General features: G+C 65.7%; 55 protein-coding genes and 1 pseudogene (2 of these 56 only partly in view). 43 read left to right on the forward strand and 13 right to left on the reverse strand.

Annotated elements, in window-relative coordinates; translation table 11 throughout:
* The 3 genes from IDT60_RS06560 to IDT60_RS06570 all read right to left on the reverse strand — a co-directional run.
* Positions 1-11 carry the beginning of an aminoglycoside phosphotransferase family protein gene (locus IDT60_RS06560; protein WP_191081324.1) on the reverse strand. Its footprint begins 1,054 nt before the window's first position, so the window shows 11 of its 1,065 coding nt (coding positions 1-11); its start codon is at positions 9-11; its stop codon lies off the left edge, out of view.
* A gap of 7 nt (positions 12-18) precedes the next feature.
* Positions 19-747: a VIT family protein gene (locus tag IDT60_RS06565; RefSeq protein WP_164201157.1), complete on the reverse strand. Its 729-nt coding sequence runs from the start codon at positions 745-747 to the stop codon at positions 19-21.
* Between the two features lie 81 nt (positions 748-828).
* Positions 829-2,139 carry a DUF4439 domain-containing protein gene (locus IDT60_RS06570; protein ID WP_191081325.1) on the reverse strand — a complete coding sequence of 437 codons (1,311 nt, stop codon included), beginning with the start codon at positions 2,137-2,139 and terminating at the stop codon, positions 829-831.
* A gap of 106 nt (positions 2,140-2,245) precedes the next feature.
* Between IDT60_RS06570 and rimP the strand changes: the two genes are divergently transcribed.
* The 5 genes from rimP (at position 2,246) to rbfA (ending at position 8,296) form a co-directional block, all read left to right on the forward strand.
* On the forward strand, positions 2,246-2,860 hold the full coding sequence (gene rimP, locus IDT60_RS06575) for a ribosome maturation factor RimP (RefSeq protein ID WP_164201153.1): 615 nt from the start codon (positions 2,246-2,248) through the stop codon (positions 2,858-2,860).
* Positions 2,860-3,840 carry a transcription termination factor NusA gene (nusA, locus tag IDT60_RS06580; protein WP_191081326.1) on the forward strand — a complete coding sequence of 327 codons (981 nt, stop codon included), beginning with the start codon at positions 2,860-2,862 and terminating at the stop codon, positions 3,838-3,840. The genes rimP and nusA overlap by 1 nt, the downstream gene beginning before the upstream one ends.
* A gap of 188 nt (positions 3,841-4,028) precedes the next feature.
* Positions 4,029-4,418, forward strand: a complete 390-nt coding sequence (locus tag IDT60_RS06585) for a YlxR family protein (RefSeq protein ID WP_191081853.1) — start codon at positions 4,029-4,031, stop codon at positions 4,416-4,418.
* 152 nt (positions 4,419-4,570) lie between these two features.
* Entirely contained in the window at positions 4,571-7,501 is a 2,931-nt protein-coding gene (gene infB, locus IDT60_RS06590) for a translation initiation factor IF-2 (protein ID WP_191081327.1), read from the forward strand.
* A gap of 285 nt (positions 7,502-7,786) precedes the next feature.
* On the forward strand, positions 7,787-8,296 hold the full coding sequence (rbfA, locus tag IDT60_RS06595) for a 30S ribosome-binding factor RbfA (RefSeq protein ID WP_191081328.1): 510 nt from the start codon (positions 7,787-7,789) through the stop codon (positions 8,294-8,296).
* 93 nt (positions 8,297-8,389) lie between these two features.
* Here the strand turns inward: rbfA and IDT60_RS06600 are convergent, their stop codons facing one another.
* The gene (locus IDT60_RS06600) at positions 8,390-9,502 is read right to left on the reverse strand and encodes a ScyD/ScyE family protein (protein WP_191081329.1); all 1,113 of its coding nucleotides are present in this window, start codon (positions 9,500-9,502) and stop codon (positions 8,390-8,392) included.
* A gap of 187 nt (positions 9,503-9,689) precedes the next feature.
* Here IDT60_RS06600 and IDT60_RS06605 point away from each other — a divergent pair, with 187 nt between their 5' ends.
* Both IDT60_RS06605 and trxA read left to right on the forward strand, forming a co-directional pair.
* On the forward strand, positions 9,690-10,175 hold the full coding sequence (locus tag IDT60_RS06605; RefSeq protein ID WP_164201141.1) for a nucleoside deaminase: 486 nt from the start codon (positions 9,690-9,692) through the stop codon (positions 10,173-10,175).
* A 23-nt stretch (positions 10,176-10,198) separates the two neighbouring features.
* Positions 10,199-10,624: a thioredoxin gene (gene trxA, locus IDT60_RS06610; RefSeq protein ID WP_370590726.1), complete on the forward strand. Its 426-nt coding sequence runs from the start codon at positions 10,199-10,201 to the stop codon at positions 10,622-10,624.
* Positions 10,625-10,663: 39 nt separating this feature from the next.
* Here the strand turns inward: trxA and IDT60_RS06615 are convergent, their stop codons facing one another.
* Positions 10,664-11,827 carry a pyridoxal phosphate-dependent aminotransferase gene (locus IDT60_RS06615; RefSeq protein ID WP_191081331.1) on the reverse strand — a complete coding sequence of 388 codons (1,164 nt, stop codon included), beginning with the start codon at positions 11,825-11,827 and terminating at the stop codon, positions 10,664-10,666.
* Between the two features lie 69 nt (positions 11,828-11,896).
* On the opposite strand from IDT60_RS06615, the gene truB reads away from it, so the two are divergent.
* The 3 genes from truB to IDT60_RS06630 are packed head-to-tail and all read left to right on the forward strand — an operon-like array spanning position 11,897 to position 13,693.
* Positions 11,897-12,850, forward strand: coding sequence for a tRNA pseudouridine(55) synthase TruB (gene truB, locus IDT60_RS06620; RefSeq protein WP_191081332.1), 954 nt, complete (start codon positions 11,897-11,899; stop codon positions 12,848-12,850).
* Positions 12,851-12,853: 3 nt separating this feature from the next.
* The gene (locus IDT60_RS06625) at positions 12,854-13,207 is read left to right on the forward strand and encodes a hypothetical protein (RefSeq protein ID WP_191081333.1); all 354 of its coding nucleotides are present in this window, start codon (positions 12,854-12,856) and stop codon (positions 13,205-13,207) included.
* A gap of 3 nt (positions 13,208-13,210) precedes the next feature.
* The gene (locus IDT60_RS06630; RefSeq protein ID WP_223883910.1) at positions 13,211-13,693 is read left to right on the forward strand and encodes a hypothetical protein; all 483 of its coding nucleotides are present in this window, start codon (positions 13,211-13,213) and stop codon (positions 13,691-13,693) included.
* Positions 13,694-13,714: 21 nt separating this feature from the next.
* Here the strand turns inward: IDT60_RS06630 and IDT60_RS23470 are convergent, their stop codons facing one another.
* Positions 13,715-14,575 (reverse strand): DUF937 domain-containing protein, encoded by an 861-nt coding sequence (locus IDT60_RS23470; protein WP_191081334.1) that lies wholly within the window; start codon positions 14,573-14,575, stop codon positions 13,715-13,717.
* A 254-nt stretch (positions 14,576-14,829) separates the two neighbouring features.
* On the opposite strand from IDT60_RS23470, the gene IDT60_RS06640 reads away from it, so the two are divergent.
* The 7 genes from IDT60_RS06640 (at position 14,830) to IDT60_RS06670 (ending at position 23,012) form a co-directional block, all read left to right on the forward strand.
* A complete protein-coding gene (locus IDT60_RS06640; protein ID WP_191081335.1) occupies positions 14,830-15,813 on the forward strand; it encodes a bifunctional riboflavin kinase/FAD synthetase in 984 nt (327 codons plus the stop codon).
* A 53-nt stretch (positions 15,814-15,866) separates the two neighbouring features.
* Entirely contained in the window at positions 15,867-16,721 is an 855-nt protein-coding gene (gene kynA / locus IDT60_RS06645; protein ID WP_191081336.1) for a tryptophan 2,3-dioxygenase, read from the forward strand.
* On the forward strand, positions 16,718-17,977 hold the full coding sequence (gene kynU, locus IDT60_RS06650) for a kynureninase (protein WP_191081337.1): 1,260 nt from the start codon (positions 16,718-16,720) through the stop codon (positions 17,975-17,977). The genes kynA and kynU overlap by 4 nt, the downstream gene beginning before the upstream one ends.
* Positions 17,978-18,215: 238 nt before the next feature.
* Positions 18,216-18,485: a 30S ribosomal protein S15 gene (gene rpsO / locus IDT60_RS06655; protein WP_164201122.1), complete on the forward strand. Its 270-nt coding sequence runs from the start codon at positions 18,216-18,218 to the stop codon at positions 18,483-18,485.
* Between the two features lie 247 nt (positions 18,486-18,732).
* On the forward strand, positions 18,733-21,000 hold the full coding sequence (locus IDT60_RS06660; RefSeq protein WP_164206321.1) for a polyribonucleotide nucleotidyltransferase: 2,268 nt from the start codon (positions 18,733-18,735) through the stop codon (positions 20,998-21,000).
* Between the two features lie 125 nt (positions 21,001-21,125).
* On the forward strand, positions 21,126-22,469 hold the full coding sequence (locus IDT60_RS06665) for a pitrilysin family protein (RefSeq protein ID WP_191081338.1): 1,344 nt from the start codon (positions 21,126-21,128) through the stop codon (positions 22,467-22,469).
* Positions 22,470-22,550: 81 nt separating this feature from the next.
* A complete protein-coding gene (locus IDT60_RS06670; RefSeq protein ID WP_191081339.1) occupies positions 22,551-23,012 on the forward strand; it encodes a DUF1579 family protein in 462 nt (153 codons plus the stop codon).
* Between the two features lie 114 nt (positions 23,013-23,126).
* Here the strand turns inward: IDT60_RS06670 and IDT60_RS06675 are convergent.
* Positions 23,127-24,266 (reverse strand): annotated as a pseudogene (locus tag IDT60_RS06675) (DUF222 domain-containing protein); the annotation flags it as partial.
* Positions 24,267-24,365: 99 nt separating this feature from the next.
* Here IDT60_RS06675 and IDT60_RS06680 point away from each other — a divergent pair.
* Positions 24,366-25,613 carry an IS256 family transposase gene (locus IDT60_RS06680; RefSeq protein ID WP_191081774.1) on the forward strand — a complete coding sequence of 416 codons (1,248 nt, stop codon included), beginning with the start codon at positions 24,366-24,368 and terminating at the stop codon, positions 25,611-25,613.
* A 604-nt stretch (positions 25,614-26,217) separates the two neighbouring features.
* On the opposite strand, the gene IDT60_RS06685 is transcribed toward IDT60_RS06680, so the two are convergent.
* Positions 26,218-26,484 (reverse strand): MoaD/ThiS family protein, encoded by a 267-nt coding sequence (locus IDT60_RS06685; protein ID WP_191081340.1) that lies wholly within the window; start codon positions 26,482-26,484, stop codon positions 26,218-26,220.
* Between the two features lie 5 nt (positions 26,485-26,489).
* The gene (gene moaA, locus IDT60_RS06690) at positions 26,490-27,638 is read right to left on the reverse strand and encodes a GTP 3',8-cyclase MoaA (RefSeq protein WP_191081341.1); all 1,149 of its coding nucleotides are present in this window, start codon (positions 27,636-27,638) and stop codon (positions 26,490-26,492) included.
* 187 nt (positions 27,639-27,825) lie between these two features.
* Here moaA and IDT60_RS06695 point away from each other — a divergent pair, with 187 nt between their 5' ends.
* The 7 genes from IDT60_RS06695 (at position 27,826) to IDT60_RS06725 (ending at position 33,506) form a co-directional block, all read left to right on the forward strand.
* Positions 27,826-29,391, forward strand: coding sequence for a molybdopterin-dependent oxidoreductase (locus tag IDT60_RS06695; protein WP_191081855.1), 1,566 nt, complete (start codon positions 27,826-27,828; stop codon positions 29,389-29,391).
* A gap of 23 nt (positions 29,392-29,414) precedes the next feature.
* Entirely contained in the window at positions 29,415-30,659 is a 1,245-nt protein-coding gene (glp, locus tag IDT60_RS06700; RefSeq protein WP_191081856.1) for a gephyrin-like molybdotransferase Glp, read from the forward strand.
* Entirely contained in the window at positions 30,647-31,141 is a 495-nt protein-coding gene (gene moaC / locus IDT60_RS06705; RefSeq protein ID WP_191081342.1) for a cyclic pyranopterin monophosphate synthase MoaC, read from the forward strand. The genes glp and moaC overlap by 13 nt, the downstream gene beginning before the upstream one ends.
* Entirely contained in the window at positions 31,138-31,722 is a 585-nt protein-coding gene (locus IDT60_RS06710; RefSeq protein WP_223883911.1) for a MogA/MoaB family molybdenum cofactor biosynthesis protein, read from the forward strand. The genes moaC and IDT60_RS06710 overlap by 4 nt, the downstream gene beginning before the upstream one ends.
* Positions 31,712-32,173, forward strand: coding sequence for a molybdenum cofactor biosynthesis protein MoaE (locus IDT60_RS06715; protein ID WP_164201110.1), 462 nt, complete (start codon positions 31,712-31,714; stop codon positions 32,171-32,173). Before IDT60_RS06710 ends, IDT60_RS06715 begins: the two co-directional genes overlap by 11 nt.
* A gap of 76 nt (positions 32,174-32,249) precedes the next feature.
* Positions 32,250-33,020, forward strand: coding sequence for a 4-hydroxy-tetrahydrodipicolinate reductase (dapB, locus tag IDT60_RS06720; RefSeq protein WP_164201108.1), 771 nt, complete (start codon positions 32,250-32,252; stop codon positions 33,018-33,020).
* Between the two features lie 3 nt (positions 33,021-33,023).
* Positions 33,024-33,506, forward strand: coding sequence for a hypothetical protein (locus IDT60_RS06725; protein ID WP_164201106.1), 483 nt, complete (start codon positions 33,024-33,026; stop codon positions 33,504-33,506).
* A gap of 27 nt (positions 33,507-33,533) precedes the next feature.
* On the opposite strand, the gene IDT60_RS06730 is transcribed toward IDT60_RS06725, so the two are convergent.
* The gene (locus IDT60_RS06730) at positions 33,534-34,769 is read right to left on the reverse strand and encodes a heparan-alpha-glucosaminide N-acetyltransferase domain-containing protein (protein WP_164201104.1); all 1,236 of its coding nucleotides are present in this window, start codon (positions 34,767-34,769) and stop codon (positions 33,534-33,536) included.
* A 122-nt stretch (positions 34,770-34,891) separates the two neighbouring features.
* Between IDT60_RS06730 and IDT60_RS06735 the strand changes: the two genes are divergently transcribed.
* The 8 genes from IDT60_RS06735 to IDT60_RS06770 all read left to right on the forward strand — a co-directional run bounded on the left by IDT60_RS06735 (position 34,892) and on the right by IDT60_RS06770 (position 43,624).
* Complete coding sequence (locus IDT60_RS06735; protein ID WP_223883912.1) at positions 34,892-35,314, forward strand: hypothetical protein; 423 nt, start codon at positions 34,892-34,894, stop codon at positions 35,312-35,314.
* 9 nt (positions 35,315-35,323) lie between these two features.
* Positions 35,324-36,070 (forward strand): carbon-nitrogen hydrolase family protein, encoded by a 747-nt coding sequence (locus IDT60_RS06740; RefSeq protein ID WP_191081343.1) that lies wholly within the window; start codon positions 35,324-35,326, stop codon positions 36,068-36,070.
* An 86-nt stretch (positions 36,071-36,156) separates the two neighbouring features.
* Positions 36,157-37,065, forward strand: a complete 909-nt coding sequence (dapA, locus tag IDT60_RS06745) for a 4-hydroxy-tetrahydrodipicolinate synthase (RefSeq protein WP_164201100.1) — start codon at positions 36,157-36,159, stop codon at positions 37,063-37,065.
* Positions 37,066-37,106: 41 nt separating this feature from the next.
* Positions 37,107-38,798 (forward strand): ribonuclease J, encoded by a 1,692-nt coding sequence (locus IDT60_RS06750; RefSeq protein ID WP_164201098.1) that lies wholly within the window; start codon positions 37,107-37,109, stop codon positions 38,796-38,798.
* Positions 38,799-38,961: 163 nt separating this feature from the next.
* A complete protein-coding gene (locus tag IDT60_RS06755; protein WP_191081344.1) occupies positions 38,962-41,874 on the forward strand; it encodes a DNA translocase FtsK in 2,913 nt (970 codons plus the stop codon).
* A gap of 9 nt (positions 41,875-41,883) precedes the next feature.
* Positions 41,884-42,531: a CDP-diacylglycerol--glycerol-3-phosphate 3-phosphatidyltransferase gene (pgsA, locus tag IDT60_RS06760; protein ID WP_191081345.1), complete on the forward strand. Its 648-nt coding sequence runs from the start codon at positions 41,884-41,886 to the stop codon at positions 42,529-42,531.
* Positions 42,528-43,022, forward strand: a complete 495-nt coding sequence (locus tag IDT60_RS06765; protein ID WP_191081346.1) for a CinA family protein — start codon at positions 42,528-42,530, stop codon at positions 43,020-43,022. The genes pgsA and IDT60_RS06765 overlap by 4 nt, the downstream gene beginning before the upstream one ends.
* Positions 43,023-43,171: 149 nt before the next feature.
* A complete protein-coding gene (locus IDT60_RS06770; RefSeq protein WP_164201089.1) occupies positions 43,172-43,624 on the forward strand; it encodes a helix-turn-helix domain-containing protein in 453 nt (150 codons plus the stop codon).
* A gap of 64 nt (positions 43,625-43,688) precedes the next feature.
* On the opposite strand, the gene IDT60_RS06775 is transcribed toward IDT60_RS06770, so the two are convergent.
* A complete protein-coding gene (locus tag IDT60_RS06775; protein ID WP_223883913.1) occupies positions 43,689-44,225 on the reverse strand; it encodes a MarR family winged helix-turn-helix transcriptional regulator in 537 nt (178 codons plus the stop codon).
* Between the two features lie 41 nt (positions 44,226-44,266).
* Between IDT60_RS06775 and IDT60_RS06780 the strand changes: the two genes are divergently transcribed.
* From IDT60_RS06780 to dapF, 6 genes are all read left to right on the forward strand, one after another.
* Positions 44,267-44,488: a DUF3046 domain-containing protein gene (locus tag IDT60_RS06780; RefSeq protein WP_164201085.1), complete on the forward strand. Its 222-nt coding sequence runs from the start codon at positions 44,267-44,269 to the stop codon at positions 44,486-44,488.
* Between the two features lie 209 nt (positions 44,489-44,697).
* On the forward strand, positions 44,698-45,753 hold the full coding sequence (gene recA, locus IDT60_RS06785; protein WP_164201083.1) for a recombinase RecA: 1,056 nt from the start codon (positions 44,698-44,700) through the stop codon (positions 45,751-45,753).
* A gap of 102 nt (positions 45,754-45,855) precedes the next feature.
* A complete protein-coding gene (locus IDT60_RS06790) occupies positions 45,856-46,392 on the forward strand; it encodes a regulatory protein RecX (protein WP_223883958.1) in 537 nt (178 codons plus the stop codon).
* Positions 46,393-46,435: 43 nt separating this feature from the next.
* The gene (miaB, locus tag IDT60_RS06795) at positions 46,436-47,986 is read left to right on the forward strand and encodes a tRNA (N6-isopentenyl adenosine(37)-C2)-methylthiotransferase MiaB (protein WP_191081349.1); all 1,551 of its coding nucleotides are present in this window, start codon (positions 46,436-46,438) and stop codon (positions 47,984-47,986) included.
* Positions 47,987-47,989: 3 nt separating this feature from the next.
* Entirely contained in the window at positions 47,990-48,886 is an 897-nt protein-coding gene (gene miaA, locus IDT60_RS06800) for a tRNA (adenosine(37)-N6)-dimethylallyltransferase MiaA (protein ID WP_191081350.1), read from the forward strand.
* Positions 48,887-48,982: 96 nt separating this feature from the next.
* A complete protein-coding gene (gene dapF, locus IDT60_RS06805; RefSeq protein ID WP_191081351.1) occupies positions 48,983-49,927 on the forward strand; it encodes a diaminopimelate epimerase in 945 nt (314 codons plus the stop codon).
* Here dapF and IDT60_RS06810 read toward each other — a convergent pair.
* Positions 49,908-50,522, reverse strand: a complete 615-nt coding sequence (locus IDT60_RS06810; protein WP_191081352.1) for a class I SAM-dependent methyltransferase — start codon at positions 50,520-50,522, stop codon at positions 49,908-49,910. The two genes, dapF and IDT60_RS06810, sit on opposite strands and share 20 nt — an antisense overlap.
* A 493-nt stretch (positions 50,523-51,015) precedes the next feature.
* Between IDT60_RS06810 and hflX the strand changes: the two genes are divergently transcribed.
* Entirely contained in the window at positions 51,016-52,581 is a 1,566-nt protein-coding gene (hflX, locus tag IDT60_RS06815; protein WP_164201070.1) for a GTPase HflX, read from the forward strand.
* Positions 52,574-54,631: an ATP-dependent DNA helicase gene (locus IDT60_RS06820; RefSeq protein WP_191081353.1), complete on the forward strand. Its 2,058-nt coding sequence runs from the start codon at positions 52,574-52,576 to the stop codon at positions 54,629-54,631. The genes hflX and IDT60_RS06820 overlap by 8 nt, the downstream gene beginning before the upstream one ends.
* A gap of 67 nt (positions 54,632-54,698) precedes the next feature.
* Here IDT60_RS06820 and lexA read toward each other — a convergent pair whose 3' ends face one another.
* The gene (gene lexA, locus IDT60_RS06825) at positions 54,699-55,445 is read right to left on the reverse strand and encodes a transcriptional repressor LexA (RefSeq protein ID WP_191081354.1); all 747 of its coding nucleotides are present in this window, start codon (positions 55,443-55,445) and stop codon (positions 54,699-54,701) included.
* 476 nt (positions 55,446-55,921) lie between these two features.
* Between lexA and IDT60_RS06830 the strand changes: the two genes are divergently transcribed.
* Together IDT60_RS06830 and IDT60_RS06835 are read left to right on the forward strand one after the other, a co-directional pair.
* Complete coding sequence (locus IDT60_RS06830; RefSeq protein ID WP_223883959.1) at positions 55,922-56,272, forward strand: LysM peptidoglycan-binding domain-containing protein; 351 nt, start codon at positions 55,922-55,924, stop codon at positions 56,270-56,272.
* A gap of 95 nt (positions 56,273-56,367) precedes the next feature.
* Positions 56,368-56,633 carry the beginning of a histidinol-phosphate transaminase gene (locus IDT60_RS06835; protein WP_191081355.1) on the forward strand. It continues 853 nt past the right edge of the window, so the window shows 266 of its 1,119 coding nt (coding positions 1-266); the start codon lies at positions 56,368-56,370; its stop codon lies beyond the right edge, outside the window.

The raw sequence follows: 56,633 nt of genomic DNA on the forward strand, positions 1-56,633 counted from the left end.
CGGACGCTCACGGGAGGCTCACAGGACGCCGCTTGCCCCGAGCAGATTACCGATGGAGAACGTGGCAACCAGGGCCAAGGCGCCGCCCACCACCACCCTGACAGCGGCCCGCCACTTCGACCCGCCGCCGATCCAGGCGCCAAGCGCCCCCGTGGCGGCAAGGGCCACCAGGACGGCGGCGAAGGTGAGCGGGACCCTGATGTCCGCGGGCGGGAGAAGAATGGCCAGCATGGGCAGGACGGCGCCCACCAGGAATGCCATGGCGGAGGCAAACGCGGCGTGCCAGGGGCTGACGATGTCCGTCTCGTCGATGTTGAGCTCAGCGGACAGATGGGCACCGAGCGCGTCGTGAGCCGTGAGTTCCCGCGCCACGGTCAGGGCAGTCTCCACGCTGAGCCCCTTGGACTGATAGATCGCAGCGAGTTCGGCGAGCTCCTCTTCGGGCTGTTCCAGCAGCTCGCGGCGTTCCTTTTGAATCAGTGCCTGCTGGCTGTCCTTCTGGCTGCTGACGGACACATACTCGCCCAGGGCCATGGAGATAGCGCCGCCAACGACGCCGGCAGCGCCGGCCACCAGGATCGGACCCGGTTCGTTGGTCACGCCGGCTACACCAACCACGATGGCTGCCACCGACACGATTCCGTCATTGGCACCCAACACACCGGCACGAAGCCAATTGAGGCGGTGGGCGATGTCGTTGTGGTGTGGCTCGTCCTCATGAAGAGCGGGCACCGGTGCGTTGTCCATGCCTCCAGCAAATCATTAGTGCAGGTGGCTGGCCACTGCAGGCGGGTTCCGCGACGACATTTCGGCCGCCGGAGGCAGGGGTCAGGGCTGCCGGGAGCCCGCGGGCGCAGTGCCGTTGGCGGTAGTTGTCCCGGGCTGTTCCGGAAGCACTGGCTGTTCCGGAAGCTCTTGCTGTTCCGGCGGCCCGGGTAGCTCCGGCAGCCGTGCTTCGTCAAGGACCACGCCGGGGATCGGGCCCAGCGGGGCGCCCCAGTGCGCCGTCCTGCGGGTGGCGGCCTGCAATGCGGATAACGCCCAGGCCCGCACGGCGCCGTCGCTGAGAGCAATTGCGTCGCCGTAGACAGGGAGGGCTGCCGCCTCCATGGCGCCCAGGGCGGCTGCCGGGTCTGTCAGGAACGGCTGGTCCAGCACGTAGCCCGCCGGCGTCGGGGGAAGCACGGCGCACCGGGCAGCCATGCCTTCCGCTTCGTCGCGCAGTGCTTCGTGCCGGGCCAGGAAGTCCGACGCCGGAGCAGCGGAGCCGGGGCCAAGCCGCGGGAGGGCAGCCTGGTACGCATACACCAGCTCCAGCTCGGCGTCGAGGATGGCGGTGAGGGCGGACGCCTGGCCGGCAACGCCGCCACCTGAAGCCGCGCTGCTGCCTGTCGCCGCACTGCTGCCTGTCGCCGCACTGCCCCCCGTCGCCGTGCTGCCGCCTGTCGCCGCGGGGGTACAGCCCGCGGTTGCTGCCGACCCTGGAGAAGCCGACACAGGGGAGGGTAATGCAGGGGAGGGCAATGCAGGGGAGGGCAATGCCTCATCAGCAGATGCCTCCAGCGGAATACCGGCGGCAACCGCCAGTTGCTCGGCTGCCAGAATCTGCGCGGTACCCACGCCGGCGAGCAGCCGGGCGGGGCCGCCGTCGGCCGTTTCCGCGTCACTGATGCGACGCACACCGCTCGCGTGCAGGGCAGCCGCGAGTCCGGCGGTGGTGGACTGCGGCGTAACCGGCGGCGTAACCGGCGAAGCAGAAGCGGAAACATACGCAGACGAAGTGGCAGCCCCGGCGGCGGCCAAATTATCGGGCAGCATCAGGGCCCGCGCCTGGACAGTCAGCAAAGTCACAGTGCGGCCCAAAGCGAAGGATAGGGATTCGGAAACAGCGCCGGCCTGACCAGCCGGGGAGCCGGCATCGGACGCGACTTGCAGTTCGTGCACAGCAGCCCCGAGCATCACTGCATCCGAGTACGCCGCGGCCCTGGCCTGCTCGGAAAACGCCGGCGGCGCGGGATCGTCAGGCTCACGGGGGATCAGGACGAATCCCAGGCTGACCACAAGGACTGCGGCGAGGGTGAAAACGGCGTACCGGAAATAGCGTCTGCGGCGGCCGGATTCCTGGGTGTCGTCGTTCACAACAGACCATGTTGTCACGCTTGGGGGGCGCCGCCGTGCACCACTGCGGCCGGAAAATCGCTAGTCTAGTAGTCACAACATCATCTATTGGAAGGCGGCCGGCATCGTGAGCAATGCAGAAGCCACGACTTCATCAGACCCTACCGGATCGGGTACGGCTGAAGCTGCGCCCGCCTATAATCCGGAAGCCGCACGGCTCCGGGCCCTGCTGGAACCCGCGGTCCAGGCCAACCGCCTTTACCTCGAAGACGTCTCCATCATTCCCGGCTCGCACCGTGTGGTCCACGTGGTGGTCGACCTGCCGCAGGAGGAAACCGGCGGCGTGAACCTGGACGTCATCGCAGACATTTCCAGGGTCCTGTCGGACATCCTGGACAACGATCCTGCCGACGACGGGCGTCCCTACGATCTCGAGGTGTCCTCCCCGGGTGTCGGCCGTCCCCTGACCGAACCCAGGCACTGGCACCGGGCCAAGGGCCGCATGGTCAAGGTCAATGTGATCCAGGGCGAAAACGTCATGGGCAGGGTCCAGTCAGTGGACGACGCCGGCGTGACCATCGTTCCCGAGATCGCGGTCAAGAAGGGCATGAAGCCCAAGCAGGGCGAGCCCCAAACACTTCCTTTCGACAGGATCCGTAACGGAAAAGTCGAGATCGAATTCAGCCACCTTGAAGAAGCTGGTCTGGAACCTGAGCACAATGGACCTTCTGAGGAGGCCTGATGGATATTGACATGAGCGCGCTGAGACTTCTGGAGCGTGAGCGCGAGATCCCGCTGGACCTCCTGATCCCCACCATCGAGCAGGCCCTTTTGGTGGCGTACCACAAGTCGCCCGGTGCTTTCGAGAAAGCCCGTGCCGAGCTTGACCGCAAGAGCGGCCACGTGACTATTTGGGCTGTGGAAATTGACGACGACGGCGCCCCCATCGGCGAGTTCGAGGACACGCCTGCCGGGTTCGGCCGGATCGCGGCAAGCACCGCCCGCCAGATCATCCTGCAGCGCCTGCGCGACGTCGAGGACGACAACATCCTCGGCGAATTCAAGGGTCGCGAGGGCGAACTGGTGGCCGGCCTGATCCAGCAGGGCAACAACCCGCACATGATCCAGGTCAACCTGGGCACTGTCGAAGCCCTGTTGCCGCCGCCCGAGCAGGTACCGGGGGAGAAGTACACCCACGGCAACCGGCTCCGCGCCCTGGTCATCGATGTCCACCGCGGCACGAAGGGCCCCTCCGTGACCCTGTCCCGGTCCCACCCGGGCCTGGTCCGGAAGCTCTTTGAACTGGAGGTCCCGGAGATCGCGGACCGTTCCGTGGAAATCGTCGCCCTGGCCCGCGAGGCAGGACACCGCACCAAGATCGCCGTCAAGGCCAACACCCCGGGCATTAACGCCAAGGGTGCCTGCATCGGCGAAATGGGTTCCCGCGTCCGCGCGGTCATGAACGAACTGAACGACGAAAAGATCGACATCGTCGACTTCAGTGAAGATCCCGCAACCTTTATTGCCAGCGCGCTGTCCCCGTCGCGCGTGAATTCGGTCACCATCATCGACGAAGCCACCCGCTCCGCCCGTGTGGTGGTCCCGGATTACCAGCTCTCCCTGGCCATCGGCAAGGAGGGCCAGAACGCCCGCCTGGCGGCCAAGCTCACTGGCTGGCGGATCGATATCGTCTCGGACGCCGCCGCGCCACGCGAAAGCTAACCCGCTTCCGGTGTGCCGGCCGCCTGCTGATACCGGCGGCCGGCACATCGGTTTCGGGCAGAACGGCCCGGAGGGGCTAGAATAGACATTGGCCGTGCCTAACGGCCGGTATTTGTGTGCCCTGAGTTTTCCCGTTCCGCAGACTTGCGGCGGGGGGCTCTAGGCCGGCAGTAATGAACGTCAGGAAGATGCTCACCGTGGTAGAAGTGCTTCACAGCGCGAATCAACACAGCGAGGATCAACCGCAGCGTACCTGCATCGGATGCCGGAAGAAGGCTCCACGGTCTGAGTTACTCCGGCTCGTCGCCGAAGGCAGCGGTTCCACCGCAGTGCTGGTAGACGTACGACGCCGGATGGCTGGCAGGGGTGCATGGCTGCACCCCAGCGAAACGTGCCTGGCCCTGGCGGTCAAACGGCGAGCATTCGGAAGGGCCCTTAACGGCGCAACCGGGGCCACCGCCGTCGAACGCTGGATCCTGGCAGGTCAGCAGGCCGCCGGCCCGCTGCAAATGCCACAGCACATGCCTCTGGCAGATGCAGCAAAAACCGTCCAACCTGAAAGCGGGTCAGAAAACTGATGGAAACCCGATGAGTTCCCAGCGATGAGTGCGCAACGATGACAACTTTGTTGCGCTCTGCAATGGGCCCTTCAGACGCAACCGCGGCTGGGGCCCGCAGTAAGAAGTAGACGGTTCGTGCCTGGCTCGGTGCGGACCGAGACAGGAGAAATGTGGCCAAGGTCCGCGTACACGAGCTCGCTAAAGAGCTCGGTATTACTTCCAAAGATGCAGTGACAAAACTGCAGGAACTGGGCGAATTCGTTCGCTCCGCCTCTTCCACCATTGAGGCCCCGGTGGTGCGGAAACTCCGCAACGCCTACCCCGACGCCGCGGCAAAAACCGCAGCTCCGGCAGCCGCGCCCAAGGCGCCTGCCCCGTCGGCAGAATCACGTCCCGCAGCACCCGCTCCGGGTCCCGCAGCTCCCAAGGCTCCGGGAGCACCGGCCCCCGCAGCTCCCGTTGCCGCCGCTCCCGCAGCGCCGGCAGCAGCAGCTCCGGCTGCACCCGCCGCGCCTGCAGCCCCTGCCGCCGCAGCACCCGCTGCCCCGGCTCCGGCCGCGAGCGCCCCGTCCACCGGTGCCAAGCCGGGTGCCCGTCCGGCACCCAAGGCTGAAACCCCGGCGGCACCCTCCCGTTCCGGCGGATCTTCGCAGGGCGGCTCTGCTCCGCGTCCCGGCGGTCCCCGTCCGGGCAACAACCCGTTCGCCACGTCCCAGGGCATGCCCCGCGGCCGCGGCGGCGACGGAGAACGCGCTCCCCGTCCGGGTAACAACCCCTTCGCTCCCTCGCAGGGCATGCCCCGCGCCGGTGGCCGTCCCGACGGCGACCGTCCCGGTGGTCCGCGCCCCGCAGCCGGTGCAGGTGGCCCCCGTCCGGGTGGTCCCCGTCCCGCAGCCGGTGCAGGCGGGCCCCGTCCCGCTGCCGGCGCAGGTGGACCCCGTCCGGGTGCACCCCGTCCCGCGGGTGCCGGTGGAAACCGTCCGACTCCGGGCATGATGCCCAACCGCACTGAGCGTCCCGCACCGGCTGGTGCAGGGCGTCCCGGTGGCGGAGCCCGTGGCCCCGGACGCCCCGGTGGCGCTCCAGGTACAGGTGGCGCTCCCGGTGCCGGTGGCGGAGCTCCCGCCGGTGGCGGCTTCGGCAAGGGTGGCCGCGGTCGCGGTGGCACCCAGGGTGCCTTCGGTAAGGGCGGCGCAGGCCGTGGCAAGCAGCGCAAGTCGAAGCGCGCAAAGCGCCAGGAACTTGAGCAGATGAGTGCCCCGTCGCTGGGTGGCGTGAGCGTACCCCGCGGCGACGGCAACACCGTAGTGCGGCTCCGCCGCGGTTCGTCCATCACGGACTTTGCCGACAAGATCGAGGCAAACCCCGCAGCACTGGTCACTGTCCTGTTCCACCTTGGTGAAATGGCCACGGCCACGCAGTCACTGGATGAGGAAACCTTCGCACTGCTCGGCGAGGAGCTTGGCTACAAGCTCCAGGTCGTGTCGCCGGAGGACGAGGAGCGCGAGCTGCTCTCCACCTTCGACATCGACTTCGACGCAGAGCTGGAAGCTGAAGGCGACGAAGACCTGGAGGCACGTCCTCCGGTTGTGACCGTTATGGGCCACGTTGACCACGGTAAAACCCGCCTGCTCGATGCCATCCGCAAGTCCGATGTTGTAGCGGGCGAGCACGGCGGCATCACGCAGCACATCGGTGCCTACCAGGTCACGCACACCCACGAAGGCCAGGATCGCAAGATCACCTTCATCGATACTCCGGGCCACGAGGCGTTCACCGCCATGCGTGCCCGTGGTGCGAAGGTCACTGACATCGCCATCCTGGTGGTCGCAGCGGACGACGGCGTGATGCCACAGACCGTTGAAGCCCTCAACCACGCGCAGGCAGCAAATGTGCCCATCGTGGTGGCCGTGAACAAGATCGACAAGGAAGGCGCCAACCCGGACAAGGTCCGCGGCCAGCTGACCGAGTACGGCCTGGTTCCCGAAGAATACGGTGGCGACACCATGTTCGTGGAGGTCTCTGCCCGCCAGAACCTCAACATTGACGAGCTGCTCGAGGCTGTCCTGCTGACCGCAGACGCTGCCCTGGACATGCGCGCCAACCCGAACAAGGACGCCCGCGGCATCGCGATCGAAGCCAACCTGGATAAGGGCCGCGGTTCCGTGGCCACCGTCCTGGTGCAGTCCGGTTCACTGCGCGTCGGCGATACGATCGTTGCCGGTACGGCCCACGGCCGTGTCCGTGCCATGTTCGACGACGACGGCAGCGCCCTGACCGAGGCCGGTCCGTCCCGCCCCGTGCAGGTCCTGGGTCTGTCCAACGTGCCGCGCGCCGGCGACACCTTCTTTGTGACCGCTGACGAGCGCACCGCCCGCCAGATCGCCGAGAAGCGTGAAGCAGCCGACCGTAACGCCGCCCTGGCCAAGCGCCGCAAGCGCATCAGCCTGGAAGACTTCGACCAGGCCGTGGCCGATGGCAAGATCGACACCCTTAACCTCATCCTCAAGGGTGACGTGTCCGGTGCCGTGGAAGCCCTCGAAGACGCACTGCTCAAGATCGACGTCGGCGAAGGCGTGCAGCTGCGCGTCATCCACCGCGGCGTTGGTGCCATCACGCAGAACGACGTCAACCTGGCGACGGTGGACAGCGCCGTCATCATCGGCTTCAACGTCAAGCCTGCCGAGCGTGTTGCCGAACTGGCAGACCGCGAAGGCGTGGACATGCGCTTCTACTCCGTCATCTACGCAGCAATTGATGACATCGAGATGGCCCTCAAGGGCATGCTCAAGCCGGAGTACGAAGAGGTCCAGCTGGGCACCGCCGAGGTCCGCGAAGTGTTCCGTTCCTCCAAGTTCGGCAATATCGCAGGCTCCATCGTCCGCTCGGGCATCATCCGACGCAACACGAAGGCGCGCATCAGCCGCGACGGCAAGATCATCGGTGACAACCTCACCGTTGAGACGCTCAAGCGCTTCAAGGACGACGCCACTGAGGTCCGCACGGACTTCGAGTGTGGTATCGGACTTGGTTCGTTCAACGACATCACCGAAGGCGACATCATTGAAACCTTCGAGATGCGCGAAAAGCCGCGCGTCTAAGGTTCGTTGCTTGACGGGTCGGGGGCGTCGGATTCTTTCCGGCGGCCCCGCCCTCAGCCCAACCCGGGAGCCTCCGAGTTTTGGGGGCACCCCGCCCCTTCGCTGGGCGGCTGGGGATCTTCGATCCCGAGCCGCCCAGCTTCGGCAGGCCCGATGCCACTCCCGGGCGCCCCCAAAACCCTCCGGCATCGTCTTAGACTCACCTCATGTGCGCGGCAGCAAAGACAACTCAAAACGCTGAACTGTTCCGGCGCCGTCGTACATCCCAAATTTTTAGGAGTGGAAATGGCTGATCCCGCACGGGCTGCCAAGTTGGCGCAGCGGATCAAGGTTGTTGTTGCGGAGGCTCTTGGCCGGAAGGTTAAGGATCCCCGTTTGGAGGGCATCACTGTTACTGATGCCCGGGTGACCAATGATCTGCAGCATGCCACCATCTACTACACCGTCTTCGGCGACCAGGCTGTCCAGCAGGACGCGGCCAAGGGGTTGGAGAAGGCCAAGGGTGTGCTCCGCCAGGAAGTGGGGCGCAACGTTACTGTTCGCCTGACCCCGACGCTGGAATTTGTGGCCGACCAGATCCCCGTGGTTGCCTCCAACCTCGAGGAACTTCTCCGGGAAGCCAAGAAGCGCGACGCGGAAGTGGCCGCCCTTGCGGAAAACGCCAAGCACGCCGGCGATGCCGACCCGTACAAGAGCGACATCCCCGCCGATGTGGAAATCGATGAGGACGACTTCGACGAAGAGGATATTGACCTCGGCGGCGATGACGACCTCGACGAAGACGCCCACAAGTAACCGGTCCAGCACATAACCGGCTACGAGGAAGGCCCGGACCGCAGCTGCTGCGGTCCGGGCCTTCTTTCGTCCGCCGGGCGGGGCCGGCAGGATCTATTTGATGTCGGTCTTGATGACGGTTCCGGTCGGTTGCCCGAAGCTGAAGCCCGCCGTGGCGTAGAGGGTATCCCCGCTCAGCTCGACAGCCGCGGGTCCGTCGACAGCCAGGAACTGCGAAGACTCGCGGGTCCAGGCATCGATCTCGACAATCTCATTGCCGAACATCGAGGCTGCGTAGACATCCCCATGGTCCGACACGGCGATGCCGGTGGGGCTCAGGATGTCCTCAGCCCAGAGGCGTGTATGTCCGGTCCACGGGTTGACCTTGAAGATCGCGCCACGCTCGCCCAGGGACCGGTCCTCCGGGCCGCCCGGGAGCGATGACACGTAAAGCCAACCATCAGGGCCGAACTCCACGTCCGTGGGCACAGACTCAAAGGCATACTCGTGGCCAACAACGCAGGCAGGGACTTCAACTGTTCCTCCAGCCATGTCGATGGGGATCCTTGTCCCGGCGGGGATGGCGGCCGGCCGTGGCGGCAAGACAGCGAGGGTCGAGACGTCACCGGAATCCAGGTCGACTTCGAGGACGGCATTCATGCCGGCGTCCGCAACGTAGGCTGTGGACCCCTTGACCGCGGTGGCATAGGGGTGCGAATCCACCGCCCCTGTGTACTTGGCCGGCGGGAAAACAGGCCACTGCTGCAGGCACTCAGCCGGGACATCGGAACCGAAACCATATTCCTCGTCGCCGTCCGGGTTGTGTTCGCGTTCGTAGGCGGCGAGGTCGGCGATGGCCTCAACCGTGCCCCATTCGTCGATCGACTTCAGGTAGCCTTCGAGCGCATCCGGATTGCCTCCGCCGGCGCCCACGCTCTCTACAAAGTAAGTGGTCCCGCGGCGGGTTTCTACACCGCCGACGTCCCAATTCGCCTTTGTGTAGACGTTGGCGATTTGGCCGTTATCCTCCACGCGGTCAAGCCGGCCCACGAAGTTCTGGGTCACAAGGACAGAACCGTCCCTGCCGACCGCGAGGCTCAAAGGGGTGACCAGTCCGTCGGCCAGGACCGTTGGATCCGGCGATGTGGAGCCTGCCGCGGCCGGCCCCATAGGAACAAACAACGCCGCTGCGGCCAGGCAGGCGACGAGCGGGTACTTCTTCTTCATTGCATCCTCCGGGGTTGAGGTGCACCACCCCGCAGACGGGGCTGGGCAATGAGACCAAAGCAGATATGGATTTATAGAGCCCCCGGGCGCAAGATTAGTCCTCCGGACAGACGACGTCGACGGAATTTCCCTTTTCTAAGCCCCCTATTTTCGCGCCGTGATCCATGGTCATGGCTAGGATCTAGCTATGACCCACGCGAGCGACAACCACGAGGCCACCCGATACCTTGAACAGGCCGTTGAGCTGGCCATCCGGAACGTTGCAGACGGAGGGGGTCCGTTCGGTGCGCTGGTGGTGACTCCGGACGGCCGGGTCCATGAAGGGACCAACCGTGTCACCCGGGACAACGATCCCACGGCCCACGCCGAAGTGGTTGCCATCCGGACCGCGGCCGCCGCCACGGCGAACTTCGACCTCAGCGGCGCAGTGCTCTACACCAGTTGTGAGCCGTGCCCGCTCTGCCTGTCCGCCGCGCTGTGGGCGAGAATCGACCGCGTCTATTTTGCCGCCGACCGCCACGGCGCCGCCGCCGCCGGGTTCGACGACGCCGTGTTCTACGAGTATTTCGACGGCACCAGGCCCGATCTGCTGCCGGTGGCACACGAGGCGGTTCCGACGTCGGACGCACCGTTTAATGCCTGGCGCGCCCACGCGCAGCGCACTGAATACTGAGACCGGGGGCACCTGTGGAACCCATGCTGATCACCTGTCCCGGCTGTGGCAAGACCAACCGTGTTCCCGCCGCTGCGTCCGGGCGGCCCCGGTGCGGGAACTGCAAACGGGGGCTGCCCTGGATCACAGCCGCCGGGGATGACGACTTCGCCGCGGTGGCCGAACAATCACCGGTCCCCGTGCTCGTTGACTTCTGGGCAGCCTGGTGCGGGCCCTGCCGGATGGTGAGTCCGGTCCTGGATAAGCTGGCCACGGAACGGGCCGGTGCCATCAAGCTCGTCAAAGTTGATGTGGACCGGGCGCCGCGGCTCTCGAACCGGTTCGATGTCCAGGCCATTCCCACCCTGATGGTCATGGACGGCGGAAAGGTGCTGGCCAGGCAGGCAGGGGCAGCCCCGGCAGCAGCCCTGCGGTCCTGGCTCGATGCGGCGCTTGCGGGCCGGGTCTAACGCCTGGGGCTGAGACACCCCTGCCTGAGCTGTCCGGTTTTAGCTGCGTTGAGGCAACCGGCTGACCCCTTCGACGAGGTCCGCCTGGCTGCCGCACAGCGCGATGCGTACCCAGCCTTCGCCGATGGAGCCGAAAGCAGTTCCCGGCGCCAGCGCCACGCCGCTGTCACCGAGGAACTGTCGCGTCCAGGCCCGCACATCGCCGTCGCTCGCATGGGAAACGTCGGCCCAGAGGTAAAACGCACCCTGCGCACTCAGGAAGGGAATGCCCTTGGCTGCCAGCACGGCGGAGGCCGCGTCCCTGTTGGCCCGGTAGTGCGCGTGAGCCTCGCTGACGTAGTCCTGCGGACCGGTCAGAGCTGCCAGGGCAGCGTACTGGGACGGCGACGCCACGCAGGAGACGATCGCTTCCATCACGTTATTCATGGTCCGCTCCAGGCCGGGCGGGCAGACCAGCGCGCCGATCCGCAAGCCGGTGAGGCCATACGTCTTGGACAGGGTCAGGGACGTGAAGACCCGTGCCTCGCCGGGAACGTCGCTGTCAAAGCGCGCCGGGCTCACGTGCGGCACGTCGTAGGTGAATGCTTCATAGCATTCGTCCGAGATGATCCAGAGGTCGCGCCTGCGGGCAAGGTCCACCAGGTCCCGGGTCAGGTCCTCGCTGAGGACGGCCCCCAGCGGGTTCGAAGGCGAATTCAGGATCAGGACGCGCGTCCTGTCCGTGATTAGTTCCTCGATGTCCTGGATCCGGGGCTGGAAGTCGTGATCCGGATAGAGCGGGTAGCGCACAGGCACCGCGTTCAGGAGCCGGCCGGTCATGGCGAAGGTGGGGTAGCCCGGGTTGGGGATCAGCACCTCATCGCCGGGGGAAAGGAGGAGGCTCATAACAAAGTGCAGGCCCTGCTGGGCGCCGTCCACCACGTAGACGCGGTCGGCCCCGATTCGGCTCCCGTCCAGGCCGGCGCGTTCACGGAACCTGGCCGCAAAGGCCTCGCGCAGTGCCGGAATTCCGGCGTTGGGCGTGTAGTTGGTCTCGTCCCGGTCCAGGCAGGCCATGCCGGCGTCCAGCACATGGCGGGGGAGCGGGAAGCCGGGTTCGCCGATGCTCAGGACGATTGCGCCTGGTGTGCGCCACGCCGCCTCGGTGATTTCGCGGATCTGGTTGACGGGGACCTCGGGCACGTGCGCAGCAAGCTCAGGCATGCCTGCCATCCTAACTGCCGCCCGTCCAGGTGGGCGGGGCCGGTGTTTGGCGCCGATATACTGGGGAGCGTGCTTTCTGGACTGGTGATAGTGGACAAACCGCAGGGATGGACCAGCCATGATGTGGTTGGTCGGATGCGGCGCATCGCCGGAACCCGAAAAGTGGGGCACGCGGGCACTCTCGACCCCATGGCAACAGGTGTCCTGGTGGTTGGCATCAACAAAGCCACACGCCTGCTCACCTACATCGTGGGCACCTCCAAAACGTATACGGCCACCATCCGACTGGGCGAGTCCACCATCACGGACGACGCCGAAGGTGACGTTATCGCCGCCGTCAGCGCCGCCGCCGTCGCGGACGCAGCGATTTACGACGGCGTCGCCGCCCTCACCGGGGACATCCAGCAGGTGCCCAGCAGCGTCAGCGCCATCAAGGTGAACGGTGAGCGTGCCTACGCACGTGTCCGCTCCGGTGAAGAAGTGAAGCTCGCAGCGCGTCCTGTTACCATCCACCGCTTCGAAGTACACGGCATCAGGCGGGAACAAGGCAACGATGTTGTTGACCTCGACGTCACCGTGGAGTGCTCCTCCGGAACGTACATCCGGGCGCTGGCCCGCGACCTCGGCGACGGGCTTGGCGTGGGCGGACACCTGACAGCCCTCCGCCGGACCCACGTGGGTCCTTATTCCCTGGACCAGGCCCGGACCCTTGAGCAGTTGGCCGAAGAGCTTGAGGTCCTGGAGATGTCCCAGGCTGCGCGGGCACTGATGCCCAACCGCGAACTGACAGCCGAGGAGACCACCGAGATTTCGTTTGGCCGCCGGATCGCTGCGGGGGCGGCAACGGGCAGCCCCGGGCACGCCACCGTGGAGCATCCCGCGGCGGCCTTCGCTCCGGACGGCAGCCTGGTGGCGCTCCTGGCTGATGCGGGCAGCTTCGCCAAGCCGGTACTGGTGTTCGCTCCCGGGAATGCTGCGCCCGCTGATCCCATGTCCGCTGATCCCGCAGCCGGGGACGCCTAGGGCATGGACGCGTTTTTCTACATCATCCTTGTAGTCGGCCTGCTCTCGAGCGTAATCTGCCTGGTTGCCGGCGTCCTCAAGAAGGCGCCCAACGACATCACCATCCTGTCCGTGGCGGCCGTCGAACTGGCACTCATCGTCTACCTGGTGGGTTCGGTTGTGCGGGTCATTGCCGGGGAGCCGATCGCCGGGGAAGCCTGGGAGTTCTGGGGTTACCTGGCCACGGCCATGCTCCTGCCGCCCGCCGCGGTCTACTGGTCCATCCTGGAGCGGACCCGCTGGAGCAACTTTGTCCTCGCCGCCGTCGGTGTCACCGCCCTGGTGATGGCCGCCCGAATGAATCAGATCTGGTACTGACACATGGAAGAAGCACCCAACGTGAAAGCCTCCCGACCCGCAGCGTCTCCGGATAACGCGCCCGTCCCCGCCAAGGACACGCGCAACACCGGGCCGGGGAGGCTCCTGATCGCCGTCTACGCCGTGTTCGCCATCTCGGCCACTGCCCGGGCCGGCTATCAGATCCTCACCAAGTTTTCCGAGGCTCCGCTGGCATACCTGCTGTCCGCCTTCGCCGCTGCTGTGTACCTAGTGGCCACCGTTTCCCTGGCCAAAGCCGGGGCCACATGGTTCAAGGTTTCGTTGGCCGCCGTACTCGTTGAGCTCGTGGGGGTCATTGTGGTGGGCGCGCTGAGTGTCTTCGACCCGGTGGCCTTCCCGCACGAAACGGTCTGGTCCCTGTTCGGCCGGGGCTACGCGTTTATTCCGCTGCTGCTGCCCATCCTGGGCCTTGTCTGGCTGTACCGCCGCCGGCCGGGCCAACGCCCGGCCGGCTTCCAGGCGTAAGCCCTACTCCAGGCGTAGGCCTTACTTCTTACCGAACAGGCCCCCGAGCAGGCCGCCGAGTCCGCCTTCCTTCCCGTGTCCCTGCTGCTGTGCCGGTTCTCCGCCGGGCAGGTCAACCTGGATGGCCTCCGACGGCTGGACGGAGGGCTCCCCGGGCCGGCGCTGAAGACCGGGCTGCTGGCCACCGTCCGCTCCTTGGCCGGCCGGTGATCCAGCCGGTGATCCCGCCGACTGGTTAGTCGGCGAGCCGTCCGGCGAACCAGCCCCGGTTCCACCCCCGAGCAACCCGCCCAGGCTGCCCAGAATGCTGTCCAACACCGACCCCTGGCCGGTTCCGGCGCTTCCCCCTGTCCCGGCACCTGCACCGCCACCGCCACCGGCACCGGCACCTGCACCGCCGAGGATTCCGCCCAAAATGCTGCCGAGGTCGATCCCGCCTGCCTGCGCGCCTCCCGCTCCACCGGCCTGGCCGCCTTGCCCCAGGATCTTCTTCGCCAGGTAGGACATCACGATCGGGGCGAGGATGGGCAGGGCCTTGCGGATCAGGTCGCCGCCGATGCCACCCAGTCCGGCGGTACCCGCCAGCTGTGCAGCCACCTGATCCTGCCGGCCGCCGAACACGTGGCCTACAATCTTTTCGCCGTCCGCGGTGTCAACCTGTGCCGCGTCCACGCCACCGTCAACCAGACCGTCCTGGTGCTGTACGAGGGCCGACTGAAGTGAGGCGGCGCCGTCGGGAGCCTGCACATTGGTATGCATCCCGGCCAGCAAGGTGGGCAGTGCGGCTTCGACGGCGGATTGCGCGGACGCCGGATCGGTGCCCAACAGGGCAGCCATCTGGTTCACGTCGATCTGGTTCAGGAGGTCGTGGATCTCGGTCATGAGGTACTCCTTCGGCGCCGCGACGGACCGCGGACATGGGTCGATGCGGCACGCGCGGCGTACCGCCGGAGGTCTGCCCCTGAATCGTAGTCCCGGGCCCCGGCCGAATACTAGGAGACGCCGCGCACGTTTGCCTCTCGCGTTGTGCCCGCCCGGCGCCGTCCGGCAGCGATGCCGAATGCGGGTAATCTTAGATAGTTCCGGCGCCGGCGCGTTGGGAGTGATGTCAGTGCACGCAGTAAAAGGCGAGGTTGATGGTCTACATCTGGAACGATCCGTCCGAAGTCCCGGCGGACTTTGGTCCCTCTGTTGTCACTTTCGGCAACTTCGACGGCGTCCATCGCGGCCACCAGCAGGTGCTCTCCGAGCTCATCCGCTCTGCCCGCATCAACGGGACCAAAGCCGTGGCCGTCACCTTTGACCCGCACCCGGCCCTGGTTCACCGCCCGGAGTCCGCGCCCGAGATGATCATGGGCCTGGAGGACAAACTGGTGGCGCTGGGGGAGTTGGGCCTGGACGGCATCCTCGTGATGAAGTACTCGCTGAACCTGGCCAGCCTGACCCCGGAGGAATTTGTGGGCCAGGTCCTGGTGGACAGCCTCCATGCCAGCCATGTGGTGATTGGTCACGATGCCCGGTTCGGCCGCGGCAATTCCGGCGATCTGGACACCATGAAGCAACTGGGCGAAAAGTTCAACTTCGACGTCCAGGTCATCAGCGAGTTCGGTTCCGAAGGCTACCCGCTGCATACCGACGACGGCACGGACCGCCGCTGTTCCTCCACTTGGGTGCGCGAAGCACTCCAGGAGGGCGACGTTGCCACCGCTGCTGCTGTGCTTGGCCGGCCGCACCGCATGCGCGGCGAAGTCGTGCACGGCGCGGCCCGTGGGCGGGCCCTCGGCTTCCCCACGGCCAACCTCGCCCACGAGTCCAGCGGATTCGTTCCGGCCGATGGCATCTACGCCGGCTGGTTGGTTGACCAGGCCGGCAAGCGGTGGCCGGCGGCCATCTCGGTGGGATCAAACCCCACGTTCGACGGCGTGAGCCGCCAGGTCGAGGCCCACGTGATCGACCGTCCGCACGAAGACGTCGAGGACTTCGATCTGTACGGCCAGACAGTAGTTGTGGAGTTTGTGGCGCGTCTCCGCGGCATGGTGGCCTACCGTGGGCCTGAGGCTCTCGTTGACCAGATGCGGCTGGATGTCATCCAGGCCCACGATCTCCTGGCGAGGCGCTGACCGGCCAGCCCGGTAACCAGTGCGCGGCCGTCGAGGACACGAAAGGCACCGCAGTGACCGTTGAGAAGAACACCCGCAAGCTGGACAAGGGAATTGTCCGGGATTTCAGTTCCCGGATGAGTTACGCGTCCTACCTCCAGTTGCCTACCCTGCTCAGCGCCCAGCAGCCGGTCAGCAAGCCCGAGCACCATGACGAACTGCTGTTCATCATCCAGCACCAGACCACGGAACTGTGGCTGAAGCTGGTGCTGCATGAGCTCCGCAGCGCGGCAGCATGGCTCCGCGCCGACGATCTCGGCTCCGCGCTCAAGGGCATCGCCCGGGTCAAGCACATCCAAAAGACACTCACGGAACAGTGGTCTGTGCTGGCCACGCTGACGCCCACGGAGTACTCCCAGTTCCGTGGTTTCCTGGGCAATTCCTCAGGCTTCCAGTCGAGCCAGTACCGCGCAGTGGAGTTTGTCCTGGGCAACAAGAACCGCAAAATGCTACCCGTGTTCGAATCCGACCCGGCCGCCCACGCCATGCTCGAAGAACTGCTGAATGCTCCCAGCATCTATGACGAGTTCCTGGCTTACCTTGCGCGTCAGGGCTATGACGTCCCGCAGAGCGTCCTGGCACGCGACGTCACCCGTGCCCATGAGTTCTGCCCGGAGCTGGTGCCGCTGTTCAAGCACATCTACGAAAATGCAGCCGATAACTGGGGAGCCTACGAAGCCTGCGAGGAACTGGTTGACCTCGAAGATAACTTCCAGCTGTGGCGGTTCCGGCACCTGCGCACGGTCCAACGCACCATCGGCATGAAATCGGGAACCGGCGGATCCAGCGGCGCCGCATTCCTGCAGAAGGCCCTGGAACTCACCTTTTTCCCGGAACTTTTCGCGGTACGGACGGAGATCGGCCAATGAGCAGGGCTACCGAGGCAACGACGGACAATCACGACGCCGCCGCCCTCCTGAAGCGGGCGGCGCACCTTGACGCCGTGGACCCGCTGGCCCGCTACCGGGACCTCTTCGTCGGCACCGACACGGACCTCTCCTACCTCGATGGAAACTCCTTGGGCCGTCCGCTGAAAAGGACCGTTGACGATATCAGTGCCTTCATCCGGGACGGCTGGGGCGGGCGCCTGATCCGCGGCTGGGACGAGGAATGGCTGGACCTGCCGCAGGCCATTGGCGACCAGCTGGGCCGGGCTGTCCTCGGCGCAGCCCCGGGGCAGACCATCATCGCTGACTCCACCACGGTGGTGCTTTACAAGCTGATCCGCGCGGCCCTGGCTGCCGTCGATGATCCTGCCCGCACAGAGATTGTCCTTGACACCGATAACTTCCCGACCGACCGCTACCTCGTTGAGGGAATCGCCCGTGAGGAAGGACTGACCCTCACTTGGATCGAGGCGGATCCCGCGACAGGGGTGACCCCTGAGCAGGTGCGCGACGCAACCGGACCGGGCACCGCCGTCGTACTCTTGAGCCACGTGGCCTACCGTTCGGGGTTCCTCGCGGATCTGTGCGCCATCACCGGGGTGGCGCACAGCGCGGGTGCGCTGGTGGTGTGGGACCTGTGCCATTCTGCGGGGTCGGTGGAGATCGAGCTCGACGCCGCCGGCGTCGACTTCGCCGCCGGCTGCACGTACAAGTACCTCAACGGGGGACCGGGCTCGCCGGCTTTCGCCTATGTCAACGCACGCCACCTGCCCGGCCTTCAACAGCCGATCTGGGGCTGGATGGGGCGCAAGGACGCCTTCGAGATGGCAGCGGGCTACGAGCCGGCGGCCGGCATCCGCGGTTTCCTCAGCGGGACGCCGGCCGTCTTCGGAATGCTGGCCATGCGCGGGACCCTGGACCTCATCGAGGAAACCGGCATGGCAGCCATCCGGCAAAAATCCCTGGCGCTGACCGCCTACGCCGTGGAGCTTTTCGAGGCGTGGCTCGAACCTCTGGGTGTGGCGTTGGCCTCGCCCCGTGAACCGGGGCTTCGGGGGAGCCACATCACCCTGGACCATCCGGCCTTCCGGACCGTGACCGCGGCGCTGTGGGAACAGGACGTTATTCCGGACTTCCGGGCCCCGCAGGGAATACGGATCGGGTTGTCGCCGCTGAGCACCGGCTTCACGGAGGTGCACCGGGGGATGGCCGCAATCCACGACCTCCTGCAGCGGTAAACGCCCACCAGCGGCGCTAACTGCCCGCCGGCGGCGGTGACGCTCGCGTGCGGCGGGGCGGCTGTTTCGACAAGTCTGCGGCGGTGCCGGTAAACTGAACGATGGATCCGGCTGCAGTCCGTGGCGGCTGGTTCCTGCCATGCATGGGAAGTTCCTGGAATCCAGGGGATTCCGGCGCAGGGCAGACCCGGCAGTGAGTTACTGATTCGGGCCTCACGGCACATCTCTAGGAGTTATTGTGGCACTTGACGCCGCTGTAAAGCAGTCCATCATCAAGGATTTCGCAACGTCTGAGGGCGACACCGGTTCGCCGGAGGTCCAGGTTGCAGTCCTGACCCAGCGGATCAAGGATCTGACTGAGCACATGAAGGAGCACAAGCACGATTACCACACCCAGCGCGGTCTGCTGGCTATGGTTGGTCGTCGCAAGCGCATGCTCACCTACCTCAAGAACACTGACATCGCCCGCTACCGTGCGCTCATCGAGCGTCTCGGCCTGCGCCGCTAGTCAGGCTTAAGGGGCGGCCCTTTCCCATGTGGATCGGGCCGCCTTCTTCAGAAGAAAACTAAACAGGAGGATCAACCGCATCACGCATTCGCGGTCCTCGGTAGTGATCCCCGGGAACGGCTTCCACGATGGAAGCCCCGGCCCGTGGGTCTCGATCGATGACCGGGTGCAGTGCAGGCCAGTAGACAGATGCTGGCCTGGGTTGATGCGGCTGGGCTCCGTTAATCATGAAACGGAGGTGACTCTCTTGGAGGGTCCCGAAATCCAGTTCTCAGAAGCAGTCATTGACAATGGCCGCTTTGGCAAGCGTGTAATCCGCTTTGAAACCGGCCGCCTTGCCAAGCAGGCAGCCGGCGCAGCCATGGTGTACATCGACGAAGACACCGCGCTGCTGTCCGCCACCACCGCAGGCAAGCACCCGCGCGAAGGCTTCGACTTCTTCCCGCTGACGGTTGACGTTGAAGAGCGCATGTACGCCGCCGGCCGCATCCCGGGCTCGTTCTTCCGCCGTGAAGGCCGCCCGTCCACCGAAGCCATCCTGGCTTGCCGCCTTATGGACCGCCCGCTGCGTCCGGCCTTCGTCAAGGGCCTGCGCAACGAGGTCCAGATCGTGGTGACCGTCCTGGCCATCAACCCCGACGAGCTCTACGACGTGGTGGCCATCAACGCCTCCTCCATGTCCACCCAGCTCTCCGGCCTCCCGTTCTCCGGCCCGATCGGCGGCGTCCGCGTTGCCCTCGTTGCCGACGAAAACGGCTCGCAGTGGGTTGCTTTCCCGAAGCACTCCCAGCTTGAGAACTCCGTGTTCAACATGGTCGTGGCCGGCCGCACTGTGTCCGGTCCGGACGGTGACGACGTCGCCATCATGATGGTTGAAGCCGAAGCGACCGACAACTCCTGGAACCTCATCAAGGAACAGGGCGCTACTGCCCCCACCGAAGAGGTTGTTTCCGAGGGCCTCGAGGCCGCCAAGCCGTTCATCAAGGCACTGTGCGACGCCCAGTCTGACCTGGCTGCACGCGCTGCCAAGCCCACCGTTGAGTTCCCGGTCTTCCTGGACTACCAGGACGACGTCTACGCTGCTGTTGAGGCCGCCGCCGCTGAGAAGCTCGCAGCCGTCTTCCAGATCGCTGACAAGCAGGAACGCGACGTTGCTACCGACGCGCTGAAGGACGAAACCACCGCTGCCCTGGCCGGCCAGTTCGAAGGCCGCGACAAGGAGCTGTCCGCAGCATTCCGCTCGGTCACCAAGCAGGTTGTGCGCCAGCGCATCCTCAAGGACCAGATCCGCATCGACGGCCGTGGTCTGACGGACATCCGCCAGCTCACCGCCGAGGTTGAGGTTCTGCCCCGCGTACACGGTTCGGCCATCTTCGAGCGCGGCGAAACCCAGATCATGGGCGTCACCACGCTGAACATGCTCAAGATGGAACAGCAGATCGACTCGCTGTCACCCGTTACGCGCAAACGCTACATGCACAACTACAACTTCCCGCCGTACTCCACCGGTGAGACCGGCCGCGTGGGTTCGCCCAAGCGCCGCGAAATCGGCCACGGTGCCCTGGCAGAGCGCGCGCTCGTGCCCGTACTGCCGTCCCGCGAGGAATTCCCGTACGCCATCCGCCAGGTGTCTGAGGCACTCAGCTCCAACGGTTCGACATCGATGGGTTCCGTCTGCGCCTCCACGCTCTCCATGCTCAACGCTGGCGTGCCGCTGAAGGCAGCCGTTGCAGGTATCGCCATGGGCCTGGTCTCCGACCAGGTCGACGGCCAGACCCGCTACGCAGCCCTGACGGACATCCTGGGCGCCGAAGATGCTTTCGGCGACATGGACTTCAAGGTTGCCGGTACCTCCGAGTTCGTCACGGCCATCCAGCTGGACACCAAGCTCGACGGCATCCCCGCATCCGTGCTGGCAGCAGCACTGAAGCAGGCCCGCGAAGCCCGCCTGCACATCCTGGACGTCATCAACTCCGCGATCGACACCCCGGACGAGCTCTCCGAGTTCGCGCCGCGCGTCATCGCGGTCAAGATCCCCGTTGACAAGATCGGCGAGGTCATTGGGCCCAAGGGCAAGATGATCAACCAGATCCAGGAAGACACCGGCGCTGACATCTCCATCGAAGATGACGGCACGGTCTACATTGGCGCCACCAACGGTCCGTCTGCAGACGCAGCACGTTCCGCCATCAACGCCATTGCCAACCCGCAGGTTCCGGAAATCGGCGAGCGTTACCTGGGTACGGTCGTCAAGACCACCACCTTCGGCGCCTTCATTTCCCTGACCCCGGGCAAGGACGGCCTGCTGCACATCTCTGAGCTGCGCAAGCTGGCCAACGGCAAGCGCGTGGACAACGTTGATGACGTTGTATCCGTCGGTCAGAAGATCCAGGTGGAAATCACCAAGATTGATGACCGCGGCAAGCTGTCGCTGTCCCCCGTAGTGGCTGAAGAGGAAGGCGCTGGCGACAGCGTTGACGCTTCCGCCGCGGAGGGCGCTGCAGACTCCGAGTAGTACACTCACGCGGAGTAGCATCTTCCCGCACACAGCATGAATCGGCGGGGCCGGTGGATGATCCACCGGCCCCGCCGCTGTTACGATGGCAGCCAGATCCGGCTGCCGCTCCCGAAAGGCTTCAATTGACTGTTGTACCCCTGCCGCTTGAGCAGAACCAGCCCGGCGACACCCTGGTCCACGGCTCCGACGGCGGCTCCGTTGTCCGGCGATCAGTGCTGCCCGGCGGCGTGCGGGTATTGACCGAGGCGATGCCGGGCCAGCGCTCGGCAACCATCGGGTTCTGGGTAGGGGTGGGCTCACGCGACGAAGCCCCTGGCCAGCACGGCTCTACGCACTTCCTGGAGCACCTCCTGTTCAAGGGCACCAAACGCCGTACTGCGCTCGAAATCGCTTCCGCCTTCGACGAGGTGGGCGGAGAATCCAACGCCGCCACGGCCAAGGAAAGCACCTGCTACTTCGCGCGCGTCCTGGACACCGATCTGCCCATGGCCATCGATGTCATTGCGGACATGATCACCGGTGCGGTTCTGGACCCTGCCGAAATGGAGCAGGAACGCGACGTTATCCTGGAAGAAATCGCCATGGACAGCGATGACCCGACCGACGTCGCGCATGAAAACTTTGTTGCAGCGGTACTTGGTACGCACCCCTTGGGCCGGCCCATCGGTGGCACCCCGGCCGCCATCCGCGCCGTTGCCCGCGACTCCGTCTGGGAGCACTACCGCCGTTACTACCGCCCGGACGAGCTGGTCATCACCGCCGCCGGCGGTCTGGAGCACGACGTCGTCTGCAACCTTGTGGTGGACGCGCTCCACACTGCAGGGTGGTCGCTTGAGCCCTCCGCAGCGCCCGTGGAGCGGCGCTCCACCGAGCGGGCTGACATTACCGGCACTGCCGGACTGCACGTGGTCAAGCGTGCGGTGGAGCAGGCCAACATCATCATGGGCTGTCCCACCATCGTGGCCACGGATGACCGCCGTTACGTCATGAGTGTGCTCAATGCAGTCCTCGGTGGAGGGATGTCGTCGCGGCTGTTCCAGGAGATCCGCGAAAAGCGGGGCCTGGTGTACTCCACCTACTCCTTCGCCTCGTCCTACGCCGACGCCGGCTACTTCGGCATGTACGCCGGGTGCACACCGTCAAAGGTGCGCCAGGTGCTTGACCTGTTGGGGCTGGAGCTGGACAAGCTCGCCGAAGGCGGGATCTCCGACGACGAGCTCCGCAAGGCTGTGGGCCAGCTCTGCGGCGGCATCGTTCTGGCGCTCGAGGACACGGGTTCCCGGATGTCCCGGCTGGGCCGCGCCGAGCTTGTCTCCGGCGAGTACCAGGACATCGACGAGACGCTCCGGCTGATCAAATCCGTCACGGCCCGGGAAGTCCAGGACCTCGCAAAGGAGCTCGCCGCCGCGCCGCGGACTGTCACCGTGGTGGGCCCCTTCGACGAATCTGAGACGTTTGGCCTCTAACGCCGGCCGACAAGTATTTCTCTGCCGGGGAGGTCGCTGCATTCTCTGTCGGGGAGCGCGCTGTCCGGCGATAATGTAGCCATGAACCCTCCGCAGCCGGGCACTGTGCACGCCGTGCTGGAAGACTTCCTGGGGCATTGGCAGGGAACCACGCGTCTTGCCGCATCGGCGTGGGCCCCGGAACGCTTAGCCTCGGCGGAAATCAGCTTTACCCGTGCCGCGGGAGGATTCGCCGTAGTGCAAAGCTACCGGCACACTGAGGCCAACGGCAGTCACTTTGAAGGCCACGGTGTGTTCACTGTCGATCCCGACCATAACGACATCCTCTGGTACTACGTCGACAGCATGGGCCAGCCGCCCGGAGCTCCCGTCCGCTGCACGTGGGTGGACGGTGTGCTGCGCGTGGAGCGCCACAGCGACCGGGGGACTGCCCGCCACACCTTTCGTGTCGACGACGGCATCCTGACCCACATCGCAGAGCTGCGGCTCGGCGACGGGCAGAGCTTTGTCCCGTTCATGTCCTCCGCGTGCCGCCGCGCGTGAGCACTGCGTTTTGCACACTGCCTCGGAGCTCCATGGGCCGCCGAGCTCAGCCGGCGTAGGCCCGCCCCTGGGAAAGTGAACATCATGCACGTGATCCGTCGGGGAAGTGAACCGTCATATACGTGATCCATCAGGCACCAGTGGACGGTGGATGGATGGACGCGCATCATCCGCCTCACTGTCATTGATCGCGCCACTCTCTTCAATTGCCTTACTGCCAGTGGTTGCCTTACTGCCAGTGATGGCCTCAATGCCTTCAAGGCCGTTGCCACTTTGTCCGTATGGCCAGTGTGGTGGTTCCTGGTCGGTTTGTTCGCTGTGGTAGCGGCGGCCGGTGGGTGAGATCCAGCCGGGCGGTTCGTCCTTGGTGGCTTCGGTGGGTTGCCAGGGTGTGGCGTGTTTGAGCTTGTGATGTTTGGGGCAGAGCTGGGTCAGGTTTGAGATCCCGGTGCTCCCGCCGTGGGCCCAGGCGTTCAGGTGGTCTGCTTCGTTGTCCAGGGATGGGTTGGAGCAGCCGGGGAACTGGCATTTGCCGTCCCGGAGGCGGAGCCATTGGCGCAGTGCCTTGGGTATCCGGTAGCTTTCCCGGCCGATCTCCAACGGGGCCCCGTCCCGGGGATCGGTCAGGACGCGGCGGAACGACTCGGCACCATTAGCGACGAGGGCGCGGGCCATGGAGGGCGGGATCGGTCCGTACCCGTCGAGGATGGCCGGTTCATCGGTCAGACCCATCAGTGCGAACACCGGCACCGTCACCAGGACCTGGGCTGTGGGTGAGGGAATGTCATCGGCGTTGTCCCCGCCGAGCAGCCACGCGGCGACGTTGTCCGCACGGAGCTGGGTGAGAGTCCTTGCCTCGGTTGGGCCTTGCAGGGCGCGGGCGGCTGTGGTGGCGCGGTTCCAGATCCCGGCTGCCTGGTCGGCGGGCAGGTAGGCCGAGAGCCAGGCCATCCCGTCCCGGTCCGGGGAGTACTCGACCCGACGGTCCGCAACGCTCCGGGTGTGGCGTTGTTCGATGCTGACCGGGTGATGCCGCTCCCGCCAGGTCCGGGCTTTGGCCCGGAACCGGCCCGGGACCATCCCACCGGCCGCGCCGCGGGCCGGGTTCGGCGCCTCGGGGTCCAGGAAATGCGCCTCCAGGGCATGGGCGGCGGCGGGCTCGAGGTTGGTTGTTTCGTCGACCATGATCCGGGCATGCTGCCACGACAACCTCCCGGCCTGAAGGGCCGCCAGCGTCAGCGGCAGGGCGGTGGTGGAGGGTGTTTCATTGAGTGTGTAAGGGTCCGGTCTCTAACTAGGGTGTGACCTGCGGTTTCGCCCCTGAAAGGACGGGCCCTCTTGGCCGAAATCAGTATGACCACCAACCCCCTTGAAGGCGTTTTGAGCGCCGATCAGATCGATGCCCTCGTCACGGCTGCGGAGGACCTCGGGGAGGGCCGCAACGGAGTTGAGGAACTGCTCTCCCGGATGACCCGTGCGGTCCTGGAACGGGCCCTGGAAACCGAGATGAGCGACCACCTCGGCTACGAGTCCGGGGACCCCGCAGGGCAGGGCACGGGCAACTCCCGCAACGGCAAGACCACCAAGAGCGTTCAGACCCTCCAGGGGCCGGTGCAGGTCACCGTGCCGCGGGACCGGAACAGTTCCTTCGAGCCGGTGATCGTGCCCAAGCGGGCCCGCCGGCTGGGCAAGGTCGAGGACATGATCCTGTCCCTCTACGCCCGCGGGATGAGCACCCGGGACATCGGCTCCCATCTCGATGAGATCTACGGGACCAAGGTCTCCGCGGCGACGATTTCGAGGGTGACCGACGTGATCGCCGATGAGGTCGCCCAGTGGCAGAACCGGCCGCTGGAATCGGTCTACCCGATCGTCTACATCGACGCGATCTGGCTGAAAATCCGGGACGGCGGCGTGGTGGTGAACAAGGCCTGCCACGTGGCCGTGGGCGTGGACGTGGAGGGCCGCAAGCAGGTCCTGGGCCTGTGGCTGGGCACCAGCGAAGGGGCGAAGTTCTGGGCCAACGTGCTCACCGAAATCCGCAACCGCGGAGCGACCGACATCCTGATCCTGTGCTGCGACGGGCTCACCGGGCTGCCGGCAGCGGTGAACAGCATCTACCCCCAGACCGTCGTGCAAACCTGCGTGGTGCACCTGCTGCGCTCGGCCATGAAATACGCCTCCTACGGCGCACGCAAAGCCATGGCCCGGGACATGCGCCCGATCTACACCGCACCGACCGTGCAGGCGGCCGAGCTGGCCATGGAGGCCTTCGCGGAGACCTGGCAGAGCACAGCTCCCGGGGCGGTATTGGCGTGGCGGAACGCGTGGGAGGACTTCACGCCGTTCCTGGCGTTCACCCCGGAGATCCGCAAAGTCATCTACACCACCAACCAGATTGAATCGATCAACTACCAACTGCGAAAAATCACCAAAACCAGGGGCTCATTTCCCTCCGACGAGGCCGCAATCAAGCTGGTCTACCTGGGGATCCGGAACATCGAGACCACCCGCGGCGGCGAGCTCGGAACCGGCACCCAAGGCTGGCACCAGGCCCTGAACGCTTTCGCCGTTCAATTCCCCAACCGACTTCCGATCTGACCACCCGGCAGACCGGATAACCGACCGGTCCCTTACACAGAAAACTTGACACCCCCCGGTGGTGAGGCGGTGGGCCTCGCCCAGCAGCCCGCCGGCCGTGCGTTCACTGACCGTCAGGGCGCAGGCGACCTCGGCCACGATACTCATGTCCTGGGCGGTGTGGTCTTCCGGCGACACCGCCGGTCCCGCAATGGCCCGGACGGTGGAGGCGAAATCAGACGCCGCATAAACCTTCAGGGCAGCGATCATCGCTTCCGCCCGGGCGACCGTAGCCAGCGCGTTCAGGCACTCGTCAGCCCGGCGCCGCAACGGATCAGCATCCGGATTCGACTCTGATCTAGGACCAGAGCCGGAACTAGGACCATGATCAGCGTCAGGACCAGGTCCAGAATCGGGCGCAGGACCACACGTACCAATAGATCCGTCCCCGCCACGGAGCCGCACGGCATGCTCAGCGAAAGTCCTCGCCAGGTCCTCCGCCGTCTCCGAAGCCGCTGTGCCATCCATACGTCAAGCTTCCCAGCACGCGTTACAACCACGTGCCAGGCAAACCGCCTATGTGGATAACTTCCCGGGAATCATGTCGCCAGAAACTAAAACGCGACTACCCGCCAGCGAAAGGCGGCAGCACATCCACAACATCGCCTGGATTTAACACAGCACTGCGGTCGCGAACAGCCACTTCGTTGAGCAGGTAACTGCTCCGGGACAGGATCCGGTGCAAGGGGGGAGTACCGGAAGGCGGCTCGGCGCGTTCCACGGCGAGAACTGCCTCCAGAAGGTCGGCCACGGTCGCCCCCGGGGGAAGGTCGAAGCCTTCCTCTTCCACCCCGGCGGCGGCGCGTGCGGCAGCGAAGTAACGTACTTTCAAGAAATTCAGCCTCCGATGGCGCTCATGCTGCGGTCCGGCTGGACAAAGTCCGCGGCGCCGAGACCGGTGTGGTCCATTCCATGTGCCTTGGGCTTGACCCACATGGCATCCTGCCAGCGTTCGGCCAGTGCCTCATCGCTGGCGCCCCCGCGAAGAAGGCCCAGCAAATCAAACTCCTCGCGCGAGAACAGGCAGCTCATGATCTTGCCCTCCGCAGTGATCCGCGTGCGTCGGCAATCGGCGCAGAACGGCTCAGTGACGGACGCGATGATCCCCACGGTGCCCAGCACCGGCCCCTCGGCGCTCAGCCGCTCCGCATCAGAACCGGCCGTTCCCACTGTCTCAGCCACCCGGCGTCGTACTTCAAAGCGTTCTGCCGGGGCGCCGTCGCGGGCACGCGGGTCCGGGCTGAGGACGTAGTCCACAGAAAGCAACGAACGAATCTCGGCAGCCGTAATCATGTTCCGGCGGGTCCAGCCGTGGTCGGCATCCAGGGGCATCTGCTCGATGAACCGCAGTTCGTAGCCGCGGTCCAGGGCCCAGGCGAGCAGGGAGGGCGACTCGGCGTCGTTGATGCCGCGCATCAGCACGGCGTTGAGCTTCACTGGCCCCAGACCTGCGGCCCACGCTGCGTCCACGCCGGCCAGCACACGGTCCAGGAACGGGCGGCGGGTGAGCTTGGTGAAGGTCTCCTCGTGCAGCGAATCGAGGGAAACGTTGATGCGCGTCAGGCCCGCAGCCTTGAGCGCGGCGGCCTTTTTATCCAAACCAACACCGTTGGTGGTCATGGAGATGGGGAGCTCCGGATGGTTGCTGCGGAGGGCGGCAATGATGTCCACCAGGTCTGCCCGCACCAGGGGCTCCCCGCCGGTCAGGCGCAGTTCACGCACCCCCAGGTGATCCACCCCGATGCGGACAATCCGCACGATTTCGTCGGCGCTCATCACTGCCTGCTTGGCCAGCCACTCAAGCCCCTCGGCAGGCATGCAGTAGGTACAGCGCAGGTTGCACTTGTCCGTCAGGGAGAGCCGCATGTCGGTGGCCCTGCGGCCGTACTGATCAAGGAGTCCCGCCGGCGTGCCGGCTGGCCGGGCAGGAGGCAGGGCCGGACCTGCGTCGTCCCGGGGTTGCGGCATGCCTAGCTGAACAGTCATGAATTCAGGCTACGCCACCCGGGGCCCCTCATCACGTCCGCGTCGCCCGGCACCGGACCCAAGTCCCCGCAAACGCTGCCGACAAGCGGCAAACCGCGGTGCCGCCCGGCCGCCGCGAACCTATGCTGGAGGAGTGAACAGGTCCCAGCCCCGGCCGGAAACAGCCGACGACGGCGCGAGCCCGGAAATGCGCGATGGTCGCCACCATGCCGCGCAAGGCAGCCGCCGCTGGGCTGCGGCGTCAGGCGCGGTTTCCGCAGTGGCCGCGGTTGTGACCGGCGAGTTGCTCGCGGGACTGCTGAGCCCGTCCCTGTCGCCACTGACAGCTGTAGGCGGGGTGGTGATCGACGGTCTGCCTCCGGGGGTGAAGGACTGGGCGGTGGCCCTGTTCGGCACGGCGGACAAAGCGGTATTTGTGGCGGGGATGCTGCTGGTGGTGGCAGCAGCGGGTGCAGTCGCCGGGATCCTGGAACAGCGCAGGCGGTACGCCGGAACCGCCATCGTGGCTGCTTTTGGACTCGCGGGGCTCGTCGCCGTTCTTACCCGCGCGCAGTTGACACCCGGGGCGGTGCCGGTTCCCCTCCTCGCGGCCCTGGCCGGCGCACTCTTGCTGAGGTATTTGCTCCGCAGGCTCCGGGAAGACTCTGATGCGGTCCACCCGGCCCCAAAGGGAACACAAGATCCCGGCCGGCGCACCTTCCTGCAGGCCCTCGCAGCGGGCGCCGGCGTGACGGCCGTGGCCGGAGTTGTTGCCGGTATCTGGCGGGGTGCGGCTTCCGGCATCAGCACTGCCCGCGAAAGACTGCAGCTTCCCGCCCCGGCATCGAAGGCGCCCGCGATTCCGGCCGGCGCAGGGGTGACCCTGGACGGAATGCAGCCCCTGGTCACGCCGAACAGGGACTTCTACCGGATTGACACAGCACTGATCGTTCCGGTCATCGACCCCGAAACGTGGTCGCTGCGGGTGACCGGGATGGTGGACCGGGAGATCGACCTGAACCTGGCCGACCTGCTGGCCAAACCACTGATCGAACGGCACGTGACCATCGCCTGTGTCTCCAACGAAGTGGGCGGCGAACTCATCGGCAATGCCCGCTGGCTCGGCTGGCCGGTGCGGGAACTGCTCGCTCTGGCGGGCCCCCAAGCCGGTGCCGACATGGTCCTTTCCCGCAGCTCAGACGGCTGGACCGCCGGCACGCCGCTGGGAGTTCTGACCGACGAAAGGGATGCCATATTGGCGGTGGGAATGAACGGCGAACCGCTGCCTCTGGAACATGGCTTCCCGGTGCGGATGATCGTACCCGGCCTCTACGGCTACGTGTCCGCGACCAAATGGCTGACGGAACTGCGGGTCACCAGATTCGCCGACGACGAAGGCTACTGGACACCGCGCGGCTGGTCCGAACGCGGCCCTATCAAGACGGCCTCCAGGATTGATGTGCCCCGCACCGGCAGGCGTGTGAGCGCCGGCACCGTGATGTTCGGCGGGGTGGCATGGTCGCAGCACACCGGCATCGGGACAGTCGAACTGCGCGTCAACCGGGGTCCGTGGCAGCAGGCTGACCTCGCCCCGGGGATCTCTCCTGACACGTGGTACCAGTGGCAGCTGGGCATGGAACTGACGCCTGGCCAGTATGAGGTGCAGGTCCGCGCCACAGACCTCAGTGGCAAACCGCAGGCTGAGGAACGCCGTCCCGTTGCGCCGGACGGAGCCACCGGCTTCCACACCATTAGAGTTGACGTGAATCCATGACGGCGCCCACCGAAGGCAGGACCATGCACAGCTCTCCGCACGAGCACGGCGGTGCCCCGCACCGGTCACGGTCCGTTGCCAGTCACCGGGCCGCCGTCGCCGGACTGCTGGCACCGCTGCTCACCGAAGCCAGGGCGGAATCCGTTGCGCTGAGGGACGCACTCGGCAAGGGCCTGGCCAATGATATTGCTGCGCCCCTGAGCCTTCCGCCGTTCGCCAACTCCCAGATGGACGGCTTCGCCATCAACAGTGCGGACGTGCCCGACGGCGGTGCGGAGCTCAGGGTGGTTGATCCGGTCCCGGCAGGTGCCACCCCCGCGGCGCTTGGACGCGGCGATGCTGCCCCCATCATGACAGGAGCGATGATTCCTGCCGGTGCTGACGCCGTCGTGCCCGTCGAACGTGCCGTCCCGGACCGGTTCCCCGTCCCCGGTGTGGCAAGTACTGTGTGGTTGCCCGCGACGGCGCCGGGCACCTTCGTACGCTCTGCCGGCAGCGACGTTGCGGCGGGGGAGCGGGCGCTGGCTGCGGGAACCTTCCTGGGCCCGGCGCAGCTGGGGTTGCTCGCTGCCTTGGGCATCGGCGACGTGACCGTTCGCCGGCCGCTGACTGTCCTCCTGGCCACCACTGGCGACGAAGTGGTTGAACCGGGCCAGCCGCTGCCGGCCGGAAAAATCTACGACTCCAACGGAACACTCCTCGAAAGTGCCATGCGCCAGGCGGGCCTGAGCGTGGTGCGCACGGCCATCGCCTCGGACCGTCCCGACGAACTCCGGGCACTGCTGCGAAGCCATGCCGGCACCGTGGACCTGATCGTCACCACGGGCGGGGTCAGCAAGGGAGCCTATGAAGTTGTCCGCCAGGCCATGGACGGCGAGGCCACCGAGTTCGTCCACGTGGCGATGCAGCCGGGCGGCCCGCAGGGGATCGGGACGTTCGACGGCGTGCCGTTCCTCGGTTTCCCGGGGAACCCGGTGAGCTGCCTGGTGTCCTTCGAAATGTTCCTGCGGCCGGTGCTGTCCGAACTCTTCGGCTCGCCCGCTCCCCGGACCGCCCTGCCGGCCCGGCTGGCCCACAGCCTCACCTCGCCCGAACACAAACACCAGGTCCGCCGCGGGACCTTCCAGGCTGACGGCAGCGTGCGCCTCGAAGGGGGCGACAGCTCCCACCTCATGCATGCGCTCGCCGGCTCCAACGCCCTGGTGCATGTGCCGGCCGGGGTCTCGGCGCTCGCCGAGGGCGATGAGGTGGAAGTATGGATGCTGTGAATCCAGAACAGACCCCGCCGGCGCTGACCCACCTTCGCCAGGACGGCAGCGCCCAAATGGTGGACGTGTCAAACAAGGCCGAAACCACCCGGGAGGCCACAGCCACTGCCACCGTCCGGACAACCCCTGAAGTGATGGGCCTGCTGGGCTCCGGCGGATTGCCCAAGGGTGATGCCCTGGCCGTAGCCCGCGTCGCCGGGATCATGGCCGCCAAAAAGACCCCGGAGCTCATCCCGCTGTGCCATCCGCTGCCACTGTCGAAGGTGACCGTGGACTTCCAGCTGGCGGCCGATTCCGTGGACATCGTGGCCACGGTCAAGACCCGTGGGGTCACCGGTGTAGAGATGGAAGCGCTGACAGCTGCGTCGGTGGCTGCCCTGAGCGTTTACGACATGATCAAGGCAGTGGACAAGCACGCTGTACTGACAGACATCAAAGTGCTGGCCAAAAGCGGCGGCAAGAGCGGGGACTGGACACTATGAGCACTGACAGTACGTTCCTGCCCGAGCCGCCGCCTGGGCCGCATGCGTCTGAGCCGCATGTGCCTGGGCCGCACACCCGCGAGCAACACACGCACGGTGAGGTACAGGGCCGGAAGGCCGGAATTGTCATCGCCTCAACGCGGGCTGCGGCCGGAATTTACGAGGACGAAACGGGCCCTGTCATCACGGACTGGCTCACCGAGCACGGCTTCGAGGCCTACCCGGCCATGGTGGTTCCCGACGGCGAGCCGGTGGGCGCCGCCATCCGGGCGCTCCTGACCCAGCACCCCGCCGTCGTCATCACCAGCGGCGGGACAGGACTCAGCCCGGATGACCGGACTCCCGATGTGACCTTGCCCCTGCTGGACCGGGAGATTCCCGGAATCATGGAGGCCATCAGGCGTGCCGGTGCGCTCAAAACGCCGCTCGCCGCGTTGAGCCGGGGCCATGCCGGAGCCGCCGGCCGGACATTCATTATCAACCTGCCCGGTTCGCCGAAAGGCGTCATGGACGGGCTGTCCGTCCTGGATCCCGTAATCGGGCACCTTTGCGACCAACTGGAGGGCCGGAATGGGCACTGAATCAGTTTTTGAAGTGGTCCACGCCGTCCTGAGCGCCGAGCCGATCGCTGTGGAACAGGCCATCGCCGCCGTCGAATCGGACACCGCCGGCGCCGTGGTGAGCTTCAGCGGGGTGGTGCGGAACCACGACGGCGGCAAGGCAGTCGAGCGTCTCAGCTACAGCGCGCACCCGACGGCCCACCAGGTCATGGCCGATGTCGTCGCACGCCTGGTTGCCGAGCATTCGGACGGGTCGCCCGGGGCGAAGCCGGTGCGGATCTGGGCCGCCCACCGCATCGGCCTGCTGGAGATTGGCGATCCCGCGCTGGTATGTGCGGTATCTGCAGCCCACCGTGGCCAGGCCTTTGCCGTATGTTCGGAACTTGTGGACCGGATCAAGGAGCAGGTTCCCATCTGGAAGGAACAGTTCTTCGCCGACGGCACAGTGGAATGGGTCGGCGCCGGCGGCTGAGCCGGACACGCCAACGCGAGGTAACGCACGTCCGCCGGTTCCGTCCGGCGCCGGGGCCGACGGTAGGGTTAACAGCATGACCGAACAACACTCCGCACCCAGCCGTGTGGCTGTCCTTGGCGCCAACGGGCGCATGGGCGCCGAGGCCGTCAAGGCCGTCGAAGCCGCCGCCGATATGACTCTTGTTGCCGCCCTGGGACGTGGGGATTCGCTGGATAAGCTGGCCGCCGCCGACGCCGAATTCGTGGTGGACCTCACCGTTCCCGAAAGCACCGAGGCGAACGTACGCTATGCGGTCGAGCACGGCATGCACGCCGTGGTGGGAACCACCGGGTGGGATTCAGACCGGCTCGCCGCCCTGGAAGCACTCCTCGCGCAGCACCCGGAAACCGGCGTGCTGATCGCCCCCAACTTCGCCCTCGGCTCCGTGCTTGCCTCCGCCTTCGCCGCCAAGGCTTCAAAGTACTTCGAGTCCGTGGAGATCATCGAACTTCATCACCCCGACAAAGTGGATGCGCCCTCCGGAACTGCCGTCCGCACCGCCCAGCTCATCTCGGCCGAGCGGGCAGCTGCACACGTCCCGGCCAGCCCTGACGCAACCACCAGTGAACTCGACGGCGCCCGGGGATGCGACGTGGACGGAGTCCGCGTCCACAGCGTCAGGCTTCGCGGGCTCGTTGCCCACCAGGAAGTCCTGCTCGGCGGGCCGGGGGAGCAGCTGACGCTTCGGCACGATTCCTTTGACCGCGCCTCGTTTATGCCCGGCGTCCTGCTGGGCATCCGAAACGTGGCGGCGAACCCGGGCCTGACGGTAGGCCTGGACGGCTACCTGGACCTGGGAGTCTAAGCCGTGGGCGGGTTGCTTGCTGCATTCACAAAAAACCGGACCAAAATCTGGGTAGGTGCCGTCACGCTCCTGCTGGTCTTCTATCTGGTGGTGTCCTTCCAGCGCTCCATCCTGCTGCTCACGGACAACAACCTTGCGGCCCAAGCCATCGGTGCCGCGTACCTGGTGCTGCCGGTTGTCGGTGCCTGGGCGCTGATCCGGGAACTGATGTTCGGGGCGCGAACTGAGAAGATGGCCCGGATTCTGGAGGCCGAAGGCGGCTTGCCGGTGGATAATCTGCCGCGCACGCCTGCCGGCCGGATCATCCGGGCGGCAGCCGACCAGGAGTTCGAGAAGTACAAGGCCGAGGCTGAAGCCGCCCCCGAGGACTGGCGCTCCTGGTTCCGCCTGAGCTGCGCCTACGACGCCGCCGGCGACCGTAAGCGCGCCCGCTCCTCGATGCGTGATGCCGGCCGCCTCTTCCGCGGCAACGTTCCTGCCGGCTGAGGGACGTAGCTGCGGAGGGGGTTTCCGCTACCGCCCGCTGATCCTTCCATTGCGGCCCAGCTGGTTGGCAGCGTGGCCAACGAGCTCCAGCGGCCCCCGCCATTTCAGCAGCACAAAGGCCATGCCTACGACGACGGCCGTGGCGGCGTGCGCGAAGTACATCCCGTCCTCGGTCCAGCCGGCCGGCAGGGGCTTCAGGTAGAACCCGGACACCACCCAGACATGGGCCGAGTAGAGGGTCAGCGTCATGGCGCCCGCCCCGCGCAGCGGCAAGAGCAGATCCAGGTCCACCCAGTCGGCCAGCCTGCCGAGCAGCAGGCACGCTCCCACCACGGCCGCTGCCACTCCGCAGGTGTGGGCTAGATCCAGGCTGGTGGCGGAATGCGGTGCAGCGGATGCCAGCCACCACCACGAGCCTTCCTGCCGGATCCCGGTGAGGTTGACCTGGAGGACGCTGCTGAGCGGGTATCCGGGGGCATTCAGCACCTGCTCCAGGGCTGCCCGGCCGCCCCAGCTCTCCATCGCGGCAGTCCCCAAAGCCTTGGCAAGGGCGGCAACGGCTGTGCCTAGGGTCAGCAGCAGGACAGGAACCATCGCCTTGGTGAGCGCCAGCCGGCCTATGACAAGGCCCACCAACAAATAGGCCAGCCATTGGAACACCGGGTAGTAGCCGGTCAGGAACAGGTCGCCCAGCAGCGGAAAGGGCGTCGAAAGATCCTCCCAGGACGGGTTATGCCCCAGGTGGAGCGGCGGCTCCGACGCCATGAGCCAGGGACGGAGCAAGTAGGCGAGCACCGGTGAAAGGACGATCCAGCCTGCTGCCCACGCACAGAGCGCTTTGATCCTGAGGCCCAGGAACGGCAGGACGCACAGAAACAGCAGGGCGTAGTGGACCAGGATGATCGCGAGGTTCACTTCCAGTCCGCCCAGTGAAAGTCCGACGGCAGCGATCACGAGCGCGCGCAGGGCGATGCCACGGCGGGCAGCGCTCAGCGCAGTCCCTTCCAGCGGCACCTGCTTGCCGGTGGAGAGCGCAAGTCCCACACCGGCCAACACGGCGAAGAGGGCTGCTGCCCGGCCGGAGAAGGTCAGGCCGATCCATGTGGGAGTGAGATCGGCAGTGGCCTCGAACGTGGGCAGGAGGTGCGTCGCCATCATGCCGAGGAGCGCGAGCCCCCTGGCCGCGTCAATGCCGCGGAGACGGTCTGTTGCGGTGGAGGGTCGGGGCGCCCGGGAGGGTCTGGCTGTGGCTCGGGACGTCATGAGGCGATGTTCTCACACGAACCTGCCGCGCCCCCAAGTCATGCTGACAGTGAAGGCCTTGACGGCGCCGGCTGCGGCATGAACCCCTTGTATTCGAATATATGTTCGAATAGCATGAACCCATGCAGACCCCATTCCAGCCGCACCAGTTTCCGGAAATTCCAGCCGCAGGAGCATCGGAGCGGCCCGCGCCGGACGGCGCCGGTGCCGGGCAGCGGGCAGGACTTATGAAGGCCATGAGTCCCGGAGTGGTCGACTTCCTCTTCCGCCAGTTGGTTACAGGACGGCCCGCCGAAGATGTCCAGTGGCAGGGCGAAGGCATCACCCTGACCGCGCAGCCCGCCGGAGCGGAACTGGCACGCCGGCTGGCCGAAACGGACCTTGAGGCTCTCACGCCTATTGAGCTGTTCCACTACGTCCGTGCTGCCCAGCGGTTGGCGGCGTGGGCCGAGGAACTGAGGGAGGCTGCGGTGGGGAGGTACTGCCAGCCGGGCGGGACGCAGAATGCGAACCTGCATGGTGCGCGGCTGCAGCATGGTCCCTAGGATGAAGGGGTGACCGAAGCCCTGACGGTGTCCGCCATCCAGTACACGGCCCTGGATGGCGGGATCATGCCAAATGTCGATGAACATGTGCGGCTGATTGAGGACGCTGAATCGCACGGCGCCCGGCTGGTGGTCTTCCCGGAGTTGTCGCTGACCGGTTACAACCTGCCGCTGCTGGCTGACGATGACGCGTGGCTTCGGCCCGATGACCCGCGGCTGGACGACCTCCACGAGATCTGCCGCCGGACCGGGATCACCGCCGTGGCAGGGGCTGCTTACCGCGAGGCTGACGGCACGCCGCGGCTGGCGGGCCTCGCCGTCCACCCGGACGGCACCACTGATTTTGGTTTCAAGACCCATCTTCACGGACCGGAGGAGAGCCTGTTCGCCGCCGGTGAGCGTGCCATGCTCCTCGAAGTGGATGGCTGGCGGGTCGCGCTGGCCATGTGCGCCGATGCGTCTGTCCCCGCCCACTCCACAGAGGCGGCGCTCGCCGGGGCCGATGTCTATGCCGTCTCCGCGCTCTACACGCAGGCGGAGGAACACCGGCTTGCCCTGCACCTTGGTGCCCGGGCCATGGACAACCGGGTGTTCGGCCTCCTTGCAAATCTCGGCGGAGCTACTCCACAGGGACAGTCCTGCGGACTCAGTGGCTTCTGGGGGCCGGACGGACTCCCGATGAAAAGCGCGGCCGGCACCGGCACGGAGGTGGTCACCGCAGTTTTGCTGCGGAGCGCCATCCGGAAATTCCGCTGATCCTGTGACTCCGGGGGAGCCTCTTTGACGCTTATCACCCCTCCGGCATTGTCCTAACCGGCAGCGGACAGGGTAACGTTTTTTCCATGCCTCACAAATCCGCCACCATTCCTGCCCTTGGTACGCTCCTGACCGCCATGGTCACGCCCTTCACCAAGGACGGTGCCGTGGATTACCGGCAGGCGGCCGAACTCGCCACCAAGCTTGTGGACGATGGCTGCGACGGCCTGGTAGTCACCGGCACCACCGGTGAGACGTCCACCCTCTCCGACGAGGAAAACCTTGGCATGTTCCGCGCCGTCAAGGAGGCCGTGGGGGACCGCGCTGCCATCATCGCCGGCACCGGAACCAATGACACCGCACACTCGGTGCGCCTGTCCCAGCAGGCGGCTGCGCTCGGCGTCGACGGCCTGCTGCTCGTCACGCCGTACTACAACAAGCCCAGCCAGGCCGGCCTCCGTGCACACTTCGAAACCGTCGCGTCCGCGACAGACGTTCCAGTGATGCTTTATGACATCCCGGGCCGCTCCTCCATCGCGATCGAGCCCGAGACCATGATCCGCCTGGCCCAGCACCCGAACATCGTTGCGGTCAAGGACGCCAAAGCTGACTTCATGGCGGCCAGCCGCGTGATGGCCGAGACTGACCTGCACTTCTACTCCGGCGACGACGGCCTGACCCTGCCCTGGATGTCGTTGGGCGCCGTCGGCCTGGTGGGCGTGACAACGCACATTGCCACCCGCCGCTTCCGGGAAATGATCGACGCCATCAACGCGAACGACCTCGGAACTGCCCGTAAGATCAACTTCGAGCTGCTGCCCGTGGTGCGGGCAACGATGACCCGCGTCCAGGGAGCCGTTGCGGCCAAACAAATTCTTAAATGGCAGGGAGTCCTGCCCAACTCGATTGTCCGTTTGCCCCTCGTGGAGCCGGACGAAGCCGAGATCGAAACCATCCGCGAGGATTTGGCGGAAGCGGGGCTGGTCTTTTCCTGAGGGCTAAGACCGGCACCCTTCCGCCTGGAAAGTAGTGCACTATGACCCAAACCGCCCTTCCTGGCCTTGTCACGCCTCCACGCCTGCCGCAAGGCACCCTTCGGATCGTTCCGTTGGGCGGCCTGGGGGAGATCGGCCGCAACATGGCTGTCTTCGAAATCGAAGGCAAGCTGCTCATCGTCGACTGCGGCGTCCTCTTCCCTGAGGAAACCCAGCCCGGCGTTGACCTGATCCTGCCCGATTTCTCGTACATCGAGGACCGGATGGACGACATCGTGGCCGTTGTCCTTACCCACGGCCACGAGGACCACATCGGTGCTGTTCCCTACCTCCTGCGGCTCCGCGCGGACATCCCCCTGGTGGGCTCGCAGCTGACACTGGCCCTGATCGAGGCCAAGCTGCAGGAACACCGGATCCGTCCGTACACCCTGACGGTCGAAGAAGGCCAGGTTGAAAAGTTCGGCCCGTTCGAATGCGAGTTCGTCGCGGTCAACCACTCCATTCCCGATGCCCTGGCAGTGTTCATCCGCACCGCGGGCGGCACCGTCCTGCACACAGGCGATTTCAAGATGGACCAGTTGCCGCTGGACGGCCGGATCACCGACCTCCGTCACTTCGCCAAGCTGGGCGAAGAGGGCGTCGACCTCTTTATGTCCGACTCCACCAACGCTGACGTCCCTGGCTTCACCACAGCCGAGAAGGAAATCGGCCCCACGCTGGAACGGCTCTTCGGCCAGGCCACCAAACGCATCATCGTGGCGTCCTTCTCCTCGCACGTCCACCGCGTCCAGCAGGTGCTGGACGCCGCGGCAAAGCACAACCGCAAGGTCGCATTCGTCGGCCGGTCCATGGTCCGCAACATGGCCATCGCCGCTAAGCTCGGCTACCTCGATGTTCCCGAGGGTCTCCTGGTGGACATCAAGAACATCGACAACCTGCCGGACAACCGCGTCGTCCTGATGTCCACCGGATCCCAGGGCGAGCCGATGGCAGCCCTGTCCCGCATGGCCAACGGCGACCACCGTGTGGTGGTGGGCGACGGTGACACCGTCATCCTGGCCTCCAGCCTGATCCCGGGCAACGAAAACGCAGTGTTCCGCATCATCAACGGCCTGCTCAAACTCGGCGCCGACGTCATCCACAAGGGCAACGCAAAGGTCCACGTCTCGGGCCATGCGGCCGCCGGTGAACTGCTGTACTGCTACAACATCCTTGAACCGCTCAACGCCATGCCGGTGCACGGCGAGACCCGGCACCTGATCGCCAACGGCAAGATTGCCATTGAATCCGGCGTTCCGACGGCCAGCGTTATCCTCGCCGACAACGGCACCGTCATTGACCTGAGGGACCACCGCGCTGACGTGGTGGGCCAGGTTGAAGTGGGCTTTGTCTACGTTGACGGCTCCAGTGTCGGCGAAGTCACGGAAGCAGACCTGAAAGACCGCCAGACGCTCGGTGATGAAGGCTTCATCTCCATCATCACCGTCATCAACCGCACCACCGGCAAGGTGGTCTCCGGACCGGAAATCCACGCCCGCGGTGTGGCCGAGGATGATGCGGTCTTCGACGAAATCATCCCGAAGATCAACGCTGCCCTCGAAGAAGCCGTCCTCAACCGCTCAGACCACACCACACACCAGCTCCAGCAGGTCGTGCGGCGTGTGGTGGGCACCTGGGTGAACCGCAAGCTGCGTCGCAAGCCCATGATCATCCCCGTGGTCCTCGAGGCGTAACCCCTTAGGACCTCAAGAATCGGAAAGGCCCGGTTTCTTAGCGGAACCGGGCCTTTCCGTGTCTCCGGGCGTCTGCGGAAACTGCGTGCAGGCGGGCAGATAAACGCCCCGGAACGGCCGGAAATCCGCGGAAAACCGCCCTGGTTCCGGTAGCGTGGCACGTATGGCCACTCGCACTACCCCCGCGCCCAAAGGCAGCTCCCGAGGCACCAGCACCGCCAAAACGGGAAGCGCCGCAGGCCGCGGTGCGGGCACCACCCGCAGCGGCGGACGGGCAGGATCTTCCAGCGGCAGCGCCCGCACCCGCCAGCTTCCCGCCGTCGAACAGCACCAACCCTGGCTGCTGCGTGTGGTGGGCGGCGCATGGCTTGCAGTTGGCCACCTGGTGGGCGGTGGAGTCCGCCGGATCGGCTCCGACGTCAGTGACCTCCCGGCGGAAGAACGCCGCGACGGCGCGGCCCTGTTCAACCTCGCGCTCGGTGTTTTTATCGCCACCTTCGCCTGGTGGGGCCTCACGGGATGGTTCCCGGACGCTGTCTACAGCGTGGTCAACGGGACCTTCGGCTGGGTGTCGCTGCTGTTGCCGCTGATGCTGTTTGTCTGCGCTTTCCGGTTGTTCCGGCGGCCCGACGACGGCCGGGGAAACAACAGGGTGGGGATCGGCTTCCTCATCATGACATTCGCCGGCTGCGGCCTGGCCCACGTCCTGGGCGGCCAACCCACCGTTGCGGAAGGTTTCGACGGCCTCCGCCAGGCCGGCGGCATGCTCGGCTTCCTCGCAGCCACCCCGCTTGCCGCCATCCACCCCGTGGTGCCGGTTGTGCTGTATGGCCTGCTGGCCTTCATCTCACTCCTGATCATCACAGCCACCCCCTTCGGTGCCATCCCGCGCCGGCTGCACGCCGCCTACGAACATCTGATGGGCGTAGACCTGCAGGAACCCCGCGAGGCCGGCGACAGCCACGACCGCAGCTACCTTGAGGAAACGCGCGCAGCGGCCGCGCCGAAGAAAAAGAAGCGGCGCTTCTTCGGCAAGGACGAAGAATCCGACGCCGGCCTGGAAGGTTATGTCGGCGACGAAGCCTTCGAGCACGCGGTGATCGATGACGACGACGACATGTCGGATGCCAAGCCTGCACGCGGCCCCCGCCCTGCTCCCGGCGTGCGCCGGCCCACGCAGGCGGAGATCGCCGTCGAAAAGATCAAGGCCGCCCAAGGCCTTGGCAGTGCCGGACACAGCCCCGCGGATAATGCCACCGAGGCCATCCCCCTGGTCACGCCCGGCATGGTGGCCGCCGGCTCGCTCAATCCTGCTGCGGTTCCGCAGGTTCCGGCCAAGCCGGTCACTCCGGTGCCGCTGCCCACTCCCATTCCGCAGCGGACCGAACAGCTCTCCCTGGCGGGTGACGTCACCTACACGTTGCCGTCGTCGGACGTTCTGACCCCCGGTTCCATCCCCAAGGAACGCACCGAAGCCAATGACGCCGTCGTCGCCGCCCTCACCGACACCCTCCAGCAGTTCAATGTGGACGCCACGGTCACCGGCTTCAGCCGTGGACCCACCGTCACGCGCTACGAGATCGAACTGGCATCGGGGACCAAAGTGGAGCGGGTCACTGCCCTGTCCAAGAATATTTCCTACGCGGTGGCTTCCAGCGACGTGCGTATCCTCAGCCCGATTCCGGGTAAATCCGCTATCGGCATCGAAATCCCCAACACCGACCGTGAAACGGTCTCCCTCGGCGACGTCCTCCGCAGCCAAAATGCGCGGAGGACCGAGCATCCGATGGTGATGGGTGTCGGCAAGGACGTCGAAGGCGGCTACGTGGTGGCGAACCTCGCCAAGATGCCCCACCTGCTCGTCGCCGGTGCCACCGGTGCCGGCAAGTCCTCCTTTGTGAACTCCATGATCACCTCCATCCTGATGCGGGCCACCCCCGATGAGGTCCGTATGGTCATGGTGGACCCCAAACGCGTGGAACTGACCGCCTATGAGGGTGTCCCGCACCTGATCACCCCGATCATCACCAACCCCAAAAAGGCCGCCGAGGCGTTGCAGTGGGTAGTCCGGGAAATGGACGCCCGCTACGATGACCTGGCCAACTACGGGTTCAAGCACATTGATGACTTCAACAAGGCCGTCCGGGCAGGCAAGGTCATCCCGCCCGAAGGATCCAAGCGCGTCGTCCGGCCTTACCCCTACCTGCTGGTGATCGTTGACGAGCTCGCCGACCTGATGATGGTGGCCCCGCGCGACGTCGAAGACTCCATTGTCCGCATCACCCAGCTGGCCCGCGCGGCAGGCATCCACCTTGTCCTGGCGACACAGCGGCCCTCCGTCGACGTCGTCACCGGACTGATCAAGGCCAATGTGCCCTCCCGCATGGCCTTCGCCACGTCCTCTGTCACCGACTCCCGCGTGGTCCTTGACCAGCCCGGCGCCGAGAAGCTCATCGGCCAGGGTGATGCCCTCTTCCTGCCCATGGGTGCCTCCAAGGCCATGCGCGTTCAGGGCGCGTGGGTCACCGAGTCGGAAATCCATAAAGTGGTGGAACACGTCAAGGGCCAGCTGAAGGCTGTCTACCGCGACGACGTCGCCCCCGAGGCGCAGAAGAAGCAGATCGACGACGACATCGGAGACGATCTCGAGGTGCTGCTACAGGCCACCGAACTGGTGGTCACCACGCAGTTCGGTTCGACGTCGATGCTCCAGCGCAAACTCCGCGTCGGCTTCGCCAAAGCCGGCCGGCTGATGGACCTCCTGGAATCCAGGGGAGTGGTGGGCCCCTCGGAGGGATCCAAGGCACGCGACGTCCTGGTGAAACCTGACGACCTGGCTGCTGTGCTGGCGGCCATGAAGGGCCAGGACGCGCCGGCTGTTGCGGATTCCCAGACCGCAGCGCTCAGCGACAACGCCAACGCCAACATCGCCCAGGGCGGCTACGCGGAGGACCTCGTGCAGGCGGACCTGGACCAGCGCAGCCAGAACGTCGAGTACTTCGACGGCGCAGACACCAGTTCAGGCGGCGACGATGAAGACGGATCCGAGGACGCCTGGTCACTCACCGGACGGTAGCCTAGAAGGGTGACTAGCACTGAAGCAACTGCAGCCGGCGCAAGCAGCCCCGGGATCTGGAATCTTCCCAACATCCTGACCATGCTGCGCATCGCGCTGGTGCCGTTCTTCGTCTGGTTCCTCCTCGCCGATGCCCCCGGGCTGCGCAGCGAGTCAGGGCTGTGGCGCTGGGCAGCCGTGGCGGCGTTCGCCATCGCCATCTACACAGACAAGCTCGACGGCGACATCGCCAGGAGCCGGGGACTCATCACCAACTTCGGCAAAATCGCCGATCCCATCGCCGACAAGCTCCTGATCGGCTCGGCGCTGGTAATGCTCTCTGTACTCGGGGAGCTGCCCTGGTGGGTCACCATCGTGATCCTCGTCCGGGAGTGGGGCATCACGGCACTGCGCTTCGTCGTCATCCGCTACGGTGTCATCCCGGCCTCGCGTGGCGGCAAACTCAAGACTGTGGTGCAGACGGCCGCAATCTTCCTCTATCTGCTTCCCCTGGGCGCTCTGGCACCGTGGCTGGTCTGGGTGGCATTCGCCGTCATGATGGTGGCTGTGCTCATTACCGTATGGACCGGCGTCGAATACGTGGTTGAAGCCCTGCGGCTCCGGGCCCAGGGCAAACAGTCCCGAAAAAGTACGCCCGGCAATGAGGAGCTAACGTGACGAATCTCCACCATCTGGCCGAACAGGCAGTCCGTAAGGCCCTGGACGCGGGCCTGACCGTCGCTGCCGCCGAGTCACTCACGGCCGGGATGGTCACAGCCGTCCTGGCGGACACTCCAGGGGCCTCGGGTATGTTGCAGGGCGGGGTGGTGGCCTACCAGAACTCAGTTAAGACTGACGTTCTTGGGGTTTCCGCTGACCTGCTTGCCGGCGTCGGGTCGGTGGATGGCGACGTGGCAGCCGGCATGGCGGCGGGGGTCCGGTCCGCCCTGGGCGCCGATATCGGGATTGCCACCACCGGCGTGGCCGGTCCGGAGGAACACGACGGCAAAGCGGTGGGCACAGTGTTCATCGGCGTCGCCTCGGCTGACGGCACATCCGCCTTCCAGTACTCCTTCAGCGGCAACCGCGCAGACATCCGCGGACAGGCCTGCGGGGCTGCGCTGGAAAGACTGCTTGACGTCCTGTCTCCCCAAGCCCTATCTTCCTGAAGCTACCGGGCGTAAAGTTGCCGGGAACAAATTCCTGAACCTATTAGTTATTACATTGTGTCGCTTTGGCAGAGCCGGGGCGCCTAGGATGAATAAACAACTACGGTTCCCTTCGGCGGACCGGAATTATGAAGGAGCAAGGCATACAGATGGTAAAGCAGCCCGTATCCGTAAACGGCGTTGTCCGCTGGAAGGATGTGGGCCTCGCCGATCAGGCTAAGAGCGAACAGAGGGAGCGCAAAATGGTTGTACTTCGTCACGAAATCGGTGATGTCCTGCGCGATGTCCGCCAGCGCCAGGGGCGCACGCTCCGCGAAGTGTCCCACAGTGCCCGTGTATCCCTGGGATACCTCAGTGAAGTGGAGCGGGGCCAGAAGGAAGCTTCGTCAGAGCTTTTGTCCTCTATCTGCTCCGCCTTGGACGTGCCGCTGTCCAGCATGCTCCGTGAAGTCAGCGACCGCGTAGCTGTCGCCGAGGGCGTAGCTGTTCCAGACACCGTTCCCCAGGAATTCTCGCAGCGCTACGGCCGCGATCTTGACCGCGACCTGAACGCTGAACTGACCACCGAACTCACCACGGGCTTCCTCTCCGGCGCACGCTAAACGCCCCGCAGTAGCCCTGCACCAACGCACATAACGAAGCCTCCGGCATCAGCCGGAGGCTTCGTTATGTGCTCTGCGGGTTGCTGTTGCCCCGGGCCGGCGTGTCCTTGGCCGGGACGTCGAGGTCAAATATGGCGTTGAGCTTGGCCATGTATTCGGCGAGTGTCCGCAATTCCTCCACCGGCCATTCCCCGAGACGCTCCCGGAAATCCTGCCGCCGCGCATCCTGGACCTGGTGCATCTTCTCCTCACCCTTGACTGTGAGGCGGATCGACTGCGCCCGACCGTCCAGTGGGTCAGCTTCCTTAAAGACCAGCCCAATGCTTTCCAGGAAGGCCACCTGCCGGCTGACCGAGGGCTTTCCCACGCCGATGTTCAGGGCGAGGTCAGTCAAACGGATGGGACCGTCGCGCCGGATCACCGACAGCAGGCCGTAGGCCGCCGGTTCCAGGTCAGGATGGACCTGGCGGGAGAGCTGGTAGGAGACCGAACGGGCACGACGCCAAAAGAGGCTGATCTGCTGTTCCACGGTATTCAGCGCTTCGTCAACGTTGGCCGGGCCGGGGCCCGGCACAGGAAGGCCATCGGCAGGGTTGCTCATGGCAACAATTCTAGGGTCGTGGATCATGAGAGACTCTATTGGTGCGGATCAGTGACTATTGGCGGCTTATGGACGACGAATTCGGGGCAGGCTACTCCCGGGTCCTGAGCAGCACCCTTGTTTTGGCGGGAGTAGGCGGACGCACAGCCGACCAGGCACTCAGTTCGGGCGTCAGCCCGCGTGATGTCTGGCTCGCCATGTGCGAGGTCCAGGACGTTCCGCCCGAGCGTCGCCTGGGCCGTGACATCAAACCCCGCGACTAAGAAGTTCGACGCGCCACACCGCGCCCCGCCTGACACGCCGCCGGATCTGTTCGAATATCTGTTCGGGTAAAGCTATGCTTTTTGTAGTGCGTTATCCACATACGCGATGTCGCCCGGCCTGAATGTCGGTGGGTGCCATTAGCGTCAGAGATGACCAATAAAGGCCCCTGTGGCCACTCCAAAGCGAGAAAGCATTAGAGGTGTGAACCATGGCGGCAGCCCCGGATCGTGCAAAAGCGCTGGAAGCAGCGCTGGCCCAGATTGACAAGCAGTTCGGCAAAGGATCCGTTATGCGGCTGGGGGACGAAGTCCGTGCCCCAATCGAGGTCATCCCCACTGGCTCCATCGCCTTGGACGTGGCCTTGGGAATTGGCGGCCTGCCGCGCGGCCGCGTCGTAGAGATCTACGGCCCTGAATCCTCCGGTAAAACCACCGTGGCCCTGCACGCGGTCGCCAACGCCCAGCGCCAGGGCGGCATTGCCGCGTTCATCGACGCCGAGCACGCCCTGGACCCGGAATACGCCGCAAAGCTGGGCGTGGACACGGACGCCCTCCTCGTCTCCCAGCCGGATACCGGTGAGCAGGCCCTGGAAATCATGGACATGCTGATTGGCTCCGGTTCCCTGGACGTTATCGTCATTGACTCCGTTGCCGCCCTGGTGCCCCGTGCGGAAATTGAAGGCGACATGGGCGACAGCCACGTCGGCCTGCAGGCCCGCCTCATGAGCCAGGCGCTGCGTAAGATCACCGGCCGCCTGAGCCAGACCAAGACCACTGCCATCTTCATCAACCAGCTCCGTGAAAAGATCGGCGTGTTCTTCGGCTCCCCGGAGACCACCACCGGTGGTAAGGCGCTGAAGTTCTACGCCTCCATCCGCATCGACGTCCGCCGCATCCAGACGCTCAAGGAAGGTGCCGATTCCGTCGGCAACCGCACCAAGGCCAAAATCGTCAAGAACAAGATGGCCCCGCCCTTCAAGATCGCCGAGTTCGACATCATCTACGGCCAGGGCATCTCCCGCGAGGGCGGCATCATCGATATGGGTGTTGAGCACGGCATCATCAAGAAGTCCGGTTCATGGTTCACGTACGACGGTGACCAGCTGGGCCAGGGCATGGAAAACTCCCGCCGATTCCTGCGGGACAATCCCGAGCTTGCCGCTGAACTGGAGCGCCTGATCAAGGAGAAGCTGGGTGTGGGCGTCAAGCCCGTGGCAGACGAGTCCAAGGATTCGCCCAAGCTGAAGGCCGTTGACGGTTTCTAGACGTGACGTCTTCGAAGCGGAATGGCTTCTAAGGAGATGCGTTTGAAGGCACAGCAGATTCATGGGTTTGACCCGGACGGCCCGGATCCGGAGTCGTCCATCGTGGAGGACGCAGAGCCGGACCCGGCCTCTGTTGCCCGTGCGATTGTGTTGCGGCAGCTGACCGGTTCGGCGAAAAGCCGGCTGCAGCTTGCCCGCAAGCTTGCGGAGCGGAACATCCCGGAGGACGTGGCTGAGGCCGTCCTGGACAGGTTCCAGGAGGTCCGCCTGATAGACGACGCCGATTTCGCCGATATGTGGGTGCGCAGCCGGTCTCAGTCGCGGAAGCTCGCGAAGGGGGCATTGCGCCGGGAGTTGTCGGACAAAGGCATCGATGCGGACACAGCAGCTGCGGCATTGGAGCAGCTCTCAGATGCCGACGAAGAGGCAGCCGCCCGTCTTCTTGTGGAACGGAAGCTGCGGCCGGGCACCGACCTCTCGGACCGGACAGAACGGGATAAGACCACCCGGCGCCTGGCCTCAATGCTTGCCCGGAAGGGCTACCAGCCTGCCCAGGCCTTCCGGGTGGTGGGCGAGGTCCTTGACGCCCGGCTGGGGCATGGCGGGGCCGGCCCCGACGACGACCAGCCGTATCTCTAGGGCGGCCGGGGCGGCGTGTCCGCCGAGCCGGTACCCTTAACAGGTGAGTTTGACCATTCCTTCCCCCGCATCCGGTACCGTCCCTTCCGAAGCCACTGGCACACCGCAGCCCCGTACCTACCAGGTGCGCACTTTCGGCTGCCAAATGAATGTCCATGATTCGGAGCGGATGGCGGGCATGCTCGAGGACGCAGGCTATGTGCCGGCGGACGGCGAGCAGGCTGACGTAGTGGTGTTCAACACCTGCGCGGTCCGTGAAAACGCGGACAACAAGCTCTACGGCAACCTCGGAATGCTGGCGCCCGTGAAAGCAGCCAATCCGGGGATGCAGATCGCCGTGGGCGGCTGCCTGGCCCAGAAAGACCGCGAGACCATCCTCAAGAAAGCCCCCTGGGTGGACGCCGTGTTCGGCACCCACAACGTCGGGGCACTCCCGGCACTGCTGGACCGGGCCCGGCACAACAACGAAGCCCAGCTGGAAATCCTCGAATCGCTCGACGTCTTCCCGTCCACGCTTCCCACCAAGCGCGATTCGGTCTACTCGGGCTGGGTGTCCATCTCGGTGGGCTGCAACAACACCTGCACGTTCTGCATTGTCCCGGCCCTCCGCGGCAAGGAGAAGGACCGCCGGCCAGGCGACATCCTGGCCGAAATCCAGGCCCTCGTGGATGACGGTGCCATTGAAGTCACGCTCCTCGGCCAGAACGTCAACTCCTACGGGGTTGAATTCGGTGACCGGCAGGCGTTTTCGAAGCTTCTGCGCGCGTGCGGCGGGATTGCAGGCCTTGAGAGGGTTCGATTCACCAGCCCGCACCCGGCTGCATTCACCGACGACGTCATTGACGCGATGGCCGAAACCCCCAATGTGATGCCGCAGCTTCACATGCCGTTGCAGTCGGGGTCCGACAAGGTCCTCAAGGACATGAAGCGCTCCTACCGGTCCACCAAGTTCCTGGGCATCCTGGACAAGGTCCGGGACAAAATCCCGCACGCCGCCATCTCCACCGACATCATCGTGGGCTTCCCGGGCGAAACCGAAGAGGACTTCCAGGCAACCCTGGATGTGGTGGAAAAATCGCGTTTCGCCACGGCCTTCACTTTCCAGTACTCCAAGCGTCCCGGCACCCCAGCGGCCGACCTGCCGGACCAGTTGCCCAAGGCCGTGGTCCAGGAACGCTTCGAGCGCCTGACCGCCCTGCAGGACAGGATTGCCGCAGAAGAGAACGCCAAGCAGCTCGGCCGGCGCGTGGAGGTTATGGTGACCGCTCATTCCGGGCGGAAGTCGGAGGAGACCCACCGGCTGTCGGGCCGGTCCCAGGACCAGCGCCTGGTGCACTTCTCCGTTCCGGCCGGCGCCGAGACGCCGCGGCCCGGCGACCTTGTCACAGTGACAGTCACAGAGGCCGCTGCCTTCCACCTCGTTGCAGACCCGTCTCCCCAGGACTACAGCCTGCGCCGCTCCCGGGCCGGGGATGCCTGGGACAGGTCCCAGGCCGATTCCTGCGGAGCGCCCGTGCCCGGCGCCGCTGGCAGCGGTGCCGGCCGGACCGGAGTGTCGCTGGGCATGCCAACGCTGCCCGTCCGGAGCCACTGACCGGTGGCCCGGCCTCCGGTCATCGCAGTAGTCGGACCTACCGGCTCAGGTAAGTCGGATCTGGCGGTCAGCCTTGCCTTGGCGCTGGACGGCGAGGTGATCAATGCCGATGCCATGCAGTTCTACCGGGGCATGGACATCGGCACCGCCAAAATCACCCTGCCTGAGCGCCGGGGCGTACCGCACCACCTGCTCGACACCATGGACGTTACGCAGGAAGCCAGCGTGTCCGACTTCCAGCTTCAGGCCAGGGAGATCATCAGCGGCATCCATGCCCGGGGTAAACGCGCCATTCTGGCCGGCGGCTCGGGACTCTACGTGCGGGCGGCCCTCGACGTGCTGGAATTCCCGGGCACCGACCCGGACCTCCGGCGGGAACTGGAGGCCGAGCTTGAGTCAATCGGCCAGGAGGCTCTTCTGGCAAGGCTCCGGGAAGTGGACCCGGTGTCCGCCGGACGCGTCAACGATGCCCGGCGGATCATCAGGGCCCTCGAAGTGCACCAGCTCACCGGCAGGGCATTCAGTTCCTTTATGCCCCGGCGGGAGTACTTCCGGCCGGCCGTGCAGATCGGGCTGGCCGTGGACCGCGACGAGCTGCGTGAGCGGCTGGCCCTGCGGGTCCACAGGATGGTGGACCACGGCCTGCTTGAGGAAGTGCGCCGGCTTGACGCCGCAGGATTGCGGCAGGGGAAGACCGCGTCACGTGCCCTGGGCTACGCCCAGTTCCTGAAAGTGCTCGACGGCGCCTCAACGGTCGCTGAGGCGGCCGAAGACACCATTGTGGCCACCCGGCAGTTCGCCCGGCGTCAGCTCACCTGGTTCCGGGCGGACCCGCGCATCAGCTGGCTCGACTGGCAGGCCCCGGACCTTGTTGCCCGGGCCGCGGCACTGGCCGGCTGAGGTCCAGGCCACCCACAGCAGGCAGGCGCGGCCGCCTCGCCGTTTGCCGCCGTCGGCCGTTTTAGCGGTTTATTGCCCGGCCGGTAATCTAAGAACATGGACACAACGCCCGCAGAAACCGCTGAGCCCGCCTTCCGCACACTGGGCGGACTCCGCTTCTCCAAGGGGCACGGGACGGGCAACGACTTTGTGCTGATCGCTGATCCGGACGGCGTCCACACCATCGACGCTGCGCAGGTCGCGGCGCTGTGCGACCGGCACCGTGGCATCGGCGGGGACGGCCTCATCAGGGCCGTGCCGTCCCGCTACCTTTCTGAAGGCCGCGAACTCCTGGGCACCAGCCCCGAGGCTGAATGGTTCATGGATTACCGCAACGGCGACGGGTCGCTCTCGGAAATGTGCGGCAACGGCGTCCGCGTTTTTGTGCACTTCCTGCGCGCCGAGGGCCTGGTGGACCTGCCCGACGGCGGATCGCTCACCATCGGAACGCGTGGCGGAGTCAAGACCGTGGTCCGGACCGGCGAGAACTACGCCGTGGACATGGGGCCGTGGGAGTTCATTTTCCCAGGGGAAGCATCTGCCAAAGCCATGGATTCGCTCGTAACCGCGGACGGCCTCGAAGTTCCGCGCCCGGCCTTGTCTGTGAGCATGGGCAACCCCCACACCGTGGTTGCCCTGGCGGAACTGTCGGAACTGGAATCCACCAGACTCTTCGCGGCACCCAAGGTGGACCCGGTGCCCGCCAACGGCACCAATGTCGAATTCGTGGTGCCCTCCGAACCGCTGGTCCACAACGGCGTAGGCACCGTCACCATGCGGGTCCATGAGCGCGGTGTGGGCGAGACCCAGTCGTGCGGAACCGGCGCATGTGCCGCCGCGGTGGCCATCCGCCATTGGGCAGGTGCCGAAGCGCCCGACTCCTGGCTTGTGAACGTGCCGGGTGGCGTCGTCGGGGTCAAATTTTTTGCCGGTGCGGCCGGCCACGAACATGTCGAACTCAGTGGCCCCGCGGTGATCGTGGCTAGCGGGACGCTTTCCTGACCCGCAGGATCCGGAAGGACTTGGCGGTGCTCTCACGGGTGACAGTGAACGAGTCATCGAGTTCGGCCGCCAGCCAGCGCTGAAGCGAATCGGAGCCGAGGTTCTTCTGCACCACCAGCCAGGCTGAACCGCCCGGCGCCAGGCGGGGGAGCCAGAGCATCAGCAGGCTGTGCAGTTCGTCCTTGCCGATCCGGATGGGTGGATTGGACCAAATGGTATCGAACCGCAGGTCAGGATCAACCGCGTCGGGACTGCTGGCCACCACATTCCCCAGGCCAAGCAATGCCGCGTTCTCGTTGGTCAGCGTGATGCAGCGTTCGTTGACGTCCACGGCGTAGACCCTTGCCTTGGGTGCACGCAGGGCGAGGGTCAGTGCGATGGGCCCCCACCCGCAGCCGATGTCCAGAAGGTTCCCGGAGGGCGAAGGAGCGGGGACTTCCGCCAGCAGGACCGCTGTTCCCTTGTCGATGCCATCGGGGCTGAAGATCCCCGCGGAGGTCTGCAGGGTACGGGTCTCGCCGGCCAGTTCCACCGTGAGGGGCTTGCGGGTGAAAGGCCCGGCCGGTGATGCGCTGAAATAGTGTGCGGACTCCATAACTGGCCAGATTAGTTGGCTGCCGCGGACAAAGCGAAACGGGCTGCACCGGCGCTGGAAAGCGGCACCCCGCGGTTCTGCTAATCTGGAACCCATGTTCTTGATCTTCGAGTAGCCGGCGCGGGCCCGCTTTTTACAAGCCGCCCGTCCCCGAAACCGTGCCCCACAGCGATGCAGGCTCCAGCCTTCCGCATGTGCGCCACAGGAGAGGCCCCCGGGCCCGTCCTGCCGCAGGGCCAGACTCGAGTGATCAGCCCCGTGCCGGTCCCTGCCCGAGACTGCCTGCGCCACCCCCGACTTCACGCATCCAGTGATCCGGAGCACGCCGCCCCGTTCAGCCGCGATGCCACCCACCCTGTGCGCCACGCTTTGGCCGGCGCGAAGAACAGACCAGGAGGCCAGGATGACCGCAAGCCGTCAGCCCAGCGCGAATACTTCACCACCCACCGCCAATCCGCACTATTCTGAAAATGCCGAATCTTCAAAGGAGAACATGACCAGTCAGCCCAACACCGGTTCCGATCCAGCAGCCCAGGACATGAGTCCCGAGGAAATCCAGGCTGTCATCGACCGGATTCTCGCCAAAGACGTCCCGGCCAGGAACGTCACCGCCGCAGACGGCGACCGGGCCGTGTTTGGCAGGGCCCAGGCCATTTCCGGCCAGGACGATGAACACACAAGCTACGACGGCGACCAGCAGGACCTGGAGGAACGCCGGGCGCTGCGCCGCGTGGCAGGCCTGTCCACGGAACTCGAAGACGTCACTGAAGTCGAATACCGTCAGTTGCGGCTCGAACGCGTTGTCCTCGCCGGGCTGTGGTCCGAAGGCACACTGGCAGACGCCGAAAACTCCCTGCGCGAACTTGCCGCCCTCGCCGAGACTGCTGGTTCGGAGGTCCTCGACGGCATGGTGCAGCGCCGTGCCAAACCTGACCCCGGCACGTTCCTGGGCTCCGGAAAGGCCCTCGAACTCAAGGAAATTGTGATGGCCACGGGCGCGGACACCGTAGTGGTTGATGCCGAACTGGCACCGTCCCAGCGCCGTGCACTCGAGGACATCGTCAAGGTCAAGGTCATCGACCGGACGGCCCTGATCCTTGACATCTTTGCCCAGCACGCCAAGAGCCGCGAGGGCAAGGCCCAGGTGGAACTGGCACAGCTCGAATACCTCCTGCCACGCCTGCGTGGCTGGGGTGAGTCGATGTCCCGCCAGGCCGGTGGCCAAGTGGGTGGTGCCGGTGCAGGCATGGGTTCGCGCGGGCCCGGTGAGACGAAGATCGAACTGGACCGCCGCCGGATCCGCACCCGCATGGCCAAGCTCCGGCGGGAGATCGCCGCGATGAAGCCGGCACGGGAAACGAAACGGGCCAACCGCCGTCGTAATTCAGTTCCCTCGGTGGCGATCGCCGGATACACCAACGCCGGTAAGTCCTCCCTGCTGAACAGGCTCACCGACGCCGGTGTGCTGGTGGAGAACGCGCTCTTCGCCACCCTGGATCCCACCGTGCGCAAGGCCGAGACCTCAGACGGCCTCGGCTACACGCTGGCCGATACCGTGGGTTTCGTGCGGTCGCTGCCCACCCAGCTGGTGGAAGCTTTCCGTTCAACTCTGGAGGAGGTGGCGGACGCTGACCTGATCCTCCACGTGGTGGACGCCTCCCACCCGGACCCCGAGGGCCAGATCGCCGCTGTCCGCAAGGTCTTCAGCGAGGTGGACGCCCGCAAAGTCCCCGAGATCATCGTGCTCAACAAGGCTGACGCCGCAGATCCGTTTGTGGTGGAGCGCCTCAAGCAGCGCGAGCCACGCCACGTGGTGGTATCGGCCCGGACCGGCCAGGGGATCGCCGAGCTGCTCAAGGCCATCAGCGACGGGATTCCGCGGCCCGGCGTCAAACTGGAGCTTCTCATCCCCTACGACCGTGGCGACCTCATCAGCAAACTGCATGAGACCGACGCCGAGATCATCAGCCTGGATCATGGCGAGGACGGTACCCGGGCGGTGGTGATGGTCCGGGAGGGCCTCGCGGCTGAACTGGAATCCTTCGTCAGTAATGACTGATTTGGTGGCAGGGGAGATCTCCGAGGCGGCCGGCGAGCAGTTCGTCATCGAATTGCTCGACCGGGCCGTCGAGGGGATGGGCGGCCAAAGCCGCGCCGGCCAGCATGAGATGGCCCGGCAAGTAACAAAAGCCATCGAAACCGGGGACCACCTCCTTGTCCAGGCCGGTACCGGCACGGGCAAGTCCCTTGCGTACCTCATTCCGCTGATTGCCCACTCGCTGGTGAGCGATAAGCCAACGCTTGTTTCCACGGCAACGCTTGCTCTTCAGACCCAGATTGTGGGCCGGGACCTTCCCCGGCTGCTGAAGACCATCACTCCTGCCCTGGACCGCCCCGTCAAGGTGGCCCTGGTCAAGGGCCGTTCCAACTACGTGTGCCGGCACAAGCTCGAAGGCGGGTTCCCGTCAGAAGAGCCCGCGGAGGGCCAGCTGTTCTCTCTGGGCGAGGACACCAGCGTTCCGCACTTCGCCGCTGCCATGGGAGGGCCGTCGTCGCAACTGGGGAAGGAAGTAGTGCGCCTGCGCGAGTGGGCGGAAAAAACGGCTACGGGGGACCGCGACGAACTCCTTCCCGGCGTCACGGACCGCGCTTGGCGGCAGGTTTCCGTCACCTCGATGGAATGCCTCGGCGCGCAGAAGTGCCCCATGGCCGCCGAATGCTTCAGTGAACTGGCACGCCATGACGCGGCCGAGGCCGACGTTGTGGTCACCAACCACGCCATGCTGGCCGTCAGCGCGTTCGAAGGCCTGGCCGTCCTGCCCGAATACGACGTTGTGGTGGTGGATGAGGCCCACGAACTCCAGGACCGGGTCACCGGTGCCGTTTCCGGCCAGCTCTCCGTAGCGATGATCCTCGCCGCGGCATCCGGGGCGAGGAAACACACCGCCATTACCGTTGACGCCCTCAATTCAGCCGCCGCCAACCTCGAACTCGCACTGGCAGGAGTCCCGAACGGGCTCCTGCCCAACGGGCTCAATGACGAACAGCTCGACTGCGTGGACCAGCTGCGGGAAGCCTGCAGGGCTGCCCTGTCAGACTCCAAGGGTGACGGCAGCCAAACGGCCGACGGCGGACGGCAGCTCGCCCGCTCGCGGCTGATGCTGATCCTGGAACTGTGTGAACGGCTCATCGTGGCCCGCGAGAACCGCGAAGTCGTGTGGTTTTCCCGCGCCAGTTCCTTCGACCCGCAGCAGGGCTACTCGCAGCCTGACGAGACAGCTCCGGCGTTGATCAACATCGCGCCGCTCAGCGTCGCCGGCAAATTGCGTGAAGGGCTCTTCGCCGGCCACACCGTGGTCCTGACCTCGGCAACCCTGGCCATCGGCTCGGCGTTCGAACCTGCTGCCGGCGGCCTGGGGCTGGTAGGGGAGGGCGCGCCGAGCTGGACCGGTATCGACGTCGGCTCGCCATTCGACTATCCGAAGCAGGGAATCCTCTACGTGGCCGGGCATCTGCCCAAGCCGGGGCGCGGTGTGTCACCCGAATCCCTGGACGAACTGGAGGCGCTGATCCGGGCGTCAGGGGGAGGCGCGCTGTGTCTCTTTTCCTCACGCCGTGCAGCCGAAGAAGCTGCCGAGGCGATGCGGCCACGGCTGGGGCTCAGCATCCTCTGCCAGGGCGACTCGACCATGACCGCGCTCGTCAAGCAATTCGCTGACGAGCCCGACACCTGCCTGTTCGGCACCATGTCCCTGTGGCAGGGGGTCGATGTTCCCGGCGGGTCCTGCCGGCTGGTGGTGATCGACCGCATTCCGTTCCCGCGGCCGGATGATCCGCTGATGACTGCCCGCTCCCGCGCCGTTGCCCAGGCCGGTGGAAACGGCTTCATGGCCGTGTCCGCCACGCACGCGGCCATCCGCCTGGCCCAGGGTGCAGGGCGGCTGATCCGCTCGACGGGGGACAGAGGCGTGGTGGCTGTCCTCGATTCACGGCTGGCCACGGAGCGCTATGCCGGCTTCCTCCGCGCAGCGTTGCCGCCGTTCTGGCCGACGACTGACCGCAAGACAGCGTTTGCGGCACTCGAAAGGCTGGCCGGAAAAGGCGCCTGACCCCGTTGTGGCAGGGCCCGGACGACATCGTCCGGGCCCTGCCACAAACCCACCACGCGGCCGGGTTCTACAGCGACCGGAGGACCGACACGACCTTGCCCATGATGGTGGCATGGTCGCCCAGGATCGGCTCGTACCGGGTGTTCTGCGGCAGCAGCCACGTGTGGCCATCCCGCTGCCGGAACGTCTTCACGGTGGCTTCGTCATCCAGCAGGGCTGCAACGATGTCCCCGTTGGCGGCGTCTGCCTGCCGGCGCACCACAACCCAGTCGCCGTCGCAGATGGCAGCATCCACCATGGAGTCGCCGGCAACACGGAGCATAAACAGCTCGCCCTGCCCGACGAGCTGGCGGGGGAGTGGCATAACGTCTTCAACCACCTGATCGGCGAGGATCGGTCCACCCGCCGCGATCCGGCCCACCAGCGGCACCATGGCGGTGTCCATGGCGGTGGGGAGGTCTGTGACCGTTCCACCGATGCCGTGCAGTACTGCCGGGTTGGCTGAGCCGCCGGTTTTGGCCGAGCCGCCGTCAAGTGTTAGGGGCATGAGGACTTCCATGGCGCGCGGCCGCTTAGGGTCGCGGCGGAGGTAGCCCAACTTTTCGAGCTGGGAAAGCTGGTGCGTGACGCTGGAAAGGCTTGCCAGCCCCACGGTGTCGCCAATTTCCCGCATGGACGGTGGATAGCCGTTGTCATTGACTGAGCGCTGGATGGTCTCCAGGATCTTCTTCTGGCGGGCGGTGAGCCCCTTGGGGGTCCTTTGGGACGGGCGGCCCTGCGGCGTCGCCTTGCCCTCCGCGGCTGGTGCTGCCATGTTCGCCAATGCCTTTCGGTTCCCCGGTTCCGCCCTGGCCGCTGGTGCCTTCGAACGCCCGGGCTGATTGATTGTCAGACCCTGCTGATCAACTACAGAAGTGGTTGTTCTTTGATCCAAACGTAGGCCAGCCACATTGCTTTTTCAAACATTTGTTCTAGCGAGTCTCGACAATATTCGTTCATAAGTGCTAAAAATGGAGAAGCAAAGTTCGAACATGTGTTCTATTAGTTGCTTTCGGATTCGAATATCCGAGTCCTTAGCCGGCCAAGGCCGGAACAGGCAGCAACGTACAGGGCGCACCGGGCAGCACAGTATGGTCCAGGAGGGCTCATCTCATGTCAGCTATATCTGCTTCGCAGGACACCCGTCCGCAGTTCGTTTCAGTCCAGCACCTCACCTCGCGGCTCGAGTCGGCGCAGGCGCCCGACCCCGTGGCACCGAACGCCCGGAGCGCGCGCCGGAACGGTCCGTCCCTGACATCCGCTACGTCCGTGCAGCGGAAAGAATCCCTGCCGCCTCTCCGGCTCACCCGCCGTGGCCGCATCGTGCTCATTGGCATCCCGCTGGTGGTTCTTGCTGCGCTCCTGCTCTCGCTGGCCGGGTTCCTCACCTCTCCGGCGAAGGCGGCCGATTCCGCCGCCGGCCTCTCCGTCACCCCTACGGTGACGGTGACAGTCCAGGCAGGGCAGTCGCTGTGGGCCATCGCGGGCGCTGCTGCACCCGGGCGTGATCCGCGCGACGTCATCGCGGACATCGTGCAGCTGAACAACCTCACTGCCGGCGGCGTGGTGCCGGGCCAGCAGCTCTTCGTCCCCACTCAGTAGGCGCAGCACCACAGAAGGTCTGCCGGAGGTCCCTGCCGCAGCCGGCGGATGCCGTCACATTTTCCGGGCGTACCGTTCGGAACTAAACTGTTCAGGTGAATGACCAGCTAGAGCGCCTGAACCGACTTCCCCTCCGGACCAACCTCCGCGGGCTGACCCCGTACGGTGCTCCGCAGCTGGATGTCCCCATCCTGCTGAACGTCAATGAAAATACCCACGGCGTCCCGGCGGATGTGCAGGCCGCCATCAGCGCGGCCGTCGCGGAAGCGGCGGCAGGTCTCAACCGCTACCCGGACCGTGAGTTCACCGATCTCCGGGAAGCGCTGGCCGAATACCTTGGCCACGGGCTCGATGCCACCAA

The organism is Pseudarthrobacter sp. BIM B-2242, from assembly GCF_014764445.1.
GTDB classification, from domain to species: Bacteria; Actinomycetota; Actinomycetes; order Actinomycetales; family Micrococcaceae; genus Arthrobacter; species Arthrobacter luteus_A.

What these genes read in the sequence shown, in the direction of transcription:
- glp (WP_191081856.1), top strand. Translation starts at nt 29,415, where the DNA reads ATGCACAGCTCTCCGCACGAGCACGGCGGTGCCCCGCACCGGTCACGG.
- IDT60_RS06810 (WP_191081352.1), bottom strand. Translation starts at nt 50,522, where the DNA reads ATGGAGTCCGCACACTATTTCAGCGCATCACCGGCCGGGCCTTTCACC.
- nusA (WP_191081326.1), top strand. Translation starts at nt 2,860, where the DNA reads ATGGATATTGACATGAGCGCGCTGAGACTTCTGGAGCGTGAGCGCGAG.
- IDT60_RS06600 (WP_191081329.1), bottom strand. Translation starts at nt 9,502, where the DNA reads ATGAAGAAGAAGTACCCGCTCGTCGCCTGCCTGGCCGCAGCGGCGTTG.
- IDT60_RS06625 (WP_191081333.1), top strand. Translation starts at nt 12,854, where the DNA reads ATGGACGCGTTTTTCTACATCATCCTTGTAGTCGGCCTGCTCTCGAGC.
- IDT60_RS06630 (WP_223883910.1), top strand. Translation starts at nt 13,211, where the DNA reads ATGGAAGAAGCACCCAACGTGAAAGCCTCCCGACCCGCAGCGTCTCCG.
- IDT60_RS06775 (WP_223883913.1), bottom strand. Translation starts at nt 44,225, where the DNA reads ATGAGCAACCCTGCCGATGGCCTTCCTGTGCCGGGCCCCGGCCCGGCC.
- rbfA (WP_191081328.1), top strand. Translation starts at nt 7,787, where the DNA reads ATGGCTGATCCCGCACGGGCTGCCAAGTTGGCGCAGCGGATCAAGGTT.
- IDT60_RS06605 (WP_164201141.1), top strand. Translation starts at nt 9,690, where the DNA reads ATGACCCACGCGAGCGACAACCACGAGGCCACCCGATACCTTGAACAG.
- IDT60_RS06750 (WP_164201098.1), top strand. Translation starts at nt 37,107, where the DNA reads ATGACCCAAACCGCCCTTCCTGGCCTTGTCACGCCTCCACGCCTGCCG.
- dapF (WP_191081351.1), top strand. Translation starts at nt 48,983, where the DNA reads ATGGACACAACGCCCGCAGAAACCGCTGAGCCCGCCTTCCGCACACTG.
- IDT60_RS06755 (WP_191081344.1), top strand. Translation starts at nt 38,962, where the DNA reads ATGGCCACTCGCACTACCCCCGCGCCCAAAGGCAGCTCCCGAGGCACC.
- moaA (WP_191081341.1), bottom strand. Translation starts at nt 27,638, where the DNA reads ATGACTGTTCAGCTAGGCATGCCGCAACCCCGGGACGACGCAGGTCCG.
- dapA (WP_164201100.1), top strand. Translation starts at nt 36,157, where the DNA reads ATGCCTCACAAATCCGCCACCATTCCTGCCCTTGGTACGCTCCTGACC.
- IDT60_RS06565 (WP_164201157.1), bottom strand. Translation starts at nt 747, where the DNA reads ATGGACAACGCACCGGTGCCCGCTCTTCATGAGGACGAGCCACACCAC.
- IDT60_RS06730 (WP_164201104.1), bottom strand. Translation starts at nt 34,769, where the DNA reads ATGACGTCCCGAGCCACAGCCAGACCCTCCCGGGCGCCCCGACCCTCC.
- IDT60_RS06695 (WP_191081855.1), top strand. Translation starts at nt 27,826, where the DNA reads ATGCGCGATGGTCGCCACCATGCCGCGCAAGGCAGCCGCCGCTGGGCT.
- IDT60_RS06820 (WP_191081353.1), top strand. Translation starts at nt 52,574, where the DNA reads ATGACTGATTTGGTGGCAGGGGAGATCTCCGAGGCGGCCGGCGAGCAG.
- IDT60_RS06710 (WP_223883911.1), top strand. Translation starts at nt 31,138, where the DNA reads ATGAGCACTGACAGTACGTTCCTGCCCGAGCCGCCGCCTGGGCCGCAT.
- IDT60_RS06670 (WP_191081339.1), top strand. Translation starts at nt 22,551, where the DNA reads ATGAACCCTCCGCAGCCGGGCACTGTGCACGCCGTGCTGGAAGACTTC.
- kynU (WP_191081337.1), top strand. Translation starts at nt 16,718, where the DNA reads ATGAGCAGGGCTACCGAGGCAACGACGGACAATCACGACGCCGCCGCC.
- IDT60_RS23470 (WP_191081334.1), bottom strand. Translation starts at nt 14,575, where the DNA reads ATGACCGAGATCCACGACCTCCTGAACCAGATCGACGTGAACCAGATG.
- trxA (WP_370590726.1), top strand. Translation starts at nt 10,199, where the DNA reads ATGCTGATCACCTGTCCCGGCTGTGGCAAGACCAACCGTGTTCCCGCC.
- recA (WP_164201083.1), top strand. Translation starts at nt 44,698, where the DNA reads ATGGCGGCAGCCCCGGATCGTGCAAAAGCGCTGGAAGCAGCGCTGGCC.
- moaC (WP_191081342.1), top strand. Translation starts at nt 30,647, where the DNA reads ATGGATGCTGTGAATCCAGAACAGACCCCGCCGGCGCTGACCCACCTT.
- IDT60_RS06640 (WP_191081335.1), top strand. Translation starts at nt 14,830, where the DNA reads ATGGTCTACATCTGGAACGATCCGTCCGAAGTCCCGGCGGACTTTGGT.
- lexA (WP_191081354.1), bottom strand. Translation starts at nt 55,445, where the DNA reads ATGGCAGCACCAGCCGCGGAGGGCAAGGCGACGCCGCAGGGCCGCCCG.
- IDT60_RS06735 (WP_223883912.1), top strand. Translation starts at nt 34,892, where the DNA reads ATGCAGACCCCATTCCAGCCGCACCAGTTTCCGGAAATTCCAGCCGCA.
- IDT60_RS06615 (WP_191081331.1), bottom strand. Translation starts at nt 11,827, where the DNA reads ATGCCTGAGCTTGCTGCGCACGTGCCCGAGGTCCCCGTCAACCAGATC.
- dapB (WP_164201108.1), top strand. Translation starts at nt 32,250, where the DNA reads ATGACCGAACAACACTCCGCACCCAGCCGTGTGGCTGTCCTTGGCGCC.
- IDT60_RS06680 (WP_191081774.1), top strand. Translation starts at nt 24,366, where the DNA reads ATGACCACCAACCCCCTTGAAGGCGTTTTGAGCGCCGATCAGATCGAT.
- hflX (WP_164201070.1), top strand. Translation starts at nt 51,016, where the DNA reads ATGACCAGTCAGCCCAACACCGGTTCCGATCCAGCAGCCCAGGACATG.
- IDT60_RS06715 (WP_164201110.1), top strand. Translation starts at nt 31,712, where the DNA reads ATGGGCACTGAATCAGTTTTTGAAGTGGTCCACGCCGTCCTGAGCGCC.
- IDT60_RS06770 (WP_164201089.1), top strand. Translation starts at nt 43,172, where the DNA reads ATGGTAAAGCAGCCCGTATCCGTAAACGGCGTTGTCCGCTGGAAGGAT.
- IDT60_RS06585 (WP_191081853.1), top strand. Translation starts at nt 4,029, where the DNA reads ATGCTCACCGTGGTAGAAGTGCTTCACAGCGCGAATCAACACAGCGAG.